54 protein-coding genes and 1 tRNA gene (1 of these 55 cut by a window edge) are annotated in these 57,109 nt (G+C 58.3%); 41 read left to right on the forward strand and 14 right to left on the reverse strand.

What is annotated here, in order from left to right:
- The 6 genes from ACR0ER_RS13965 to radC form a co-directional block, all read left to right on the forward strand.
- Positions 1–676 carry the 3' portion of an FAD-dependent oxidoreductase gene (locus ACR0ER_RS13965; protein ID WP_480769465.1) on the forward strand. The gene continues 302 nt to the left of window position 1, outside the view, so 676 of the gene's 978 nt are visible here — the last part of the coding sequence; its start codon lies off the left edge, out of view; its stop codon occupies positions 674–676.
- The gene (gene thiS, locus ACR0ER_RS13970) at positions 660–854 is read left to right on the forward strand and encodes a sulfur carrier protein ThiS (RefSeq protein WP_480769466.1); all 195 of its coding nucleotides are present in this window, start codon (positions 660–662) and stop codon (positions 852–854) included. The genes ACR0ER_RS13965 and thiS overlap by 17 nt, the downstream gene beginning before the upstream one ends.
- A 2-nt stretch (positions 855–856) precedes the next feature.
- Entirely contained in the window at positions 857–1,621 is a 765-nt protein-coding gene (locus ACR0ER_RS13975; RefSeq protein WP_480769467.1) for a thiazole synthase, read from the forward strand.
- Positions 1,618–2,214 carry a thiamine phosphate synthase gene (locus ACR0ER_RS13980; protein WP_480769468.1) on the forward strand — a complete coding sequence of 199 codons (597 nt, stop codon included), beginning with the start codon at positions 1,618–1,620 and terminating at the stop codon, positions 2,212–2,214. The genes ACR0ER_RS13975 and ACR0ER_RS13980 overlap by 4 nt, the downstream gene beginning before the upstream one ends.
- The gene (locus ACR0ER_RS13985) at positions 2,211–3,173 is read left to right on the forward strand and encodes a HesA/MoeB/ThiF family protein (RefSeq protein WP_480769513.1); all 963 of its coding nucleotides are present in this window, start codon (positions 2,211–2,213) and stop codon (positions 3,171–3,173) included. The genes ACR0ER_RS13980 and ACR0ER_RS13985 overlap by 4 nt, the downstream gene beginning before the upstream one ends.
- 214 nt (positions 3,174–3,387) lie before the next feature.
- Entirely contained in the window at positions 3,388–4,143 is a 756-nt protein-coding gene (gene radC / locus ACR0ER_RS13990) for a RadC family protein (RefSeq protein WP_480769514.1), read from the forward strand.
- 3 nt (positions 4,144–4,146) lie between these two features.
- Here radC and ACR0ER_RS13995 read toward each other — a convergent pair whose 3' ends face one another.
- The 3 genes from ACR0ER_RS13995 to secA all read right to left on the reverse strand — a co-directional run bounded on the left by ACR0ER_RS13995 (position 4,147) and on the right by secA (position 9,470).
- Positions 4,147–5,703, reverse strand: a complete 1,557-nt coding sequence (locus tag ACR0ER_RS13995; RefSeq protein WP_480769469.1) for a phosphate ABC transporter substrate-binding/OmpA family protein — start codon at positions 5,701–5,703, stop codon at positions 4,147–4,149.
- A 25-nt stretch (positions 5,704–5,728) separates the two neighbouring features.
- Entirely contained in the window at positions 5,729–6,652 is a 924-nt protein-coding gene (locus ACR0ER_RS14000) for a hypothetical protein (RefSeq protein ID WP_480769470.1), read from the reverse strand.
- A gap of 100 nt (positions 6,653–6,752) precedes the next feature.
- On the reverse strand, positions 6,753–9,470 hold the full coding sequence (secA, locus tag ACR0ER_RS14005; RefSeq protein ID WP_480769471.1) for a preprotein translocase subunit SecA: 2,718 nt from the start codon (positions 9,468–9,470) through the stop codon (positions 6,753–6,755).
- A gap of 176 nt (positions 9,471–9,646) precedes the next feature.
- On the opposite strand from secA, the gene ACR0ER_RS14010 reads away from it, so the two are divergent.
- Genes ACR0ER_RS14010 through mutT form a run of 3 tightly spaced genes read left to right on the forward strand, consistent with a single transcriptional unit; the run spans position 9,647 to position 12,123 of the window.
- Positions 9,647–10,495, forward strand: coding sequence for a peptidylprolyl isomerase (locus ACR0ER_RS14010; RefSeq protein WP_480769472.1), 849 nt, complete (start codon positions 9,647–9,649; stop codon positions 10,493–10,495).
- Positions 10,496–10,501: 6 nt separating this feature from the next.
- Positions 10,502–11,728, forward strand: a complete 1,227-nt coding sequence (argJ, locus tag ACR0ER_RS14015; RefSeq protein WP_480769473.1) for a bifunctional glutamate N-acetyltransferase/amino-acid acetyltransferase ArgJ — start codon at positions 10,502–10,504, stop codon at positions 11,726–11,728.
- Entirely contained in the window at positions 11,725–12,123 is a 399-nt protein-coding gene (gene mutT, locus ACR0ER_RS14020; protein WP_170334201.1) for an 8-oxo-dGTP diphosphatase MutT, read from the forward strand. Before argJ ends, mutT begins: the two co-directional genes overlap by 4 nt.
- A gap of 76 nt (positions 12,124–12,199) precedes the next feature.
- On the opposite strand, the gene ACR0ER_RS14025 is transcribed toward mutT, so the two are convergent.
- Positions 12,200–12,619: a putative quinol monooxygenase gene (locus ACR0ER_RS14025; RefSeq protein WP_480769474.1), complete on the reverse strand. Its 420-nt coding sequence runs from the start codon at positions 12,617–12,619 to the stop codon at positions 12,200–12,202.
- Positions 12,620–12,920: 301 nt separating this feature from the next.
- On the opposite strand from ACR0ER_RS14025, the gene ACR0ER_RS14030 reads away from it, so the two are divergent.
- The 10 genes from ACR0ER_RS14030 to ACR0ER_RS14075 all read left to right on the forward strand — a co-directional run bounded on the left by ACR0ER_RS14030 (position 12,921) and on the right by ACR0ER_RS14075 (position 23,834).
- Positions 12,921–14,864 (forward strand): AMP-binding protein, encoded by a 1,944-nt coding sequence (locus tag ACR0ER_RS14030; protein WP_480769515.1) that lies wholly within the window; start codon positions 12,921–12,923, stop codon positions 14,862–14,864.
- Positions 14,865–14,942: 78 nt separating this feature from the next.
- Positions 14,943–15,761, forward strand: coding sequence for an ABC transporter ATP-binding protein (locus ACR0ER_RS14035; RefSeq protein WP_170326177.1), 819 nt, complete (start codon positions 14,943–14,945; stop codon positions 15,759–15,761).
- Positions 15,762–15,790: 29 nt separating this feature from the next.
- Positions 15,791–16,777 (forward strand): branched-chain amino acid ABC transporter permease, encoded by a 987-nt coding sequence (locus tag ACR0ER_RS14040; protein ID WP_480769475.1) that lies wholly within the window; start codon positions 15,791–15,793, stop codon positions 16,775–16,777.
- 3 nt (positions 16,778–16,780) lie between these two features.
- Positions 16,781–17,038, forward strand: a complete 258-nt coding sequence (locus ACR0ER_RS14045) for a hypothetical protein (RefSeq protein WP_170334193.1) — start codon at positions 16,781–16,783, stop codon at positions 17,036–17,038.
- A 3-nt stretch (positions 17,039–17,041) separates the two neighbouring features.
- Positions 17,042–18,118: a branched-chain amino acid ABC transporter permease gene (locus tag ACR0ER_RS14050; RefSeq protein WP_170334191.1), complete on the forward strand. Its 1,077-nt coding sequence runs from the start codon at positions 17,042–17,044 to the stop codon at positions 18,116–18,118.
- A gap of 71 nt (positions 18,119–18,189) precedes the next feature.
- Complete coding sequence (locus ACR0ER_RS14055; protein WP_480769476.1) at positions 18,190–19,473, forward strand: ABC transporter substrate-binding protein; 1,284 nt, start codon at positions 18,190–18,192, stop codon at positions 19,471–19,473.
- 73 nt (positions 19,474–19,546) lie between these two features.
- A complete protein-coding gene (locus ACR0ER_RS14060; RefSeq protein ID WP_170334188.1) occupies positions 19,547–20,380 on the forward strand; it encodes an ABC transporter ATP-binding protein in 834 nt (277 codons plus the stop codon).
- A 13-nt stretch (positions 20,381–20,393) separates the two neighbouring features.
- A complete protein-coding gene (locus tag ACR0ER_RS14065; protein WP_480769477.1) occupies positions 20,394–21,620 on the forward strand; it encodes a phenylacetate--CoA ligase family protein in 1,227 nt (408 codons plus the stop codon).
- A gap of 121 nt (positions 21,621–21,741) precedes the next feature.
- The gene (locus tag ACR0ER_RS14070) at positions 21,742–23,406 is read left to right on the forward strand and encodes an ABC transporter permease (protein ID WP_480769478.1); all 1,665 of its coding nucleotides are present in this window, start codon (positions 21,742–21,744) and stop codon (positions 23,404–23,406) included.
- Positions 23,407–23,483: 77 nt separating this feature from the next.
- Positions 23,484–23,834: a DUF2794 domain-containing protein gene (locus ACR0ER_RS14075; protein ID WP_170334182.1), complete on the forward strand. Its 351-nt coding sequence runs from the start codon at positions 23,484–23,486 to the stop codon at positions 23,832–23,834.
- Here the strand turns inward: ACR0ER_RS14075 and ACR0ER_RS14080 are convergent.
- From ACR0ER_RS14080 to ACR0ER_RS14090, 3 genes are all read right to left on the reverse strand, one after another.
- Complete coding sequence (locus ACR0ER_RS14080) at positions 23,831–24,568, reverse strand: C40 family peptidase (protein ID WP_480769479.1); 738 nt, start codon at positions 24,566–24,568, stop codon at positions 23,831–23,833. The genes ACR0ER_RS14075 and ACR0ER_RS14080 overlap by 4 nt on opposite strands.
- Positions 24,565–25,947, reverse strand: coding sequence for a leucyl aminopeptidase family protein (locus tag ACR0ER_RS14085; RefSeq protein ID WP_480769480.1), 1,383 nt, complete (start codon positions 25,945–25,947; stop codon positions 24,565–24,567). Before ACR0ER_RS14085 ends, ACR0ER_RS14080 begins: the two co-directional genes overlap by 4 nt.
- Positions 25,948–26,010: 63 nt before the next feature.
- On the reverse strand, positions 26,011–26,400 hold the full coding sequence (locus ACR0ER_RS14090; protein ID WP_480769481.1) for a hypothetical protein: 390 nt from the start codon (positions 26,398–26,400) through the stop codon (positions 26,011–26,013).
- Positions 26,401–26,574: 174 nt separating this feature from the next.
- On the opposite strand from ACR0ER_RS14090, the gene ACR0ER_RS14095 reads away from it, so the two are divergent.
- The 8 genes from ACR0ER_RS14095 to ACR0ER_RS14130 all read left to right on the forward strand — a co-directional run bounded on the left by ACR0ER_RS14095 (position 26,575) and on the right by ACR0ER_RS14130 (position 35,154).
- Positions 26,575–27,048, forward strand: coding sequence for a phosphoribosyl-AMP cyclohydrolase (locus ACR0ER_RS14095; RefSeq protein WP_480769482.1), 474 nt, complete (start codon positions 26,575–26,577; stop codon positions 27,046–27,048).
- Between the two features lie 131 nt (positions 27,049–27,179).
- Positions 27,180–27,716, forward strand: a complete 537-nt coding sequence (locus tag ACR0ER_RS14100; protein ID WP_480769483.1) for an SRPBCC family protein — start codon at positions 27,180–27,182, stop codon at positions 27,714–27,716.
- Positions 27,717–27,838: 122 nt separating this feature from the next.
- Positions 27,839–29,005 carry a LacI family DNA-binding transcriptional regulator gene (locus ACR0ER_RS14105; RefSeq protein WP_480769484.1) on the forward strand — a complete coding sequence of 389 codons (1,167 nt, stop codon included), beginning with the start codon at positions 27,839–27,841 and terminating at the stop codon, positions 29,003–29,005.
- Positions 29,002–30,357, forward strand: coding sequence for an ABC transporter substrate-binding protein (locus ACR0ER_RS14110; protein ID WP_480769485.1), 1,356 nt, complete (start codon positions 29,002–29,004; stop codon positions 30,355–30,357). Before ACR0ER_RS14105 ends, ACR0ER_RS14110 begins: the two co-directional genes overlap by 4 nt.
- Positions 30,358–30,414: 57 nt before the next feature.
- Complete coding sequence (locus ACR0ER_RS14115) at positions 30,415–31,647, forward strand: carbohydrate ABC transporter permease (RefSeq protein ID WP_480769486.1); 1,233 nt, start codon at positions 30,415–30,417, stop codon at positions 31,645–31,647.
- Positions 31,647–32,855, forward strand: a complete 1,209-nt coding sequence (locus tag ACR0ER_RS14120) for a carbohydrate ABC transporter permease (protein ID WP_480769487.1) — start codon at positions 31,647–31,649, stop codon at positions 32,853–32,855. Before ACR0ER_RS14115 ends, ACR0ER_RS14120 begins: the two co-directional genes overlap by 1 nt.
- A gap of 5 nt (positions 32,856–32,860) precedes the next feature.
- A complete protein-coding gene (locus ACR0ER_RS14125) occupies positions 32,861–34,108 on the forward strand; it encodes an MGH1-like glycoside hydrolase domain-containing protein (RefSeq protein ID WP_480769488.1) in 1,248 nt (415 codons plus the stop codon).
- Entirely contained in the window at positions 34,108–35,154 is a 1,047-nt protein-coding gene (locus tag ACR0ER_RS14130) for an ABC transporter ATP-binding protein (RefSeq protein ID WP_480769489.1), read from the forward strand. Before ACR0ER_RS14125 ends, ACR0ER_RS14130 begins: the two co-directional genes overlap by 1 nt.
- Positions 35,155–35,699: 545 nt before the next feature.
- On the opposite strand, the gene ACR0ER_RS14135 is transcribed toward ACR0ER_RS14130, so the two are convergent.
- From ACR0ER_RS14135 to ACR0ER_RS14145, 3 genes are all read right to left on the reverse strand, one after another.
- Complete coding sequence (locus ACR0ER_RS14135; protein WP_480769490.1) at positions 35,700–36,722, reverse strand: aspartate-semialdehyde dehydrogenase; 1,023 nt, start codon at positions 36,720–36,722, stop codon at positions 35,700–35,702.
- Between the two features lie 113 nt (positions 36,723–36,835).
- Entirely contained in the window at positions 36,836–37,873 is a 1,038-nt protein-coding gene (locus ACR0ER_RS14140; protein WP_480769491.1) for a glycosyltransferase family 4 protein, read from the reverse strand.
- Positions 37,874–37,893: 20 nt separating this feature from the next.
- Complete coding sequence (locus tag ACR0ER_RS14145) at positions 37,894–39,066, reverse strand: MFS transporter (RefSeq protein WP_480769492.1); 1,173 nt, start codon at positions 39,064–39,066, stop codon at positions 37,894–37,896.
- 142 nt (positions 39,067–39,208) lie between these two features.
- Here ACR0ER_RS14145 and ACR0ER_RS14150 point away from each other — a divergent pair, with 142 nt between their 5' ends.
- On the forward strand, positions 39,209–40,351 hold the full coding sequence (locus tag ACR0ER_RS14150; RefSeq protein ID WP_480769493.1) for a DUF3095 domain-containing protein: 1,143 nt from the start codon (positions 39,209–39,211) through the stop codon (positions 40,349–40,351).
- Between the two features lie 4 nt (positions 40,352–40,355).
- On the opposite strand, the gene ACR0ER_RS14155 is transcribed toward ACR0ER_RS14150, so the two are convergent.
- On the reverse strand, positions 40,356–41,126 hold the full coding sequence (locus ACR0ER_RS14155) for an HpcH/HpaI aldolase family protein (protein WP_480769494.1): 771 nt from the start codon (positions 41,124–41,126) through the stop codon (positions 40,356–40,358).
- A gap of 10 nt (positions 41,127–41,136) precedes the next feature.
- Positions 41,137–42,549 (reverse strand): pyridoxal phosphate-dependent decarboxylase family protein, encoded by a 1,413-nt coding sequence (locus tag ACR0ER_RS14160; RefSeq protein ID WP_480769495.1) that lies wholly within the window; start codon positions 42,547–42,549, stop codon positions 41,137–41,139.
- Positions 42,550–42,784: 235 nt separating this feature from the next.
- Between ACR0ER_RS14160 and hpaR the strand changes: the two genes are divergently transcribed.
- Entirely contained in the window at positions 42,785–43,219 is a 435-nt protein-coding gene (gene hpaR, locus ACR0ER_RS14165) for a homoprotocatechuate degradation operon regulator HpaR (RefSeq protein WP_480769496.1), read from the forward strand.
- Between the two features lie 532 nt (positions 43,220–43,751).
- Positions 43,752–44,450 (forward strand): fumarylacetoacetate hydrolase family protein, encoded by a 699-nt coding sequence (locus tag ACR0ER_RS14170; protein WP_480769497.1) that lies wholly within the window; start codon positions 43,752–43,754, stop codon positions 44,448–44,450.
- Between the two features lie 3 nt (positions 44,451–44,453).
- Here the strand turns inward: ACR0ER_RS14170 and ACR0ER_RS14175 are convergent, their stop codons facing one another.
- Together ACR0ER_RS14175 and ACR0ER_RS14180 are read right to left on the reverse strand one after the other, a co-directional pair.
- The gene (locus ACR0ER_RS14175) at positions 44,454–45,662 is read right to left on the reverse strand and encodes a winged helix-turn-helix domain-containing protein (protein ID WP_480769498.1); all 1,209 of its coding nucleotides are present in this window, start codon (positions 45,660–45,662) and stop codon (positions 44,454–44,456) included.
- Between the two features lie 4 nt (positions 45,663–45,666).
- Entirely contained in the window at positions 45,667–46,692 is a 1,026-nt protein-coding gene (locus ACR0ER_RS14180; protein WP_170334151.1) for a LacI family DNA-binding transcriptional regulator, read from the reverse strand.
- A gap of 115 nt (positions 46,693–46,807) precedes the next feature.
- Between ACR0ER_RS14180 and ACR0ER_RS14185 the strand changes: the two genes are divergently transcribed.
- The 11 genes from ACR0ER_RS14185 to ACR0ER_RS14235 all read left to right on the forward strand — a co-directional run bounded on the left by ACR0ER_RS14185 (position 46,808) and on the right by ACR0ER_RS14235 (position 56,891).
- A tRNA-Arg gene (locus tag ACR0ER_RS14185) sits at positions 46,808–46,884 on the forward strand.
- A gap of 324 nt (positions 46,885–47,208) precedes the next feature.
- Positions 47,209–47,820 carry an HNH endonuclease gene (locus ACR0ER_RS14190; protein WP_480769499.1) on the forward strand — a complete coding sequence of 204 codons (612 nt, stop codon included), beginning with the start codon at positions 47,209–47,211 and terminating at the stop codon, positions 47,818–47,820.
- A 74-nt stretch (positions 47,821–47,894) separates the two neighbouring features.
- On the forward strand, positions 47,895–48,431 hold the full coding sequence (locus ACR0ER_RS14195) for a hypothetical protein (RefSeq protein WP_480769500.1): 537 nt from the start codon (positions 47,895–47,897) through the stop codon (positions 48,429–48,431).
- A gap of 208 nt (positions 48,432–48,639) precedes the next feature.
- The gene (locus tag ACR0ER_RS14200) at positions 48,640–49,632 is read left to right on the forward strand and encodes a hypothetical protein (RefSeq protein ID WP_480769501.1); all 993 of its coding nucleotides are present in this window, start codon (positions 48,640–48,642) and stop codon (positions 49,630–49,632) included.
- The gene (locus ACR0ER_RS14205) at positions 49,629–49,943 is read left to right on the forward strand and encodes a hypothetical protein (RefSeq protein ID WP_480769502.1); all 315 of its coding nucleotides are present in this window, start codon (positions 49,629–49,631) and stop codon (positions 49,941–49,943) included. Before ACR0ER_RS14200 ends, ACR0ER_RS14205 begins: the two co-directional genes overlap by 4 nt.
- A 163-nt stretch (positions 49,944–50,106) precedes the next feature.
- Complete coding sequence (locus ACR0ER_RS14210; RefSeq protein WP_480769503.1) at positions 50,107–51,591, forward strand: DUF3987 domain-containing protein; 1,485 nt, start codon at positions 50,107–50,109, stop codon at positions 51,589–51,591.
- A gap of 156 nt (positions 51,592–51,747) precedes the next feature.
- On the forward strand, positions 51,748–52,071 hold the full coding sequence (locus tag ACR0ER_RS14215; RefSeq protein ID WP_480769504.1) for a helix-turn-helix domain-containing protein: 324 nt from the start codon (positions 51,748–51,750) through the stop codon (positions 52,069–52,071).
- Between the two features lie 53 nt (positions 52,072–52,124).
- Positions 52,125–53,126 carry a hypothetical protein gene (locus tag ACR0ER_RS14220; RefSeq protein WP_480769505.1) on the forward strand — a complete coding sequence of 334 codons (1,002 nt, stop codon included), beginning with the start codon at positions 52,125–52,127 and terminating at the stop codon, positions 53,124–53,126.
- A gap of 937 nt (positions 53,127–54,063) precedes the next feature.
- Positions 54,064–54,480, forward strand: coding sequence for a hypothetical protein (locus tag ACR0ER_RS14225; RefSeq protein ID WP_480769506.1), 417 nt, complete (start codon positions 54,064–54,066; stop codon positions 54,478–54,480).
- 112 nt (positions 54,481–54,592) lie between these two features.
- The gene (locus ACR0ER_RS14230) at positions 54,593–55,324 is read left to right on the forward strand and encodes a metallophosphoesterase family protein (protein ID WP_480769507.1); all 732 of its coding nucleotides are present in this window, start codon (positions 54,593–54,595) and stop codon (positions 55,322–55,324) included.
- Positions 55,325–55,442: 118 nt separating this feature from the next.
- Positions 55,443–56,891, forward strand: coding sequence for a mannose-1-phosphate guanylyltransferase/mannose-6-phosphate isomerase (locus tag ACR0ER_RS14235; protein ID WP_480769508.1), 1,449 nt, complete (start codon positions 55,443–55,445; stop codon positions 56,889–56,891).
- The last annotated feature ends 218 nt before the right edge of the window (positions 56,892–57,109 follow it).

Consider the following 57,109-nt stretch of genomic DNA (forward strand, 5'->3'; position numbering starts at 1 on the left):
TCGGACCGAGGGGTACAGTGAAGTCGAGCAATCCAATATCGCTGAATTAGAGCCTGATCTTCACGGATTCACCAAAGGTCTCCATTTCACGAAAGAAGCCCATCTGGACCCACGCCAAGCCTTGCGGGACCTTCATAGGCAACTGTTGGATCATGGTGCTGAATTCCACCCTAAGCTCGCTCCATCGCGTCTTGAAAATGCTATCGATTGCCGGGGTTTGCACGCCCGTGAGGTGCTGCACGATCTGCGAGGTGTAAAGGGTGAGATGTTGGTGATCCGTTGCCCGGACGTGACATTGACGCGGCCCGTGCGTCTGCTGCACCCAAGGATGCCGCTTTACATCGTGCCACGCGGCGACAGTGTTTACATGCTGGGCGCGACGATGATCGAAAGCGAGGATAGCAGCCGCATCACCGCGCGCTCGATGCTGGAACTGCTCAGCGCGGCTTACACGCTGAACCCCGCGTTTGGAGAGGCCGAGGTGCTCGAGATCGGAGTCGATCTGCGCCCGGCCTTTCCTGACAATCTGCCGCGTATTCGGCGGCTGGGGCACACAATCTATGCCAATGGCCTCTATCGCCACGGTTATCTGCTGGCCCCGGCGCTGGCGCAGGGCGTGGCGGATCTGGCGCTGGAAAACAAACATTCGGAGATAGTCGATGAAGATCGTGCTTAATGGCGAACCGCGTGAGGTGCGTGCCGAAACCCTCTCGGACCTGCTGGCCGAATGCGAGTTTTCGGGACGGGTGGCGACGGCCGTGAACGAGGATTTCGTGCCATCGGGCCTGCGCGTTGCTCACAAACTGGCCGAAGGCGACCGGATTGAAATCGTCGCGCCGATGCAGGGGGGCTGAGGATGAAGGTTTTTTATGGCACCGGCTTGCCCAACCCGCTGATGCTGGGAACGGCGCAATATCCCAGCCCCGCGATCCTGGAGCAGGCGTTTCGCGACAGCGGCGCTGGGGTGGCCACGGTGTCGCTGCGGCGTGAATCCGGTGCTGGGCAGACCTTTTGGCAGATGATCCGAGACCTCGGCGTGCTGCTTTTGCCGAACACGGCTGGGTGTCACACGGTCAAAGAGGCTGTAACCACTGCCCACATGGCGCGGGAGGTGTTTGATACAAAGTGGATCAAGCTGGAGCTGATCGGCCATACCGACAGCCTGCAGCCGGACGTGTTTCAACTGGTCGAGGCGGCGCGCATTCTGACCGAGGATGGGTTTCAGGTTTTCCCCTACACCACGGATGATCTGATCGTGGGCGAACGCCTGTTGGCCGCTGGGTGCGAGGTGCTGATGCCTTGGGGCGCACCGATTGGCTCGGGGCGGGGGTTGAACAACGAATATGCCTTGCGCGCGATGCGAGCTGAATTCCGGGACGTGCCTTTGGTGATCGATGCCGGAATTGGGTTGCCCAGCCATGCCGCGCAGGCGATGGAGTTGGGATATGACGCGGTTCTGTTGAACACCGCTGTAGCGCGGGCCGGTGACCCCGCCACCATGGCCCGAGCCATGCAGCTCGCCATCGAGGCCGGACAATTGGCCCATCAGGCCGATCCGATCGAGGCGCGCGATATGGCGGAACCGTCCACCCCCGTGATCGGAAAGGCGTTCTTGTCATGACCCTCGACCGGTTTTACCCGATCTTCGACCATTCGGACTGGCTGCGCCGAATGCTGCCCTTGGGCGTGAAACTTGTGCAGTTGCGGATCAAAGATCAGCCCGACGCGGTGGTGCGCGAACAGATTGCTTTGTCACGCGACTTGTGCCGGGAACATAACACCGTTCTCGTGGTCAACGACTATTGGCAACAGGCGATTGAGTTGGGGTGCGACTGGATTCACCTCGGGCAAGAGGATCTGGATGACGCCGATTTGAAAGCCATCCGTAAGGCGGGACTGAAACTGGGTGTCTCGACCCATGACGATGATGAGTTGGAGCGGGTTCTTGCAATGGGCCCGGACTATGTGGCGCTGGGGCCGGTCTATCCAACGATCCTGAAAAAGATGAAATGGGAACAGCAGGGCTTGCCCCGTGTCACCGAATGGAAGGCGAGGGTGGGTGGTATCCCCCTGGTTGGGATCGGCGGGATGAGTGTAGAACGCGCGCCGGGTGTGTTGCAGGCGGGGGCGGATACCGTCTCGGTCGTCACCGATATCACACTGAATGAGGATCCTGAGGCCCGGGTGCGCCAATGGATCGAGGTCATGCGATGAGCCGCTATGCCCGCCAGATGATCCTGCCTGAGGTTGGGGCAGAGGGGCAGGCCCGCCTGTCCGCCGCGCGCATTCTGGTGGTGGGCGCAGGAGGATTGGCGGCCCCGGTACTGCCGCTGCTAACCGGGGCCGGGGTGGGGCAGCTAACCATCCTGGACTGCGATGAGGTCGCCCTGTCGAATCTGCACCGGCAGATTTTGTTTTCTGAGGCGGACTGTGGACGCCCGAAGGTAGAGGTCGCGGCGGATCGTTGCCGGGACTTGAACCGTGAGGTCACTGTAATCGCAGAGAAACAGGCTTTAACAAACGAAAATGCGATTCAATTTGTCGAACAGGCAGACTTGGTCATCGATTGCGCCGACAGCTATTCGGCTAGTTATATCCTGTCAGACACCTGTCTTGCGCTTGGTAAGCCGCTGATTTCTGCATCCGTGCTGGGGCTTTCGGGTTATGTCGGTGGCTTTTGCGGTGGCGCACCGTCCTTGCGGGCCGTGTTTCCGGATGCACCTGATAGCGGCGCGAGCTGTGCAACGGCTGGGGTGCTTGGCCCCGTCGTTGGGATCATCGGAGCGCTGCAGGCGCAGATGGCGCTGAACCTGATCCTTGGCTTGCAACCTTCACCGCTGGGGCAAATGGTGCAGGTCGATGCGTGCTCGTTCCGTAGCACTACGTTCCGATTTGACGAAGCCCCGGAACCGATGCGGTATTTCCCGTTCGTTTCGGCCAACCAACTGACCGCAGACGATCTGATCATCGAATTGCGTAACACGGATGAGGTTCCCGATCCCGTCCACCCCGATGCCCGACGTGCAACAGTGGAGTCTCTGAAATCAGAGTCGATCAAAGCGAAAAGACTGGTATTTTGTTGCGCAACGGGTTTGCGCGCGTGGCGGGCCGCTGAAGAATTACATCCGGATTGGTCCGGCGAGATCGTCCTCGTCGCGGCATCAACCTCGTGACCGAAAAGAAACCGCGAGACCATAAGAAGTTGATCACAGTTTTCGCTCTGCGTGTACTGATGCCGATTAACATGCCGAATATGAGACGTTTCCCAAAGGCAGCAACATAGTTGACAGCCTAAAACGGTCGCATGCTTGTTTATCTTTCCCCCGCGCTGAGTAAAGCTCGGGCGCGTTAACCTTTCAGAAACCGATTTTGCGCCAATCTGCTGGCATGACCAAGGACGCCTTTGCTGAAGCCCCGATGCTTTTTGAAAGCGATGAAGCCCCGGTGCAGCCGCTGCCGTCCGGGCGGTTGCCGTCTTACATTAAGGATCACCGCAAACGACTGCGCGAGAGGTTCATGTCCGGTGGCTCGGCGGCGATGCCGGATTACGAGCTGCTGGAGTTGGTCCTGTTCCGGTCCATACCCCGGCAGGACGTGAAACCACTGGCGCGGGCGCTGATGGATACGTTCGGCGATTTTAACCGGGTTCTGACTGCGTCCGAGGAACGGCTGCGCCAGATCAAGGGCGTCGGAGATACGGTGATCACCGATCTGAAAATACTCGAGGCCTGCGCCCACCGCATGGCCCGCGCGCGGGTGATGCAGCGGCATGTAATCTCAGGTTGGGACGCGCTGCTGGACTATTGCCACACCACCATGGCCCATCGCGAGACCGAGCAGTTCCGGGTATTTTATCTGGATCGCAAGAACGTGCTGATCGCGGATGAGGAACAGGCCAAAGGCACTGTGGACCACGTGCCGGTCTATCCACGTGAAGTGGCAAAACGGGCGCTGGAACTGAACGCTTCGGCTCTGATCCTGGTGCACAACCACCCGTCAGGCGACCCGACCCCTTCTCAGTCGGATATCGATATGACCAACCGGATTCAGGACGCCTGTCTGGCGCTCGGCCTGACACTGCACGATCATCTGATCATCGGCAAATCGAATGAGCTGAGCTTTCGATCTCAAGGCTATCTTTGAGAGTTACTTCACCCAGACTTCGACCCTGCGATTGACCTTGCGGCCCCACTCGGTGTCGTCGCAGGCCATCGGCATGGCCTCGCCAAATCCATCAACCTCCAGTTCGATGCTGTCTGGAATCGCGGTTTCAACTGCGGCCAGCACTGCATTGCGTACCGTTTTCGCGCGCAGCAGAGCAATTCGCGCATTGGCGGTTGCGGCACCGTCGCCATCGCTGAACCCCACAAAGATCAGTTTGCGCACATCAAGCGTTCCGGCCTCAAGCTGCTGCGCTAGGTGTTGGATATTTGACCGGGATTGTGCGTCGGGGCGAGATGACCCTGCCTCGAACCGGAATGAAAGAGCCAGCCGGGCCAAAGGCCGCAATGTGGTGACCATGCGCTGCAACTCTTCCAAGCCGACTTCCGACGCACCTGAGGCAACGGCATTGGCAAACCGGTTTCCCTGAAGATCGATGGGCAGAGTCTCGGGCGCCTGATCGACAAAGCCCGCGTCGCGGATCACCATCTGCGCCTCGGCACTTTGGGTATAGGCCAGAAACTGACGGGCAATGCGGGGCAATCGACGTTCCGGCAGGTACAGGAACATGGGCGACGTCAGCGGATAATCCTCGGTTTTGATCGTTTGACGGTTGGCCATTAGCGCGTGACCGCATCCACCGGCTAGAGGTAACGCGCGGGCCAGATCGGCTTCTGCCTGACTGGAGATACCGATGGCAAAGGGGTCATCAGCTACAGCGCGGACCAGATCGCTGCTGCGCGTGTGTCGGAGTACGGATTCAGATAGCTTGGCCTTGGCGGGGGCCAGCAATCGATCTTCGACCTCTTGCGCCAGCCCGGACCCGGTATCGGGCAGATGCACAGAAATCGGCGCATCCGGGCCACCCAGGGCGGACCAGTTATCGATCTCACCTGAAAAAACCAACGCCAGATCGGACAGAGAAATGTACGGCACCGGGTTTTCGGACGCAACGATGGGGACCAACGCATCCAGCGCAACAACCCGTGACCGGCGCGCATGGGTCAGGTCGCCCAACCCGGCGACTTCGGCAGTCTCTTGCTCTTGTGGGCGGATTTCGCGCAAGGCCATCGCGATGTCGGCTTGGTTCGCGATCAGATCAGAAAAACCACTACTTGTGTTGCCGATCTCAAAGTAGAACCTCCCCAAAGGAGCCGTGCGCCCGTTTTGGTGCAGTTCATAAACCAGACCTGTGCTGTCAAGCGCACGGTGGTTAGCTGACAATCCCTGTTGCTCTGCAAAGCCCATCAACAAGGCGGGCAGAACTTTCTCGGCCATGACGGACGAGCCAGAGAACCTCAGTTCTGCTACGAAATCGGTCAGGTTAGGGCAGGCGGGCCCGTCGCACGTGACCCCGGAGCCGTCGACCGTCAGTTCTCCGAATTTGGTATCAACGCGGTAGAACTCACCATCGAATCCCAGAAGGGTTCCGGTTACTTCGACCTTGCCGTCATGCGAGGTGAGCGTGAGATCCTGTGCCAGAACGGCAGAGGTTGTAGCTGCCGAAAACAGTGCAGCTGCCACCACACGAAGAAATGTCATTGGAAGTTCGAGCCTGCCTGCGGTTTTAGTTTGCCGCGATTGTCAGGTTTTGAAGCAGATTATTCAACACCAGAAACTCACCGGTTTTGGAACAATCCGGAAAGCTGAGTGTCAGATCGCGCGACCGAAGGGCCCGGTCGGCGTGCAATTCCATAGATTGTACGCTCAGGTCCTGGCCGCAATTGGCCTCGGTTACCTCGGCCTCGACGGTTAATGCGATCGAACCCGATTGGTGCGATTGCGCCGCGGGAAAGGAATAGATTTCGACGTTGCGGGAATCGCTGAATGAAGACTCGGCCAGATGCATGACTTGGCCTGTGCCTTCTGTGCCCGAACCGGCTGAAACATGGCCCGCATCGCCATAGCTCGCGCCAAACTCCAACGCGTGGATCTGCAGATCAGTTTCACCCTTCCATTGTAGAGCAACGCGAGAATATTGGCCGATGTCGGGGATGTGAGTGGTGGCTACGGTCCCCTTCTGATCGTCAAGAGAGATCAGAAAGATCGCGTATTCCGACAAGGCCGGTATGGTCAGATCCAATGTGCCATTTGCGTCTGTTTCCTGCGTGACGGTCAGGCCGCTGTGATGCACCTCAATCCGTTCATTGCTATGGCAGGGGGCTTTGACGATCAGGCGGGCTGCCGCACCAGGTACGGCACGGGCCCGGGCGCTAAGGCCACAGTTGGCTCGATCAGAGGGGGCTGACCAGCTGGGGTTGAGTGTCCGTTGCGCCGAAGTGGTAGTTTGGTCTGTTTCCGGGGCAGGAGACGAGGAGGTCAGGACGATATCCTCCAGCCCGGAAAACACGGCGCTTTGCTCTGTTGACGCAACTTCAAGATCCTGCGAACTGTTTGGTTCCGCAGGGTTTCCATTTTGCATCAGGTAACCGATAGCCAGGGCACATGCGACTATACCGCCGGTGGTTACGTAGTTTTTAATTACAAACATGACACCCTCCCCAGTTGAAGGAGCGAGTCGCACATTGGTCACGAATCACGGCCAATATGTGGCCGTGACGGGGACTCAATGTGTCTTGATTGCCATTACGTTAGGTCAAGCGACCGTGGCAATGTTTGAACTTTTTGCCTGACCCACAGGGGCACCGGTCATTGCGCGACGGGTTGCCCCAGGTGCTGGGGTCGTTCTCGTCAAAGCCGGGAAGAGGATCGCCCGAGGCTTCGGCTTCCGCTACCGCTTCGGCGCGGTCAGTGGCCTGATCGACGGATTTCTGAGCCTGAGCCTGCTGGGCAGCCATCTGCTCCAGCATTTCCTTTTGCTCTTCTTCCGTCAGCGGTCGCACACGGGACAATTGCTGCGTCACGGTTTCACGCAAGGAATCGAGCATGCTTTCGAAAAGCTGGAAGCTCTCGTTCTTGTACTCGTTCAGCGGATCACGCTGGGCGTAACCGCGGAAACCTACGACCGAGCGCAGATGTTCCAGCGTCAGCAGGTGCTCGCGCCATTTGCTGTCGATGGTCTGCAGCAGTACCTGCTTTTCGATGTTGCGCATGTTTTCAGGACCGAAGGCAGCGGCCTTCTGCGCCATCATCTCGTCAGCGGATTTGATCAGGCGCTCGCGCACCTGCTCATCGTCCACGCCTTCTTCGGCGGCCCAGTCCTGAACCGGCGCGTCGATGGTCAGCTTGTCCTTGATCGCCTCGTGCAGACCATCCGTGTCCCACTGATCGGCATAGGATTTCGGCGGCATGTATTCGTCGATCAGGTCGTCGATCACCTGTTCACGCATGTCCGAGACGACCTCGGACAGGTCATCCGAGGACATGATCTCGCGACGTTGGCTGAAGACCACTTTTCGCTGGTCGTTCATCACGTCGTCGAATTTCAGAACATTCTTGCGCATGTCAAAGTTGCGGCCTTCGACCTTGGACTGCGCCCGTTCCAGCGACTTGTTCACCCAGGGGTGGATGATGGCCTCGCCCTCTTTCATGCCCAGCGTGGTCAGCACCTTGTCCAGACGTTCCGAGCCGAAGATACGCATCAGGTCGTCTTCGAGGCTCAGGTAGAACACCGTGCGGCCCGGGTCGCCCTGACGGCCGGAACGACCGCGCAGCTGGTTGTCGATCCGGCGGCTTTCGTGGCGTTCGGACGCCATGACATACAGACCACCGGCAGCCAGAACCTTTTCTTTTTCTTCCGCATGGCGGGCCTCTTCGGCGGCGCGCAGCTGGGCCGGATCGGCCTCGGGTTTATCGGCCAGAGCCTTCAGCACCTTCATTTCCACATTGCCGCCCAGCTGAATGTCGGTGCCGCGACCAGCCATGTTGGTGGCAATGGTCACCGCGCCCAGACGACCGGCATCAGCGACGATCTGTGCCTCTTGCTCGTGTTGGCGGGCGTTCAGAACGTTGTGCTGGATGCCTTCTTTTTGCAGCAACTGGCTCAGCAGTTCGGATTTCTCGATCGATGTGGTGCCCAACAGGACCGGTTGGCCCTTCTCCTGCGCCTCTTTGGTCTGTTCGATCATCGCGCCGTATTTCTCGGCAGCGGTACGATAGACCTGATCGTCCTCGTCCACACGGGCGATCGGCTTGTTGGTCGGAACCTCGACCACGCCAAGGCCGTAAATTTCGGCAAATTCCTCGGCTTCGGTCAGTGCGGTGCCAGTCATGCCTCCCAACTTGTCATAGAGGCGGAAATAGTTCTGGAAGGTCACGCTAGCCAGCGTCACGTTTTCTGGCTGGATCGGAACACCTTCCTTGGCTTCGATGGCTTGATGCAGACCTTCGGACAAACGACGGCCCGGCATCATACGACCGGTGAATTCGTCGATCAGAACGACGTTGTTGTCACGCACGATATAGTCCTTGTCGCGCTGGAACAGCTTATGCGCGCGCAGGCCCTGGTTCACGTGGTGAACAACCGTGGTGCTTTCAGGATCATAAAGCGAATGGCCTTCGGGGATCAGGCCGACGGCGATCAACTGCTGCTCGAGAAACTCGTTGCCCTCGTCGGTGAAGGTCACGTTGCGGGATTTCTCATCCAGCGTGAAGTGATCATCGCTCAGCGACGGGATCAGCGCGTCGATGGCGGTATACAGGTCCGAGCGGTCCTGCGACGGCCCCGAGATGATCAGCGGCGTCCGCGCTTCATCAATCAGGATCGAGTCGACCTCGTCCACAATCGCGAAATTGTGGTATTTCTGGTAAATCTCGGCCAGATCAGCCTTCATGTTGTCGCGCAGATAGTCAAAACCCAGCTCATTGTTGGTGGCGTAGGTGATGTCACAGGCATAGGCGGCTTTTTTCTCGGCATCGGGCTGACCCGCCCAGATCACGCCGGTGGTCATGCCCACGGCCGCAAACACCTTGCCCATCCATTCCGAGTCCCGCTTGGCCAGGTATTCGTTCACCGTGACCACATGCACGCCTTTGCCGGTTAGCGCGTTCAGATAGGCGGGGAAGGTTGCGACCAGCGTCTTGCCCTCACCCGTTTTCATCTCTGAGATGTTGCCCTGATGCAGGAAGGCACCACCCATCAACTGTACGTCAAAGGCACGCAGGCCCAGCGCACGCTTGGCGCCTTCGCGGACGTTGGCAAAGGCATCGGGCAGCAGAGTATCCAGGCTTTCGCCATCCAGCGCGCGTTTGCGCAGTTCCTCGGTTTTTTCGACCAGGCCTTCGTCGGACAGTTTCTCGAACTCGGGTTCCAGCGCGTTGATCTTTTCGATCAGCGGGCGGGTCGCCTTGATCTTGCGGTCGTTCGGTGTTCCGAACACCTTTTTGGCGAGCGTTCCGAGTCCCAGCATGTTCACTCCAGCGGATCTGTTCTTGTCTTGGTTGCGACAGGCTTGCCCACCTTGCGCGCAACCCATAGATACGGGGGGTGAAAGGCGGCCCTGTCCAAGGCTTCAAAGCGATGTAAGCGGCAGGTTCTGAAGTGTCAACGCTGCGCCCTGTCGCGGCAAAGAAATAGGATAAATCCATGCCCAAAGGCCTCACTTTTCTGCCATCTCTGGCACTTGCTGCCGTGATGGCCCTGCCATTGGCCGCCGAAACAAAGCCCGATGCCGCAACCGTTGTGGCGCGCGTCAACGGGGATGAAATCACATTGGGTCACATCATCGCCACCGCCGCTGCGCTGCCCGAGCAATTCCAGCAAGTCGAAGATGACGTGCTGTATGACCTTATTATTGACCAGCTTATTCAGCAAGCGCTTTTGGGCCAGCAGCAGGACGCGCTGTCCAAGCTGAATTCGCTGGCTCTGGAGAATGAGACGCGTTCGTTGCTGGCGGTTCAGACGGCAAATGCGCTGCTTGAGGCAGAGTTGACGGACGAGGCGATCCAGGCTGCTTATGATGCGCAATATGCCGATTTCCAGGGCGCGGATGAGTACAACGCCAGCCACATCCTTGTGAAAACCGAAGAAGAGGCCAAAGTGATCAAGGCGCAGCTGGATGACGGCGCCGATTTCGCCGAACTGGCCAAGGAAAAATCGACCGGACCGTCTGGACCCAATGGCGGTGAACTGGGCTGGTTCGGGTCGGGTCAGATGGTGCCTGCCTTTGAAGCTGCTGTGATCAGCCTGGAAAAGGGGCAAGTGTCCGAGCCTGTGAAAACCCAGTTCGGCTGGCATGTGGTCACTCTAAACGACAAGCGCAAATCCGAAGCGCCCGAGCTGGATCAGGTGCGCGCTGAACTGACTCAGACCCTTCAGCAAGAGGTCATTCAGGCCCGCATCGACGAACTGACCCAGCAGGCTGAGATCGAACGCCCGGCGCTGGAAGGCGTTGGCCCCGAGGTTCTGCGTCAGACAGACCTGATTCAGGAGTAAAAGCCCGTGGCAACGATCACCAAGGTCTCGCCGCTGGCTCCGGCGGCTTTCCCCGAATTGCCTGCAATTGACGGTGTGCGTTTCGCCACCGTCGAGGCCGGCGTGCGCTATCAGGGCCGCACAGATGTCATGTTGGCGGTCTTGGACCCGGGCACTTCGGTGGCCGGGGTATTCACCCGATCTGCCACGCGCGCAGCCCCGGTGCTGGATTGTCAGGACAAGATCGGCGGGGCCAGTAACGGCCCGGCGGCGATCCTGGTGAACTCGGGCAATGCAAACGCTTTCACTGGGCATTATGGTCAGACCTCGGTGGCAGAAGTGACTCAGGCCGTGTCCAAAGCCACCGGCGTTCCGGTTGAACGGGTCTTTACCTCATCCACCGGCGTGATTGGCGAACCGCTGCCCCATGACCGTATCGTATCGCAGCTTGAAGCGCTGAAATCGGGCCTCAGCCGCCACGCCATCGAAGACGCCGCGCGGGCGATCATGACCACGGACACCTTCCCGAAAGGTGCAAGCGCGCAGGTCGAGATTGATGGCAAAACAGTCTCTATTGCAGGGATTGCCAAAGGTTCGGGCATGATCGCGCCCGATATGGCAACGATGCTGGTTTATATCTTCACCGATGCGCAGTTTGAACAATCAGCGTTGCAGGCGATGCTTGGGGCGCAGACCGACCGGACCTTCAACTGTATCACCGTGGACAGCGATACCTCGACCTCGGATAGCTTGCTGTTGTGCGCGACCGGTGCGTCGGGTGTGGATGCCACCGACAATTCGGCTTTTGCCGAAGCGTTGGAAACCGTGATGCTGAACCTTGCGCAGCAAGTGGTGCGCGACGGTGAGGGCGCCACAAAATTCGTCGAAATCCGAGTGACCGGAGCGGCCTCGGATGCCGATGCCAAGGTGCACGGTCTGGCGATTGCGAACTCGCCGCTGGTGAAAACCGCAATTGCCGGTGAAGACCCGAACTGGGGTCGTGTGGTCATGGCCATCGGCAAATCCGGCGCGGCGGCGGACCGCGACCTGCTGAGCATTTCCTTCGGTGAAATTCTGGTGGCCGAAAAAGGCTGGGTCAGTCCCGATTACCGCGAGGAAGACGCTGCCGCCTACATGAAAGGTCAGGATCTGGTGATTGCCGTCGATCTGGGTCTGGGTGAGGGGAAATCCACCGTTTGGACCTGCGATCTTACCCATGGCTATATCGAGATCAACGCGGATTATCGCTCGTGAAAACGGTATTAGTTTCTGCCGTCGCCCTGATCGACATCGAGGGCCGGGTGCTGCTGGCGCAGCGCCCGGAGGGCAAGTCCATGGCCGGTTTGTGGGAATTCCCCGGCGGCAAGATCGAACCCGGCGAAACCCCCGAGGCCGCCCTGATCCGCGAATTGCACGAGGAACTGGGCATCGACACCTGGGCCTCGTGCCTCGCGCCGCTGACCTTTGCCAGTCACAGCTATGATGACTTTCACCTGCTGATGCCACTGTTTGCCTGCCGCAAGTGGGAGGGGATTCCGCAGTCCAAGGAAGGACAGGCTCTGAAATGGGTGCGGGCGAACGATCTGAGGAATTATCCGATGCCCGCAGCGGACGTGCCGCTGATACCTATCCTGCGGGATTGGTTGTAGCGCGAAATGCCGAGGTTACTTGTTGGCTATCTTATCAGTTCGGACCCGCACGTTTGGCTGAATACACTAACCAAGGTCAGCGGGCAAAGCCCGCGATCTTCTCCAGGTAGACAGCAGGAGCGTCTGCAAAGACCTCTTTGAGATCATCCTCGGCCGGGCCATAGACGGCTATGCTCTCGACAGTGAAAGTAGCAAAAAAATCGTCCGCGAAATTGGAACCAAAGTTTCCCATATGAACCATTGCCGCCGCATTATTGGCGTAACGTTCGTAAATATGTACCGCTTCCCCGGACCGCATATATTCATAGATCAAAGCATCGGGTTCATTGGTCATCGTTGCATCTGACATCCGCGTCAATAGCGGCACAACATTGTCCTCCATACCCTCGTTGATGGACATGACAATGCTCCAATGGACGTCGTCGGAACTCTGATCTTCCGCCAATGCGCCGGTTGATGCAAAAGCCAGTAGTGCCGTTGTGAAAATAAGTTTCATAACACTCTCCCAAAGAAAATAAGGTTTAGGATCGCATTGGGGTGCCCTTACGTCAACTTTTCTGCTTCCCGATCCATTCTCGTTAAAAGCACATCAGGCAACATAGGCGCCTCTTCTGCCCCTGTTACAATTCGTAAGAATTGAGAAAACATCAGGCAAAAGTTGACGCTGATCGTGCCACTGTCCCTTAAACGGGGCATTGGTGTCCGGGTTTATGCTCGGACCTGCCATTTCCGGCCCGGGGAGGGGTCGGATGGGGAGGAGAGAGAGATTGGCTCAGACGCAGTCGGGCGCGGACGGGATGGCCTCCCTTCCGGCGCTGCTACATCGTAATGCGACACAGTTCGGGGACGCCCCGGCCTATCGGGAAAAGGAATTTGGCATCTGGCAATGCTGGACCTGGGCGGAAACGGCCAGGGAGATTCGGGCAATTGCGCTTGGTTTTCTGGAGATTGGCGTTGAAAAGGGTGACCATATTGCCGTGATCGGTCGCAACCGTCCGGCGCATTACTGGTCGATGGTGGCCGCGCAGATGGTGGGCGCGGTGCCGGTGCCTTTGTATCAGGATTCCGTGGCCGAAGAGATGGCCTATGTTCTGGAACACTGTGGCGCGAAATACGTGGTCTGCGGCGATCAGGAGCAGGTCGACAAGGTCATCGAGATTCAGGAAAACCTGCATCAGGTCAAACACATCCTCTATACCGACAAGCGTGGGATGCGGAAATACGACCATTCCCAGATGAACGCGTTGGACGACATCATGGCCGAAGGAAGCGCGGGTCACGCGCGCTTCGACGCGGAACTGGACAAGCGGACCGCAGCGATCACCTATGACGATACCTGCGTGATGCTCTATACCTCAGGTACAACGGGCAAGCCCAAAGGTGTGGTGCTGTCGAACCGCAACGTGATCGAAAGCGCCAAGAACTCGGCCGAGTTTGATCACCTGACCCGGAACGAAGACATCCTGTCCTATCTGCCGATGGCCTGGGTCGGCGACTTCATCTTTTCCATCGGTCAGGCTTATTGGTGCGGTTTCTGCGTGAACTGCCCCGAAAGTGCCGACACGATGATGACCGATCTGCGCGAGATCGGGCCGACCTATTTCTTCGCCCCGCCGCGCGTGTTCGAGACCCAGCTGACCAACGTGATGATCCGGATGGAGGATGCGGGCAAGCTGAAGCAGCGCATGTTCCACTACTTCATGGCGCACGCCAAGAAGGTCGGAGGTCTGTTGCTGGATGGAAAGCCTGTGGGTTTTGGTGACCGCCTGAAATACGCGCTGGGCAATCTGCTGGTCTACGGTCCGCTGAAGGATACGCTGGGGTATGGCCGGTTCCGTGTGGGATATACGGCCGGAGAGGCGATCGGGCCGGAGATTTTCGATTTCTACCGCTCGCTTGGCATCAACCTGAAACAGCTCTACGGCCAGACCGAGGCGACTGTGTTCATCACCGTCCAGCCGGATGGTGAGGTGCGCGCGGATACGGTGGGTGTACCAGCCCCGGCGGTTGAGTTGAAGATCGACGACAATGGAGAGATCCACTACCGCTCGCCCGGTGTGTTCGTCGAATACTACAACAACCCGGACTCGACTGCATCGACCAAGGACGCCGAGGGTTGGGTGGCCACCGGTGATGCCGGGTTCATCGAAGAGAATTCGGGTCATCTGCGGATCATCGACCGCGCCAAGGATGTGGGCAAAATGGCCGATGGGTCAATGTTCGCGCCAAAATATGTTGAGAACAAGCTGAAGTTTTATCCCGACATTTTGGAAGTTGTGCTGTTTGGCAATGGCCGGGATCACTGTGTGGCCTTCATCAATATCGACTTGACCGCAGTCGGTAACTGGGCGGAACGCAACAACGTGGCTTATGCGTCATACCAAGAGTTGGCGGGCCATCCGCGTGTGTTAGAGACGATTCGCAGCCATGTGGAAGAGGTGAACAAGTCCGTCGCTGCCGATGAAATGCTGTCCGGTTGTCAGGTCCATCGCTTTGTGGTGCTGCACAAGGAACTGGATGCGGATGATGGTGAGATGACACGGACGCGGAAGGTGCGGCGCGGGTTCGTCGAGGAGAAGTTCAGCGACATTATTGCGGCGCTGTATGACGGGTCCGAAACGGTCTCGACCACAACCGAAGTTACCTATGAGGACGGTCGCAAGGGGTCGATCTCAGCGACATTGCAGATTGTGGATGCGCCGGTTGTGCCGGTCGCGCAACACAAGGTGGCTGCGGAATGAGGGCCGGTCATGCGCCGCTCTACCTGCGGTCGTCGCCCCGCCCGCCGTCCCATGTTTGCGTAAGTCTGGGAGGGGCTGATGCTGGATAGTACCGAAGGATATGTCACCGAGGACGGCCGCAAAATCGGCGGCGTGGTGATGGAGATGAAGAACATCACCCTGCGTTTTGGCGGTGTTGTGGCGATCAAGGATATCTCGTTTGATATTCGCGAGGGTGAGATCCGCGCCATCATTGGGCCGAACGGGGCGGGCAAGTCCTCGATGCTAAACGTAATCTCGGGGTTTTATGTCCCGCAGGAGGGTGAGGTCTGGTTTCATGGGGCAAAGCGCCCGCCGATGCGCCCCTATGAGGTAGCGCGGCAAGGTATTGCGCGTACGTTCCAGAACATCGCCCTGTTCGAAGGTATGAGCGTTTTGGATAACGTCATGACCGGTCGGCTGAACTACATGAAGACCAACATGTTCCAGCAAGCCTGGTGGAAAGGCAAAGCCGAGGCGGAAGAGGTTGAAAACCGCGAAGCCGTCGAGAAGATCATCGACTTTCTGGAAATCCAACACATCCGCAAGACGCCGGTATCGCGCCTGCCTTACGGGTTGAAAAAGCGGGTCGAACTGGCCCGCGCGCTGGCGGCAGAGCCCAAACTGCTGCTGCTGGATGAACCGATGGCGGGCATGAACGTGGAAGAGAAAGAGGACATGAGCCGCTTTATCCTAGACGTGAATGACGAGTTCGGCACCACCATCGCGCTGATCGAACACGATATGGGCGTGGTGATGGACCTGAGCGACCGGGTGGTCGTGATGGATTACGGCAAAAAGATCGGCGACGGCACACCGGATGAGGTGCGCAGCAACCAGGACGTCATCGACGCCTATCTGGGGGTCAGTCATGACTGAGCATCGGACAGACATGTGGGGAGGCACAGATGCCTGAACAACTCGTATTCGCGATGGAGGTCATCCTCAACGGTCTGATGGCCGGGGTGCTCTATGCGCTGGTCGCGCTGGGCTTTGTGCTGATCTACAAGGCCTCGGGGATATTCAATTATGCTCAAGGGGTTATGGCCCTATTCGCGGCGATGACGCTGGTTGGGATCATGAACGGACAAGTTCCTTTTGCGCATCTGATCAACGCAACTTTTGGGACGCATATCCACTATTTCGGCTGGAACGTTCCGGCGCTGCTAGCGATCATCCTGACTATGGGTGTCATGGTGCTGCTGGCCTGGGCGGTGCAGCGGTTCGTCATGCGCCATCTGGTGGGGCAGGAGCCGATCATCCTGTTCATGGCTACCATCGGCCTGGCCTATTTCTTGGAAGGCGTGGCTGACCTGATGTGGGGGTCTGAGATCAAGACACTGGATGTGGGTCTGCCTCAGGGTATCAACCTGTGGATCGATGAGACGACATTCAACATCTTCGGGTATGGCTTCTTCATCGACAATCTGGACATTGTGGCGACGGTGATTGCGGCTCTGCTGGTGGCGGCTCTGGTCGCGTTCAGCCAGTACACCAAACAGGGTCGGGCGATGCGCGCTGTGGCGGATGACCATCAGGCGGCGCTGTCTGTTGGGATTTCGCTGAACTTCATCTGGATCATGGTCTGGTCGGTTGCGGGTTTCGTGGCGCTGGTCGCAGGCATCATGTGGGGCACCAAGTCGGGCGTGCAGTTCTCTCTGTCGCTGATCGCGCTCAAGGCGCTGCCGGTGCTGATGCTGGGCGGGTTCACCTCGATCCCTGGAGCCATCGTGGGCGGGCTGATCATCGGTGTGGGTGAGAAGCTGTTCGAATTTGCCATCGGCCCGCTGGTCGGCGGCGCGACCGAGAACTGGTTCGCCTATGTGCTCGCGCTGATTTTCCTGGTGTTCCGTCCACAGGGTCTGTTCGGCGAGAAAATCATCGAGAGGGTGTAGGGCATGACCAAATTCATCGCCATCATCAACGTCATCTCGTGGGCTGGGTTCTGGGCCTTTGGATACATCGCCATCACCTCGGATGATCTGACGGATGGTCAGCTGACTATCGCCGCGATCCTGGCCTTTGCCGGGCTGATCATGGGCGTGCTGGCCTATCTGAAACTGGTGCGCGCCTCTGAGGCGAGCGGATATGCCAAAGGGTCCAACCAACTGGACGCTGAGGCCCGCAACAAAGCGCAGGAACAATGGGGAAAGTAAGACATGTTCTATCGTGAGGCCGGGGATTTCAAAACCTCGTACATTGATGACAGCCAGACCTTCCCGATCAAGTTCGACCGGTATCGGTACTATGTCGTGCTGGCTGTGGCGTTTGGGATCATTCCGTTCCTGATCAACGACTATCTAGCCAACGCGCTGTTGCTGCCGTTCCTGATCTACGCGATTGCCGCGATCGGGCTGAACATTCTGGTGGGCTATTGCGGGCAGGTCTCATTAGGTACCGGGGGGTTCATGGCCGTGGGGGCCTATGCCTGCTACAAGCTGATGACCGCCTTCCCGGATGTCAGCATGTTCATCCATGTGCTGCTGGCCGGAGGGATCACGGCCATTGTCGGTGTGCTATTCGGCCTGCCGAGCCTTCGGATCAAGGGGTTCTATCTGGCTGTGGCAACGCTGGCGGCGCAGTTCTTTCTGGTGTGGTTGTTCAACCGGGTGCCGTGGTTCTACAACTATTCGGCCTCGGGCCAGATCAACGCACCGGAACGTGACGTGTTCGGTATCATCATCACCGGTCCGAACGCGCCTGCTTGGGCGACCTATTTATTCTGCCTGATCTTCCTGAGCCTCTGCGCCCTGATCGCGCGCAACCTGACGCGCGGAACCACCGGCCGCACATGGATGGCGATCCGCGACATGGATATCGCGGCCGAGATCATCGGGGTGAACCCGCTCAAGGCGAAACTGACCGCCTTTGCCGTCAGCTCGTTCTTTGTGGGCATCGCGGGCGCGCTGTTCTTCGCGGTTTATCTGGGCGCGGTCGAGGTCGGCGAAGTCTTCGGCATCCAGAAATCGTTCCTGGTGCTGTTCATGATCATTATCGGTGGATTAGGGTCTATTTTTGGCTCGTTTGCCGGGGCAGCGTTCCTAGTGCTGCTGCCGGTGGTGCTGAAGGTGGTCGGTGCCGACTGGCTGGGCTGGCCGACCGATATCGTCGCGCATCTGCAGCTGGTGATCGTCGGCGGGCTGATCATCCTGTTCCTGATCCTTGAACCACACGGTCTGGCGCAGCTGTGGCGCGTGGCGAAAGAGAAACTCAGACTCTGGCCGTTCCCGCACTAGGGCAGGCCCAATCAGATAACGGGTGCAAAGCCCGAACCCAACATCGGATCAACCAAGGGAGGAGACACCCGATGAAATTGAAACTGGCAACCGTGGCGCTTGGCGCCGCAATGGCAGCGGGGCCGGTCATGGCCGATCTTGTGTTCCCGTCGCTCAGCTATCGTACTGGCCCATATGCGGCGGGCGGGATTCCGTTTGCAGACGGCTATGCGGACTATTTCACTTTGCTGAATGAACGGGATGGCGGGATCGGCGGCGTTCCGATCAAGGTCATCGAGTGTGAAACCGGCTATAACACCGAAAAGGGTGTGGAATGCTATGAATCCACCAAGGGCGAAGGCTCGTTGGTGTATCAGCCCTTGTCCACCGGGATTACCTATCAGCTGATCCCGAAAACCACCGCTGATGGCATTCCGATGCACACGATGGGGTACGGGCGCACCTCGGCCAAGAACGGCGACGTGTTCAGCCATACCTTCAACTACCCGGCGAACTACTGGGACGGAGCTTCGGGTGCGGTCAACTATCTGCTCGAGGAAAACGGCGGCGATCTGAGCGGCAAGAAGATCGCGCTGGTCTACCACAACTCGGCCTATGGCAAGGAACCGATCCGTACGCTGGAAGAACTGTCAGCCAAGCACGGCTTCGAACTGGCCGCCCTGCCGGTGGATCACCCCGGTCAGGAGCAGAAATCGCAGTGGTTGCAAATCCGTCGCGACCGACCCGACTATGTCCTGATGTGGGGCTGGGGTGTGATGAATCAGGTCGCCGTACAGGAGGCCGCCAATATCCGTTTCCCGATGGAGAACTTCATCGGTATCTGGTGGTCGGGTTCGGAAAACGATGTGCTGCCTGCGGGTGAGGCCGCGAATGGCTATAAGGCATTGACCTTCCACAACGTCGGCACCGACTTCCCGGTTTTTGACGATCTTCAGAAACATGTGATCGACGCTGGCAAAGCCGCCGGTGCAGGTGATCAGGTTGGTACTGCCCTGTATAACCGTGGACTCTATGCCGCGATGCTTGCCGCCGAAGCTGCGAAAACGGCGCAGGAAATACATGGCACCGCTGAAATCACCCCCGCGATGATGCGCGATGGCATGGAAGCCCTTGAGATGACCGAGGCGAAGATGACCGAGCTGGGTCTGCCGAACTTTGGTCCGACATTCTCGGTCTCGTGCGACAACCATGGCGGTGACGCTCTGGTGGGTGTGACGCAGTGGGATGCGGCGAACAAAGCCTGGACGCTGATCTCGGAATTCAAACCGACCGATGGTGACGTGATTGGCGGGCTGATTGACGAAGATTCCGCAGCCTACGCGTCGGAAAACAACATCGATTCGCGCTGCAACTAAGGCGCTTTGACAAACCCGGGGCGGCGGTGAGCTGCCGCTCCGAACCCCACACTCGCACGAAGGACACGCGCAGATGCTGGATGCGGCTCAAACCACCGAAGTTCAGGCGGAAACCCTGCTTGAGGTGAACAATATCGAGGTGATCTACAACCACGTCATCCTGGTTCTGAAGGGTGTCAGCCTGACCGTGCCCAAAGGAGGCATTACCGCGCTGCTCGGCGGAAACGGGGCGGGCAAGACGACGACGCTTAAGGCGGTGTCGAACCTGCTGCATTCGGAACGCGGCGAGGTCACCAAAGGGACGATCAAGTATCGCGGGACCAGCGTACATGAAAGCGATCCGGCCGATTTGGTGGAAAAGGGCGTCATCCAGGTGATGGAAGGCCGCCATTGTTTCGAACACCTGACGGTCGAGGAAAACCTACTGACCGGCGCCTATACCCGTAAGGACGGAAAGGCCGCGATCCAGCAGGATCTTGAGCTGGTTTATACCTATTTCCCCCGCCTAAAGGAACGCCGCCGGTCACAGGCAGGCTATACCTCGGGTGGTGAACAACAGATGGTGGCGATGGGCCGGGCGCTGATGTCGCGCCCCGAGACGATCCTGCTGGACGAACCCTCGATGGGTCTGGCGCCGCAGCTGGTCGAAGAGATTTTTGGCATCGTGAAGGATTTGAACGAGAAAGAGGGCGTGTCCTTCCTACTCGCCGAACAGAATACAAACGTGGCTCTACGCTTTGCCCACTACGGCTACATTTTGGAATCGGGCCGCGTGGTGATGGATGGCCCGGCGGCGGAACTGCGCGAGAATCCGGACGTGAAGGAATTCTATCTGGGCATGTCGGATGAGGGGCGCAAAAGCTTCCGCGACGTGCGCTCGTATCGCCGCCGCAAGAGGTGGCTGTAAGCGGATGGAGGATATGGTCATGACAAAGCATTACGACGCTCTCGAAACCCGCTCAGCCGACCAACGTGCCTCCGATCAGGCGCAGGCATTGCGTGTGCAGCTTCAGCGGGTGCAGTCCGCGCCAGGGTTTGAGGCACATCTGGCTGGGATTGATAGCAACGCTGTCGCATCGGTTGAGGATCTGGTGAAACTGCCGATTCTACGTAAATCCGATCTGGCACAGGCACAGGCCTCGCGGCCCCCGTTCGGCGGCTTTACCGTCAAACCGGCGCGGCATTTCCACCATGTGTTCCAATCCCCCGGTCCGATTTACGAACCCGGCAGCACCGATCCCGATTGGTGGCGCATGGGGAGATTCCTGCATGCGGCGGGCGTGGGTCCGGGCGATATTGTGCAGAACTGCTTTGGCTATCATCTGACCCCTGCTGGCATGATCTTTGAAAGCGGCGCGCGGGCCGTGGGTGCTGCGGTTCTGCCCGCCGGTACCGGTCAGACCGAGCTGCAGGTGACCGCCGCACGCGACGTGTGCTGCACCGCCTATGCGGGTACACCAGACTATCTGAAGGTTATTCTGGACAAGGCAGATGAGATGGGCGTGGCGCTCGGATTTACGTCTGCCGTAGTGGGCGGCGGCGCGCTGTTCCCGTCCTTGCGTCAGGAATATGCCGACCGCGGCATTTCCTGCCTGCAATGCTATGCCACCGCCGATCTGGGCAATATCGCTTACGAAAGCCCTGCGATGGAGGGGATGATCATCGACGAACATGTCATCGTCGAGATCGTTACCCCAGGCACCGGAACCCCTGTGGCCGAGGGTGAAGTGGGTGAGGTCGTGGTGACCTCGCTGAACCCCGACTATCCGCTGATCCGGTTTGCGACTGGCGATTTGTCGGCGATTATGCCGGGGGAGTCCCCCTGTGGCCGCACCAATCTGCGGATCAAGGGCTGGATGGGCCGGGCCGACCAGACCACCAAGATCAAGGGCATGTTCGTGCGACCCGAGCAGGTGGCCGCGCTGGTCGAAAAACATGAAGAGATCGTCAAGGCCCGCGTCATCGCGGCCCGTCAGGGCGAGATGGACACCATGACCGTTCAGATTGAAAGCCCCCGCAGCGACGACGTGGCCTATGCCAAATCTGTCATCGAAGTCCTGAAACTGAAAGGCGCGATCGAGGTCGTGGCCCCCGGATCGCTGCCCAAGGACGGATTGGTGATCGAGGATCAGCGCGTCTACGAATAACCCTGTAAAACAGCTCTGCGGCAGTATGTGCCGCAGAATTGTGTCGCCGCCCACTGGTGTTTCTTAGCGTTTTGGTCAATTAAAGGCGGAACCTGCGCCTTAGCCTGTCACAACCGGAAACATGGCCGAAATCGAGTATTCAGAACACGGAACGCGCCATAAGGGCGTGTTTGGCACCCGGCTGGTGGGCACGGTGGCCTGTCTGGTGGCCGCCGCATGTCTATTGCCGATGGTAGCGGTTGTTCTGGCGGCTGTAACGGGCGGGACGGACACGATCTCGCACCTGCTTGATACGGTTTTGCCGCGATATGCACTGACGACTGTGGTTTTGGTGGTTCTGGTAGCCATTGGCACCTTTTCCATCGGCGTGGGCGCGGCGTGGTTGGTGACGATGTGCCGTTTTCCCGGTGTACGCTTCCTTGAGATTGCACTGGTCCTGCCGCTTGCATTTCCGGCCTATGTGTTGGCCTATGCTTATACTTTCATTCTGGATCATCCCGGCATCGTTCAAACCACCCTGCGCGAGGTAACCGGCTGGGGTCCTCGCGATTATTGGTTCCCCGAGATCCGCTCGACCGAGGGCGCGGCGGTGATGCTGATCCTCGTACTCTACCCTTACGTCTATCTGTTGGCCCGTGCGGCGTTCCTGCAGCAAAGCGCTACCGCATTTCTTGCTGCCCGCGCGCTGGGTAAAAGCCCGTGGCTGGCTTTCTGGCACGTGTCGCTGCCGATGGCGCGTCCAGCCATTGCGGGGGGTGTACTGCTGGCCATCATGGAGACCATCGCCGATTTCGGCACGGTGGCCTATTTCGGCGTGCAGACCTTTGCCACCGGCATTTTTACCAGCTGGTTTTCGATCGGAGACCGCGCCGCTGCCGCGCAATTGGCCCTGTGCCTGCTGGGCTTCGCGCTGGTCATGGCGATGGCCGAGCGAATGCAACGCGGTAAGGCGAAGTATTACCAGGCGGGGAAAAGCCATGCGTCCTTGCCCTCAGCGCGGCTGAAAGGCTGGCAATCTTTGGCAGCCTTTACGCTCTGCGCTATTCCGGTTTTTCTGGGATTTTTGCTGCCGGTCTTCATTCTGATCCAGATGGGCCTGCAATCGGAACAGAACCTGCTGTCGCGGCGTTATATCGGGTTCATCCAGAACTCCCTGACTTTGGCGGGTACAGCGGCGGTGGTCACCGTGTTTGCTGCGATCTGCGTAGGGTTCTTTCAACGCTTGCGCCCGGGGCGGGGATCGGCCACCGCGGGGTATCTGGCACGTTTGGGCTATGCAGTGCCGGGCGGGGTGATCGCGGTGGGCCTGATGGTGCCGTTTGCCAGCTTTGACAACGCGCTGGATGCGTGGATGCGGCAGACCTTCGATATCTCGACCGGGCTTCTGGTGACGGGGTCGATTTGGTTGCTGATCGCGGCCTATATGGTGCGCTTTCTGGCCGCCGCGCTCAGCGCTTATGAAGGTGGGCAGAGCACGGTTCACGCCAATATGGACGCCGCCGCGCGATCGCTGGGCCAGACGCCCTTGGGCACGCTGCGCCGGGTGCACCTGCCGATCTTGACGCCGTCACTTTTGACGGCGCTGCTGATCGTCTTTGTCGATGTGATGAAAGAGCTTCCCGCGACCCTGATTATGCGCCCGTTCAACTTTGATACGCTGGCGGTGCAGGCCTATCGGCTGGCCTCGGACGAACGTCTCGAAGGGGCGGCCGTGCCTTCGTTGGTGATCCTTGCAGTGGGGCTGTTGCCGGTGATTCTGATCTGTCGTCAGGTCGGGCGGCGCTAGGTCACGATCGACCAAAAAAACCACACCTTGTTGTGCTTGGGCTTGATTCAAACGCATTTTCCGGCAAGGCTGAGGGTATGAACATGCAGCCTCCCAGCCGGTTTTCTGCTAACTCGGCACAGATGCCCGTCGCGTTCGACCGGCGCGAGATGTCCCATATCCTGTCCGTCTATGGCCGGATGGTCGCCGCCGGAGAAATGCGGGATTACGGTATTTCCAACCTACGGGACATGGCGGTTTTTTCCATTTTTCGACGCACGGCCGAGCATCCAATCTACCGGGTCGAGAAACATCCGCGCCTGCGGCAGAAGCAGGGGATGTATTCGGTGATTGGCATGGACGGTCGCATCCTGAAACGCGGCCATGACCTGCGCACCGTGTTGCGGGTGCTGGAGCGTAAGCTGATCCGCTCAGTCGACCTTGATTAGAGCCTTTTGTGGGCTGTAACGGGCCCGTCGCCCTGATCCAGTATGCGCGCGATTGCCTGATCCATCGGCTCAAACGTCACGTCCATGTGATAGGCATTGGCGTGCAGTAGCATGTTGTCGTCATAGACCCAGGCGACATGGCCTTTCCAGAACAGTAGATCGCCATGTTTCGGGTTCTTCCCTGCGGGCAGGGCCTGACCCAGTTCCCGCTCCTGATCGCCGCTGTCGCCGGGGCAGGGGATACCGCAGGCCAACAGCCCGGCCTGCACCAGACCCGAGCAATCCAGCCCGAACCGGCTGTTGCCGCCCCACAGGTATGGCGTGCCCAGAAACAGCTCGGCCACGGCGACCGGGTCGGTCAGGTGTGTGGCGTTAAGCTTGGCGTGGACAGCGGGGATAAAGCCCAGTTCCGTTTCCAGAAACCGGCCCTGTTCCGACAGGACTTGAATTTTGCTGCCGAAACTTAGCGAGACCCGGTCGGGGCTTTTCATATCCGGTTCCGCATAGGCGTGGGTCGCGGGGGCGGTGATCCAATGCGTATCTGGAACCGCTGCTCCCAATTGGTCCGAGGCGACCCAGCCAGTGTAACTGTCCTTGTCTGCGGTCACACGGCTCCAGCCCCCCTGGGCTTCAGTCACGGTGACAATATCCCCGAACAACAACTGCCGGTCCCGCGGGCCATCGGGGTGGCGCAGCAGGTCAACCACGGGGTTTATGATGCGCTGTTGGTTCATAGATTCAGAATCTCGGGCAGGGCGGTAAGCAGTGCGCGCGGGCCTTGGCCAAGGCCGCCTTTGCTGCGACCCGGCGCTTTGCTGGGTTGCCAGGAATAGATGTCGAAATGTATGTAGCGGCTGTCGCCGACAAACCGGCGCAGGAACAGCGCGGCCGTGATCGATCCCGCAAACCCGCCCGAGGGCGCATTGTCCAGATCGGCAATGCCCGGTTCGATCATCGCTTCATAGGGTTCGTGGAACGGCATCCGCCAGACTGGATCAGCGGCCTGTTGTGCGACCCGCGCCAAGGCATCGGCGGCCCTGTCGTCATCGGTGTAGAACGGCGCCAGATCACCGCCAACGGCCACCCGCGCCGCGCCGGTTAGTGTGGCCATCGAGATCACCAGATCGGGGGCACCCTCATCCGCCAGGGTCAGCGCATCTGCCAACACCAGCCGCCCCTCGGCATCGGTGTTGTTGATCTCGACCGTCAGACCCTTGCGCGAGGTCAGGATATCGCCGGGGCGGAAGGCGTTTCCGGAGACCGAGTTCTCAACCGCCGGGATCAGTACTCGTAGTTGCAACGGCAGCTTCAACGCCATTATCATTCGCGCCAGACCCAGCACATTGGCCGACCCGCCCATGTCTTTCTTCATCAGCGCCATTGAGTTTCCGGGCTTAAGGTTCAGCCCCCCGGTATCGAAACACACGCCCTTGCCGACCAAAGTCAGATTCGGACCCGAGTCGCCCCAGTTCATCTCGATCAGGCGCGGTTCCTGCGCGGCGGCGCGGCCAACGGCGTGGATCATCGGAAAGTTCTGATCCAGCAGGGCTTGCCCCTTGATCACGTCGCAGGAGGCACCGAACTCCTGCGCCAGTGCCTCGGCCGCGACTTGCAACTGATCGGGACCCATATCTGCGGTGGGCGTGTTAACCAGATCACGGGTCAGGGCCTCGGCCTGAGCCAGAAACTCGACTCGCACTGCATCAATTCCTTCGGGGGCAACCAGACGCGCTTTGGCCCCGGATTGCGTGGCATAGCGATCAAACGCATAACCGGTCAGCAGCCAGCCCAGACATTCGGTGTCCAGCGCATCCGCGGGCACGCCCGATGCAATGAAATAGGAGCCTTTGGGCAGTGCTTCGGCGGCGGCGGCCAGCGGAAACCGCTTGCGCGCGCGGCCTGCTACTTTGCCATAGCCCGCCACAGCAAACTCTGGATCGCCGTCTGAACCCGGAATTAGGGCGACTTGCCCAAGTGCGCCGGTAAAGCCGCTGGCCTGTACCCAGTTCGACACATGATCCGGCTGGCCTGCCAGCCAGTCATCCAGATCGGGTTGCGCGATGACGTGCAGTGGCAGCGAGGGTTCAGAGGGCGAAGCAAAGGACAGGGTCATGGAAATCTCGGCTGGTTCGGTTTGCGTCCAGCCTAGCCGCCCACGGCCCGTCCGCAAGCCCCGTCAGACGGAAAGATCCTGCTGATCCCAGATCACGGTCAGAGACTTTTCTCCGACCCGGATCAGCCGCGACAGGGTAGCCCCGGTGGCCACTGCATCGCCGGTGTCCACGGTCTGCGCCACATCCCCGGCAACCCGCGCCAATGCGACCATGCCGACTTGATCCGCGATCGCCACCAGCGAGCGCGCGCATTTGCGCAGCCCCGCCCAATCGCGCTGTCGCCAGAACCCTTCGCAGTTCGACAGGCGCACGGCCAGTTCCTCGACCGCGCGGCACAGCACATCCAGCGCGTTCTTGTCGCCAAGTTGGCGATACAATCCGCTCAGCTGGTCCGGATCCAGCCGAACGGTTTCCTTGTGTTCAAGTGTGAGTATCTTATCCACCACAATCACCCCAGTTCATTACGCCCCCGCGGCATGGGCCGACATTGACGGCCAATTCCTTTGCAAAACCTTGCTTTCGCGCTGGATAATGGCTCGAATTTTCGGCGAATTCCGGGTAGTGCGTTGCTTGAAACGCTACTCGGTTGTTACCATTTGCCAAAAAACCGCGGAAAGGACAGACCCATGCCGATCACCACCGATGAACTGACCGCTGCGCGCGAAGCCTGGGGTCAGGGGCTGATTGCAATTTCAAAAGCCTATGAAGAAGGCGGTATCGACGCGGCGCGCCCCGTTGCCGAAGGTGTTCTGGACGCTGCCTATGGCTATAATCTGGGACCGGTTCTTTTCAAGCCGACCTTGGCGTCGGGGGACCAGACCTTTCGCCCGACGCACCATGGCGCGCTTGCCTATTTTGTCGGCCATGACGCCGAATACCCGTTGGATGGTGGGTTCGGTATCAAGGGTTGGCGTGCAATGGAAAGTGTAACATCCGCCAGCTTTGTCGAAGGCGATGTTGCCATGTGGATGGGTGCGGTCATACTGACGGACAAAGATGGAAACGTCACGCAGGTCGACAAAAGCTTTGGCTACAAGAAGGATGCCGAAGGCGTGCTGCGCATTGTGTTGCACCACTCGTCCTTGCCCTATCAGCCGTGACCGCGAGCTGAGGCAAACAGAAATCCGGTGACGGGTTGTTCCGAATTTTCGATGGGCGCGGGATCAGGTCTCTGATTCCGCGCGATTTTTTGCTATAGTCGCCCCATCCGGGTTTGGATCGGGGACGCCTCATGCGATTCATCAAACGCATTCTTCTGGCTCTGCTTGTGCTTGTTTTGCTGCTGATCGGGGTTTCCTATCTGCTACCCGGGCGGGCCGAAGTGTCGCGCAGCATTGTCATCGACGCCCCGCCCGCGACCATCTTTCCTTATATAAACTCGATGCAGGAGACCGAGAAATGGTCGCCCTGGCTGGAGCGTGATCCTGAAACGCAGCTAACCTATAGCGGTCCCGAGGCCGGGGTAGGCAATACCCTGAACTGGAGCTCGGAAAATCCGCAGGTCGGGACCGGATCGCAGGAGATCATCGAAAGCGTTCCCGATCAGGCGGTCAAAACGGCGCTGGATTTCGGATCGATGGGCACCGCTTCGGCGTCGTTTGACCTGGTGCCCGAGGGTGATCAGACGCAGGTGACCTGGGGATTCGTCACAGATCTGGGCCTGAATCCGATGGCCCGTTGGATGGGATTGATGATGGATGACTGGGTGGGCGGCGATTATGAACGCGGCCTGTCCAATCTGAAAGCGGTGGTCGAAGCGCAGAGTTAGCGGAGTACGCCCCCCGCTAAGTTGTGACCTCAGAATAAAAAAATCAGCAAAGGCGCTAAAAAATGACCAGTTTGCATCTTTTTTAACTTTTTCGTTGCCGAAACCGGTTTCGGAGCAAACAAATGGAAAAAATGGCTACGAATCTCTCATATCGATCCTTCGCGTCAGCGAATCGCACCTCGGTCTCTGGCCGGGTGAAGCTGGACGAGTTGGCGGCGCATCTGGGCTTGTCGAAAAGCACGGTGTCGCGGGCGCTGAACGGCTATTCCGATATCTCTGAGGTCACGCGGACACGGGTCCAGACCGCCGCCCGTAAGCTGGGTTACCGACCGTTAAGTCATGCGCAGGCAATCCGGACCGGGCAGGTGCGGGCCATTGCGATGGTGCTGAACAGCGAAGAGCCGGACCAACACAACCCGTTCCTGCAGGACTTTCTGGCCGGAGCTTGTGAGGCCGCCAGCAGCCTGGACTGGACGATGACGATCTCCACCGCAACCTCGGAACGTGACACGCTGACGGTGCTCAGCCGCCTGTTCGAGGAACGCAAGGCGGACGGCTTCATCCTGCCGCGAACGATGGTCAAGGATGCGCGCGTCGGGCTTTTGCGCAATCTCGAGGTGCCGCATATCTTGTATGGCCGCACCGGGTACGGGCAGCCGAACACGTGGGAGGAGACCTCATGGTTCGACATCGCGGGCGAAACCGCGATGCGCAAGGCTGTACTGCGGTTGGCCGGGTTCGGACATACGCGCATCGGCTTCGTCGGAAGTGATCCCAAGTTCAACTACAGCCACCTGCGTCGCGATGGGTTCACCGAAGGTCTGCATCAGGCGGGTCTGCCTCTTGATCCCGACCTGATCCGCGAAGGCGCCCGCACGCGCGAAGATGGCGCCGCACAGGCAATGGCGCTGATGCAGTTGGATCAGCCGCCGACCGCGATTGTCTTTGCCACCGATCTGGCCGCGTTGGGCTTCTGTGCCGCCGCGCAGGATCTGGGGTTTGAGATTGGCCGCGACGTGTCGGTCATCGGCTATGACGGCATTCCGGAATGCCGTTACGCGCGCCCCGCGCTGACCACATTCGCCGTCGATTCCCGCATGGCCGGGCAGCGGCTGGCAACCTTGCTGATCCGCCAGATCCGGGGCGAAGACCCCGCCGACCTGCGCGAGTTGACCGAGGCGACTTTGATCGAAGGGGAATCGGACGGGCCGCCGCATCTGACACCGGCGGAACTGGCGATGAAACGCACTGAATTCAATAAGGAAAAAACGGGAGGAGACCACATATGAAACTGACACCCAAAGCCGCCAGACTGATGCTTGGATCGTCGCTGGCCCTAGCGCTGACCGCTCTGTCCGTGCAGGCCGATACGATCCGGTTCTGGACCACTGAGGAACAGCCCGAGCGTCTGGCCAAACAGCAAGAGATGGCGGACCAGTTCAAGGCTGAAACCGGCACCACGGTCGAGGTGATCCCTGTCACCGAAAGCGATCTGGGCACCCGCGCGACTGCGGCCTTTGCCGCCGGAGACCTGCCGGACGTGGTCTATCACACGCTGCAATACGCTCTGCCATGGGCCGAGGCTGGCATTCTGGACACCGAAGCCGCCACCGAAGTGATCGAGGAACTGGGTGCCGACACCTTTGCCCCCGGCGCGCTGGCCATGGCTGCGTTCAATGACGAAACCGCATCCGTGCCGGTGGATGGCTGGACCCAGATGGTCGTCTACCGCAAGGACCTGTTCGATGAAGCCGGTCTGGAAGCGCCCAACAGCTTTGCCGACATTCAGGCCGCGCTTGAGGCCCTGCATAACCCGCCCGAAATGTACGGTTTTGTCTCGGCCACCAAGGTCGACGAGAACTTCATGAGCCAGGTTCTGGAGCATGTTTTCCTCGCCAATGGCGTCTCGCCGGTCGGCCCTGACGGGTTCCAGCCGCTGGATGAGGCCAAGACCACCGAGGTTCTGGATTTCTACAAGGCGATCTCCAAAGCGTCCCCTCCGGGTGAGCTGTACTGGAAGCAATCGCGCGAGCTGTATTTTGACGGCAAGGCCGCGATGATCATTTGGTCGCCCTTCATTCTGGACGAATTGGCCGGTCTGCGCGACAGCGCCCCGCCGACCATCACCGATGACCCGACCTCGCGCGATCTGGCGGGTAAGACCGGTATCGTCACCAAACTGTCCGGTCCGTCGAACCCCGATGGTGCGGCTTGGGGTGACGTTCGCTACTTTGGCATCACCAACGATGCAGATACCGATGCGGCGATGGAATTCGTGAAATACGCCATGGATCAGGGCTATACCCAGACCCTGGCCATCGCGCCCGAGGGTAAGTTCCCGGTTCGTCGCGGCAACGCCGACAACCCAACCGCCTTTGCCGAGGCTTGGGCCGAGCTGCCTGTGGGCGTGGACCGCAAAGCCCCGCTGGGCGAACTCTACGAACAGGCGATGATCGACGAAATCGTTGGCGGTCTGGATGTGGCTCAGCGTTGGGGCGTGGCCGAAGGGCAGCTGTCGCTGGCCTCGAAGATGATCAACTCTCAGGCCATCAACCGGATCGTGCGTCAGTATATCGACGACGAGATCGATGCCGCCGCCGCTGTTGCGGTCATGAACGAAGAGCTGGCCAAGGTTCAGTAATCCACCAGCACCGGCAGCGGCGTCCGCGCCGCTGCGCACAACCCTTCGAGGTATCTCATGTCTTCGGCCACCCCACCGACCGGAACCGGGGCGCTTGCCAAACGCGAGGCGCGTCTGGCCTGGGCGCTGCTGGCTCCGACCGTGATCAGCGTGTCGCTTGTGGTGATCCTGCCCTTGCTGGCAATCATCTGGATCAGCTTCAAGCCGTTTACCCTGTCGGACCTGCGCCCTCCTGCGCCGGTTGTCCGCGAAAGCCTGCGCGGATCGGGCGACGATCTGCGGATCGAATACCGTCTGCGCAACTCCAGCCAGGAGATCGCCATCGAAGGCGTGACCCTGAGCGATGTACTGCCCGACGGAGTAACCGCCGGAGAAGTTGCCGCGCCCTGTGTTCTGAACGGGTCGGAATTGTTCTGCGATTTCGGCACTTTGGAAGGCGGTCAGCGGGAACGCATCCGCATCCCGGTCGCGTTTGATGGTGACCCCGATGCCTTCGAGGACGTGGTCGAAGGATCGGAACCGCGCGTCACCGGTAGTGGACCGAGCGTTTTGACCAATCTGGAATTCAGCCTCGAAAACTTTGCCCGGGTGTTTGACGGGTCCGAGTTCTGGGGCGTCCTGTGGGTGACCCTGTTCTACACCGTGTTCGGCACCATCGGCGCGCTTGTCATGGGTCTGTTTGCCGCGCTGCTGCTGAACAAAAGCTTCAAGGGGCAAGGCTTTATTCGTGGCCTCTACCTGTTCCCCTATGTCGCGCCAGTGATCGCCGTGGCGTTTACCTGGGTCACGCTGTTCGATCCGTTCTCGGGCTCGGCCAATGCGCTGTTGGTGCAAATGGGCCTCAGCAGAGAACCGATCAACTTCTTCGGCGAACGCCCCTTGGCCCTGATCATGGTCACTGTGTTCGAGATCTGGCGCTATTTCCCGCTGTCCTTCTTGTTCATCCTTGCGCGGATGCAGTCCATCGATAGCAGCATGTATGAGGCAGCGGATATGGATGGCGCCTCGCCGTTCCAGAAATTCTGGCTGCTGAGCATCCCGCAACTGCTGGGTATCCTGTCGGTGCTGTTTCTGCTGCGCTTCATTTGGACGTTCAACAAGTTCGACGACATCTTCCTGCTGACCGGCGGCAATGCGGGCACTCGCACGCTGACCGTGAATGTTTATGAACAGGCCTTTGCAGTCTCGAACATCGGGGCGGGCGCGGCGGTGGCCGTGGTGATCCTGATGTGCCTGATCGCCTTCAGCTTTGTCTTCTTCCGTTTCATCAGCCGAGAGGAGGGCCTGTGATGCGCAAAGGGTATATCACCGGCCCCGTTTTGGGCGCGCTGTGGATGTTGGTGATCGCCACCACCATCGCGGTCACCATGTCATTTGCAACGGGCGCAGCGTTTCGCCCGCAGGTGCTGCTGAGCTTGATCTGGGGTGCGGTGGCCGGGCTGGTTTATGTCCGCTTTCCCGAGCGGCGTGCTCCTGCCCGTCTGGGTGTAGCGGCTTTACTGGGCCTATCCTGCCTGACCGGCTTTGGCCCGGTCCTGATTGGGTCGGACACCACGCTGCAAGCGGTTTTGATCACCGTGGTCGCGGTGGCCGTGGTGATGCATGTCTCAATGGCCGCGATCCTCAAGGAGTTGCCATTTGCAGAACTCACCCGTCACGAATTCGAAGATGCGGTGATCCGTTTCTGCACCGGCTTCGGCTATATCTTCTTTACCGCCATCGTGGTCATACCCTTCTATGTGATGGTGATGACCAGCCTAAAATCGCAACAGGCTTTGCTGCAGAACCCGCTGGATTTCTCGGTCGACCTGAGCCAGGGCACGGCTCTGTTCCGCAGCTACACGGAACTGTTCCGCGACTTCAATTTCGGCACCTACCTGTGGACGTCCTTTTACGTGTCGTGCCTGACCGTGTTCATCACCCTGCTGTTCAGTGTGCCCGGAGCCTATGCAGTGGCGCGGTTCCGGTTTCAGGGGCAAAAGGCGTTCTCACGCTCAATCCTGCTGATCTACATGGTGCCGATGATCGTGCTGGCGCTGCCGATTTATATCGCGTTCTCGCTGACCGGCCTCCGCAACTCGATCCTTGGCATCGTGATGATCTACCCAGTCACCACGATCCCGGTCGCGCTCTATATGCTGCAGGGCTATTTCCGCGGCCTGCCGACCGAAGTGGAAGAGGCCGGTCTGATGGACGGCCTGTCGCGACTGGCGGTGATCTGGAAGATCACCCTGCCGCTCAGCCTGCCGGCGCTGGCGTCGGTGTCGCTCTATGTCTTCATGATTGCGTGGAATGAGTTCCTGCTGGCCTTCATGCTGCTGGACGACCCGTCGAAATTCACCCTGACTCGAGGCGTCACGATGCTGAACTCCTCGGAAATTCCCCGCCAACACCTGATGGCCGGGGCGGTGATAGCCACCGTTCCGATCATGGCCCTGTTCCTGGGGCTTGAACGTTTCATGACCAAAGGCCTGACAGCAGGCTCGGTCAAAGGATGACTGAGATGAACTACTATACGACGCCGAGTGAATCGGCCCGCAACATCCTGATCGCCAATGATCGGGGCGGCTATACGATCCCGACCAGCGGCCTTTACCCCTATCAGTGGAACTGGGACAGCGCGGTCGCGGCGCTGGGCTTTGCCGAGTTCGATATCGACCGTGCCTGGGTCGAGCTTGAGACACTGTTCTCGGGCCAGTGGGACGACGGCATGGTTCCCCATATCCTGTTTCACAAACCCGATCCCGGGTACTTTCCCGGACCGGATGTCTGGGGCGGCACCGGGCCGATTGCGTCTTCGGGTGTGACCCAGCCGCCGCTGGCCGCCACCATGGCGCGACGGGTTTGGGAGAAGGACCGCGCCGCGGGCGAGGCACGCCTTCGCGCCCTGTTCCCGGCCATGCTGGCCTGGCATCGCTGGTTCATGGCATGGCGTCTGGATGAGCATGGCGCGGTCTGCACTACCCATCCGTGGGAGGCCGGTCGTGACAACGCGCCGGACTGGGATGGCGCGATGGCGGGGATCGATGCCTCGGACGTGGGTGAATATCAGCGCCGCGACACAAGCCATGTGAACAGCGCCGACCGGCCCACGAAGTACGACTATGACCGTTACATCAAACTGGTGCAGATCGGGCGTGAGGTCGGTTGGGATCAGCAGAAACTTCTGGACCTCAACCCGTTCCGCGTCGCCGACCCGACTATGAGCTTCACCACCCTGCGCGCGGCCCGCGATTTGCTGGCGATCAGCGCGGAACTGGGCATTGAGGCCGAGGGGCTTAGCGCCGATGTAGCCCGGCTTGAGGACGGTGCGCTGTCGCTGTGGAACGAGGCGCTGGGCGCTTTTGATGCCCGCGATGCACATACAGGCGAATGGGCCGAAAGTGTCTCTAACGCGAGTTATTTGTGTTGGTATGCGGGCATTCAATCCCCGCAGATGCTGGACCGTGTGAAGATCGTTTTGACCACCGTGCCGCATCCGATCCCCAGCTATGATCCGAACATGCCAAAGTTCGATGAGCGACGGTATTGGCGTGGGCCGACCTGGGCCTTCATGAACATGCTAGCGGGCTTTGGCCTTGCGGAAATGGGCCACGGCGTCGAGGCTGAAGCCCTGCGCCTGAAAACCGCGCGTCTAATCGCGGGCCACGGCTTTGCTGAATACTACGACCCGATCACCGGTAGCCCGGCCGGGGGCAACTCATTCACTTGGACAGCCGCCGTCTGGCTGCATTGGGCAGGGAGGAACTGATGGGCAGCATCGAGCTCAAATCCGTCGAGAAATGGTTCGGCGAGGTGCAGGTGATCAAAGGCATCGACCTGCAGATCGAAGAGGGTGAGTTCGTCGTCTTCGTCGGCCCCTCAGGCTGTGGCAAGTCCACGCTGTTGCGGATGATCGGGGGGCTCGAGGATATCTCGCGCGGGTCGCTTCTAATCAATGGGGCGGATGTCACCGATCACCCACCATCGAAACGCGGGTTGACCATGGTGTTCCAGTCTTATGCGCTCTATCCGCACTTGACGGTGGCCGAGAATATGGGGTTCTCGTTGAAGGTTGCCGGTGTATCCAAGGTCGAGATCGCCGAACGCGTTGGCACTGCTGCCGAGGTGCTGAAGCTGGAGCCTTATCTGGAGCGCCGCCCCAAGGATCTGTCCGGCGGCCAGCGTCAGCGTGTTGCTATCGGCCGCTCGATCGTGCGTGACCCGACTGCGTTTTTGTTCGATGAACCGCTGTCCAACCTCGACGCCGCCCTGCGGGTCGAGATGCGGTATGAGATCGCCAAGTTACACCAAAGCCTTAACCGAACCATGATCTACGTGACCCACGATCAGGTCGAAGCGATGACGCTTGCCGACCGCATCGTGGTGCTGGAATTCGGCAAGATCGCGCAAGTTGGCACGCCCCGAGAGCTGTACGAACGCCCCGCCAACCTGTTCGTGGCGCAGTTCATCGGCAGCCCAAAAATGAACGTCCTGCCCTGCACCGTGGCCGGAGATCGCTTCCGCCTTGAAAACGGCGGCAGCGGCCCGTTTGATCGTACCGGCGCGGCCACGATGTTGGGCATCCGCCCGGAACATATCAACGTGGTCGAACCCGGCGCAGGTCACAGCGACGGGTTGGTCGAGGTGGTCGAATACCTCGGCGCCGATATGTTCGTCATCGTTGATTGCGGAACCGAGGAGAAAGTCACTGTCCGCCTTGGTGGCGATACCGAGATCAAGGCTGGTTCAAAGATCGGTCTGCACTTTGCGCCGGAGAAGCTGCAGTTTTTTGATGGTGAAGGGCAAGCGTTGTAAAGTTGAGCGCGGCAGAAAAATTCTGTCGGCTCGTCAGTTTCTCTCGCCACAAATGACAGTCACAGTTCCATCTTGGGATGTTTGCGTCATCCCAAGGACTCAGTGTTTCGCGTTCAACTCGAACAAGAGGTAGGACAAAACCATAGTCATCGCGAAGGGCCTGAAGAAAAGCACTGCGTTTCTGAAAAGCTCCTGACTTGCGTTTGCATTCCCTTTGTAGCGCAATACCCGCCATACAGATCCGCAACCGCCGGTAAAAATGCTCTCAACAGGCCTGTTATGACCGGCGTAGTTCGAGGCAAAATCAGACTCGAAAAAGAGGCTAGGAACAGGAAAAACCGAATGAGGGCGGTGACAAAGCCAATCAGGATCAGAATGACAAGGAACAGGATTAAGAACCTCACTTGAACTGTGCCTTTCTGATTTGAGCTTGTTTGGGTAGCTTGTTCGCGCGACCAAAGCTGACATAATCTAAGTCTGTTCGGAGAAACAAAAAACCCCGCCGGTGATACGACGGGGTTTCTTTGATTTCCTGAGCTTCAACCTCAGCCCTTTTTCAGAACCTCACGGCCCAGTAGTTCGGCGATCTGCACTGCGTTCAGGGCAGCACCTTTGCGCAGGTTGTCCGAGACGCACCACAGGTTGATGCCGTTTTCAACGGTCGAGTCCTGACGGATGCGGCTGATGAACGTGGCGAAGTCGCCTGCGCATTCGACCGGCGAGACGTAGCCGCCAGCTTCGCGCTTGTCGATCACCATGATGCCCGGAGCTTCGCGCAGGATGTCGCGGGCCTCGTCTTCGTCCAGGAATTCCTCGAACTCAATGTTCACGGCCTCGGAATGGCCTACGAAAACCGGTACGCGGACACAGGTGGCCGTGACCTTGATCGACGGGTCGACGATCTTCTTGGTTTCCACAACCATCTTCCATTCTTCCTTGGTCGAGCCGTCTTCCATGAAGACATCGATCTGCGGAATGACGTTGAAGGCGATCTGCTTCTGGAACTTCTTCGGTTCAACTTCGGTGGTGGGGTTGTAGACCGCTTTGGTCTGATCCCACAGCTCATCCATGCCCTCTTTACCGGCACCCGAAACCGACTGATAGGTCGACACGACAACGCGCTTGATCTTGGCGCGGTCATGCAGCGGCTTCAGCGCGACAACCATCTGCGCGGTCGAGCAGTTGGGGTTGGCGATGATGTTCTTGTTTTTGTAGTCGTGGATCGCCTCGGGGTTACATTCCGGTACGATCAGCGGAATCTCCGGGTCATAGCGATAGAGCGATGAGTTATCGATCACCACGCAGCCAGCGGCCGCCGCCTTGGGGGCGTAGACCTTGGTTGCGTCCGAGCCGATGGCGAACAGCGCCATGTCCCAGCCGGTGAAATCGAAGGTGTCGATGTCCTGGGTTGTCAGTGTCTTGTCGCCAAAGCTAACCTCTGTGCCCAGCGAACGACGGCTTGCCAGGGCGGCAAGTTCATCGACTGGGAACTGGCGTTCCGCCAGGATGTTCAGCATTTCGCGGCCCACGTTACCCGTGGCGCCGGCGACAACGACGCGATAGCCCATTTCATGTCTCCAAAGTTAAGGACGCGCGTTCATAGCCGCGTTGCAGCAAAGAAAAAAGGGTTTTCAGTTCCAATTTTCAGGATTAACGGCGAATTGATACGGTTCGATGCGACTTAGGCGGTGTTCAGCAGCGATCTGTAGACTTTCACGATGGCTTCGGCTTCGCCCTCGATTCGAAAATTCTGTTCGACATGCGTTCGGGCCGCCCGCCCCTCAGTCGCCAATTGATCCGGGTCTTCCAGCATATGGGTAAGCGCATTGGCCAGAGCTGCGGCGTTGTCTTTTTCGATCAGACGGCCGGTCTCACCATCTTTGATCTGCGCGCTGAACGCACCAACATCGTGGCAGGCGATAGCAGGCACGCCCGAGGCCATCGCTTCGAGAGGGGTCAGGCCAAAGCCTTCGTGGCGGGCCGGGGCGACGAACAGGTCCAGTGCGCGATAGGTCTCAACAATTTCCTCCCATGGGCGTTCGCCCAAAAACTTCACCCTGTCGGCCAACCCGGCCTGTCTAAGCTTGGCTTCCTGCTCACGCTGGAAGGATTCGAACTCTTTCGTCGCATTGCCGGTAAAAACGATCTTGGCATCCGGAAATGAGGGCAGCACCTTGATCGCTGCGTCCACCAGCAAATCAACACCCTTCTGTGGACGAATACGACCGAAACACCCAATCAGCGTGCCGCCGGGCAACCCCAGCTTGTCGCGCAGAGCCTGTTTGTCGTCAGCAGGGTGAAACAGTGCGGTGTTCACACCGTGCATGATCACGGTCGACGGGTGTTTCAGGAATGAGGCCGCTTGCGGAGTTGTGGCGATCAGTGCATCCATTTTCGAGATCAGCCACTTGGTGAACCCGGAATGATCCCGTTGTGCGGCTGAAGTGAACAGCAGCTTCAGGTTCCTGCGCAGGACGTGACGCAGGAACAGGCCCATCAGCATTTCAGTGTTGCGGCGCGCGTGCCAGATACGCAGTCTGCGATTGGATAGAAACGGAACTTTGATCAGTCTGATATGGGGCAAATCGTCCGGCAGGCCGGGCCCTGTAGCGACTATACCGATCATCTCTTTCTGGATTGGCAGCAGGCGGATGACAGTTGTGGTGACACCAGACAGGCTGTGTTTCAGGTTTGGCGCGATCACCTCGATTTCCTGCACAGCGCTCTCCACTTTTGAAGTCAGTCCACATTGTCTCGGCTGAACAAGTAGATCACACAGCCAATGGCAAGCGTGACCGCGAAAAAGCCGAATATCGCTGTGTAGGGCGCGGTTGGGCTGATGTCCACCGTGGCCGCATGGATGCGGCCCGTGACGAATTGCGCGATACCAACGCCGCCGATGCCGAAGAGATTCAGAAGGGTCATGCCACGTCCGACCAGATGCGGCGCCACAAAGGCGCGGCCATGGGCCATGATGACCGGAAAGCTGGCCCCCATGAACCCGATCACAGCCATCAGCACCACAGCCAGCCAGACTGCGTTATCGATCCACAGGCACAGCAGAACCAGCGCCGCTGTGCCCAGAGCATTGCCACCGAAGATCACCCATTTCCGCGTACCCAACATCCGGTCAAGCGGGCCATAGACAAAGGTCCCGGCAATCATCGCGGCCCCCATGATCAGCGTCGCCGTACCGATCTGCGTGGTGCTGAGCGCAAAGATATCGCTCAGGTAAGGCCCGGCCCATAGGCCGCGCGTCGCGGCCGAGGGTGCATAAGCCACCAGCATCAGCGGCAGGATCGCCCACAAAGCGGGCTCTTTCAGCAGGTCCAGGACGGACCCCCGTTGCTCGGTCTCAACCCGTTTGGGGTCGTGCACGGTGATCCAGATGCCCAGCGCAATGGCGCCCGAGAACAGCGCCAGAACCCACATCGTGGCGCGCCAGCCCATCAGCTCGACGGCCAGCGCGGTGGGGTAAGAGGCCACCAGATTGCCAACCGACCCGACGCCCAGCATCACCGCAGCCAGCGTCGCAAACCGCGCAGGCGGGTATTCTCGCGCAAAGATGTAGTACGACGCCATCAGCACCGGAGAGCACCCGACCCCGATCAGCCCCATGGCGATTGCAATGTGAAACGGCGTGCTGGCCACAGCAAACAGCGCGGCACCACCCGCACCCCCGACCAGCAACAACGCGGCTGCTGTCAGGCGTGGCCCGATCTGATCCAGCGCCCAGCCCACCGGCAGCTGCATCGCCGCAAAGACCAGAAACCAAAGCCCCGAGGCAAAGGCCAGATCCTCGGGCGTGGCGCCGATATCGCGGCCCAGATCAACGCTCAGTACCGCCAGAAAGGCGCGAAAAAACTGGCTGAGCACATAGCCCAGGCACAAGACCACCAGACCTGCCTTCATGAACCTCCCCTTCCTCCCCAGGTTGCGCGGAAATGCTTGGCACGTCCCGGTGCGCCACACAAGCTTGTGTGCTATACTGTTTTCACCGGACAGCGTTCACATTCGGGCTATCTGTTCCAAGACCCATCACCCCGAGGTGCCGATGAAAGACGCACAGGCCGCCTTTTATGACAGCCTTCCCCGACAGCGGGACTTCACCAGCCTGGCGCAGCCAGCGCGGTTTACGCCTGTGCCCGGTGACTGGGCGCTGGGCGTGGCCGATATCGTCGATTCCACGGGTGAGATCGCGCGGGGCCGCTATAAAACCGTCAACATGGTGGGCGCGGCAGTGATCTCGGCCATGATCAACGCGCTGAAAGGGCAGGAGTTTCCCTATGTCTTTGGTGGCGACGGGGCAGGGTTTGCCGTGCCCGCAAGCGCCGTTGACACCGCTCGAACCGTTTTGGCCGAGTTGCGGCGCTGGGCCGAGGAAGAGTTCTCGATCACGCTACGCGGGGCATTGGTGCCGGTGTCCGAAATCCGACTTGCGGGTAAGGACCTGCGGGTCGCGCGCTATGCGCCATCGGACGGGGTGGATTATGCCATGTTCTCGGGTGGCGGGCTGGTCTGGGCCGAAGCGCAGATGAAATCTGGCGCGTTTGAGGTGCCACCCGCCGAGCCGGGCGCGCTGCCTGATCTGACCGGCCTGTCCTGCCGTTGGTCCAACAGTAAAGCGCGCTATGGCCAGATCGTCTCGTTGGTGATCCAGCCGACGCAGAAAGCGACCGAGAGCGATTTTGCCGATCTGGCCCGCTCGGTATTGACGGCCTCGGAACGGTTGGAGCGTGCCGGCCACCCGGTGCCGGAAAACGGCCCTCCGATCAGCTGGCCACCGCCGGATGTCGAACTGGACGCTCGAGTTTCGCGCGCGGGGCGCAACCTGCTTGGACAAAGGATAAAGCTGCTGGGGCAAAACCTGCTGATCGCGCTGTTGTTCAAAACCGGCAAACAGCTGGGTGAGTTCGATCCCGGGCATTACAAACACATGGTCAGCCGCAACGCCGATTTTCGCAAGTTCGATGACGGGCTGAAGATGACGCTGGATTGCGATCCGGCTACGCTCAAACAAATCAAGATCATGCTGGAACAGGCGCGCGAACAGGGCAAGGTCCGCTATGGGTTGCACGCACAGGATGAGGCGATGATGACCTGTTTTGTGCCCTCGGCCATGCGGGATGACCATGTTCATTTCGTCGATGGGGCCTCGGGCGGGTATGCACAGGCCGCCGCCGCAATGCAGGGTTAAGGCGTTATTTTGCCTTCCATTTAGCCGCCAACGCCCGTGCGGCTTGCGCCAGCAGCATCACGTCGATCCCCACGGCCAAAAATTGCGCGCCCATCTCAAGATAGGCCTGGTTGGCTTCGTCATTGGTGCCCAAAATGCCGGGCGCTTTGCCTGCCGCATTGATCCGCGTTATGGCATCAGCGATGGTGGCGCGGACCTCGGGGGCGGCGCTGTTGCCCTGAAACCCCATATCAGTGGACAGATCCGCCGGGCCGATGAACACGCCGTCGACGCCCTCAACCTGTAAAATATCGTCTAGCGCCGCCATCCCGGCGCGGTTTTCGACCTGCACCAGCAGACAAATCTGCTCATCGGCGGTCTGAATGTAGTCCGTGACCGAGCCATATCCCGTGGCCCGCGCTGCGCCAGCGCCAACACCGCGCAGCCCTTCAGGCGGATAGCGGCAGGCCCGCACCAGTTCGCGCGCCTGTTCGGCGCTGTTGACCATCGGCACCAGAATGGTTTGTGCGCCGATATCCAGCACCATCTTGATCAGTGCGATATCGCCCACCGGCACCCGTACCACCGGATGCGAGGGGCTGGCGGCCAGCGCCATCAGTTGATCCCGCAATGAGCGGATGTCATTCGGTGCGTGTTCTCCATCCACAACCAGCCAGTCAAACCCGGCGGTGCCCATGATCTCGGCCGCAACGGGTTCGGCAAAGCTGTTCCAGCAGCCAATCACCCGTTCGCCATTGATTAGAGCCTGTTTAAACATGTTTTTGGGCGCAGCCATTTGGGAACCTCTAGGTGAGTGAACGGGCAATTTCGGTGATGACATCATAGGCCATTCGGACATCATTCTCGGTGGTTTCGAACTGACCGGCCTGGAAGCGGATTACCAGATTACCATCGACTCGGGTCTGAGTCAGATAGATGCGGCCATCATCGTTGATCGCATTGACCAGCTGCAGGTTCAGGTCGTCCAGATCCGTGTGCCCATCGGGGGTGTAGCGGAAGGTCCAAAGCGACCACATTGGCGGGGTGACGATCTGGAAATCCGGCTCGGCTGCCAGCCGGTCATGCAGATCGTTAGACCAATTCACATGGTTGCGCAGCCGTTCGCGCAGCCCCTCCAGCCCATAGGCGCGCAGCACGAACCACAGTTTCAGCGCCCGGAACCGGCGGCCCAGAGGAACCGACCATTCCGAATAATTGATGATCCCGTCCTTGCCATGCGTCTTAAGATATTCCGGGCTGATTGCCAGTGTCTGTACCAGATCGTCGGGGTTTTTCAGGAAATGCGCGCAGCAGTCGAACTGCACGCCCAGCCACTTATGCGGGTTGAACACGATGCTGTCAGCGTGCGCGATCCCAGGCCAATAGTGGCGGTATTCCGGACAGATCATCGCCGACCCGGCCCAGGCCGCGTCTACATGCGAATAAAGCCCGTACTTCTGCGCGATCTTCAGACATTCATCCACCGGATCGGTTGCCCCGGTGCCGGTCCCGCCGACACAGAGAATGACGCCCGCAGGTTGCAAACCAGAGTCTAAATCGGCCTGAATCGCCGTTTCCAGCGCCGCGGGGTCCATGCCGCGCCAGTCGCCTTTGATCGGGATACGCACCAGATTGTCCTGTCCGATCCCGGCCACCCAGATGGCGCGATCCACCGAAGTGTGCACCTCGGCCGAGCAATAGACACGCAGCGGTTTCTGCCCGAACAATCCCTGCTGGTTGCCCTGCCAGTTCAACGCCTTTTCCCGCATGGTCAGAACTGCGGCCAGCGTTGCTGAGGATGCTGAGTCCTGTATGACGCCCGCAAATCCCTCGGGAAGGTCCAGCGCCTGACGCAGCCATTCCATCATCCGCGTCTCCATTTCGGTCGCGGCGGGCGAGGTCTGCCACAACATGCATTGCGGCGCGATGGCGCTGGTCAGGAACTCTGCCAAAACCGACGGGGGCGACGTGTTCGCATTGAAATAGGCGAAAAATCGGGGGTGCTGCCAATGAGTGATCCCCGGCATCACGATATCTTCGAAATCGCGGAAAATATCCTCCATCGCCTGTGCCTGCTCCGGCGGATTGGCGGGCAGGGCGTTCAGAATCTCACCCGGTTCGGTCCGGGCGCGCACGGGTTTGTCCCCTACAGTCAGGTGGTAGTCTTGCGCCCATACGGCAATTTTTTTGCCCCAGTCGGTGAACTCATCCCACTTCATGCCAAACCTCGGATATTTGTCAGACCCGGATTTGCCCCAGCCTGAATTGCTTCATTGTGCCAGTCATGGCCATTTAGCGCCAAGGGTCAATATTAATTGCTATGTTTACTAAATTTAGATTGCATTGACTCAAAGCGCGTCAACTCGAAAGACTCTAATAAGGGCAAATGGTAACATTACAACGAGGAAAAGATTGGCCCGTTGCAGTGTCGCGTGATTTCGGTGAAAATTCCTTATGACCAATGAAGTACCATTGACGTCACGTTCATTGCCCATTGCACTCCTGCGGGCCAGAGAACGGGTCATGGGGCCTATTCGCAAGATGCTGGCGGATGTCGGCGTAACCGAACAGCAATGGCGCGTGCTGCGCGTTCTGGATGAAGAAGGCCCGCAAGAGCCGACCCATCTTGCGGACCGCGCGTGCCTGCTGTTGCCCAGCCTTACCCGCATTCTGCAAAAGCTCGAAGCAAAGGGGCTGATCCTCAGAGAAACCCACCCTGGCGACAAACGCCGTCAGATCGTCGACATCTCGGCAAACGGGAAGCAGATCATTCGGGATAATATTCAGGTCACCATTCATATGGCCGAGGATTTGCGCACCAAGTTGGGTCCGGAACGCCATGAGGCCTTGTTGGACCTGCTCAATGAATTGCGTGATCTGGAAACGTGACACCTGACGCACGAACCCCGCCAGAGATAGGTATGTTCTCCGGCGGGGCGGCCAGACGTGTACTGGATTGATTGCCTGGCCCGAGGCCGGTTGCGTCGAAGAGGTCCCGACGGTCCAGCCTGCGATTCAGAGAACGCGCCGGACTGAATAAACCGACTGTGTGGCGCAAAGACTCAGGGGGTGTGGTCTTTCGCCGTAGTTCTCTGAAATAATCGCATCCAATACGTCCACGCGGTTCGCAGACGAATGGGATGTCTTGACGTCAGACGGGTTCTATTCCCCCGCCGTACCTGTGAGCGGCGGCCAAAGCGCGGCACCCCGATGTGCCGGACCTCTCGCTTTGCCATCCCTCAACTTAGCATTGTTTCCGTGATTTCCAAGACACAGCACCCGGATTGTGATCAGACATGGGTCGGATTCTTACGGTCCCAAGACTGACTTGCAGCACGTTAGCAGTTATGTGCAAGGCGTGTGTCTTGCCTGTCAGATCGCTGCATTAAGATGCGCGTTGCTTGAATTTAAAGGGGTCGATATGCCAGACACTGTGTTTTCTCTTCCCGAACCGATTGCCATTCCGGTTCAGGGGCAGCAGGCGGCTTATCCAGTAGGCCGGATTTTCTGTGTCGGCCGAAACTATGCGGCACACGCGGCCGAGATGGGGCACGAGGTTGATCGCGAAGCGCCGTTCTATTTTACCAAATCCGCCCCAAATGCGGTGTTGACCGGGGCAACCGTGCCCTACCCGCCGGGAACTGAAGACTTCCACCACGAGATGGAACTTGCCGTCGCCGTCGGAAAACCGGTCTTCCGCGCCACCAGCGCACAGGCCTGGGATGCGGTTTACGCTTATGGATGTGCGCTCGACATGACCCGCCGAGACTTGCAAATTCGCGAGCGCAACAAGCAGCGCCCGTGGGATCTGGGCAAGGACCTTGAAGCCGGTGCGGTGTTTGCACCATTGACCCCAGCGGCGGATTGGTCGCCGGCGGATGGCACCCGTATTCATCTGAGTGTGAATGGCGAAATCCGTCAGGATGCAACGCTGAGTGAGCTGATCTGGAAGATCGACGAAATCATTAGCCATCTGTCCGGATACTACCATCTGCGGCCCGGAGACCTGATACTGACCGGTACGCCTGCCGGTGTTGGCCCGGTGCAGGCTGGCGATGTGATCGAGGGCGGCATTGATGGGCTGCAGCCGATCCATTTAACGTTGGCGGGGAGGAAATAGACCCTATTTAGGGGCTTTCAGCCAGTCTTTTGCAAATTCCACATCGTCCAGCCCGGCAAAACGGCGGACCCGATCCAGTTCCGATTGCAGCCGCCGGGTGCGGGCATCTGACCAGCGAACGGATCGCTCCGGCCACAACGCGCTAACCTGCAGGACACCTCGGTCCCGTTGGGCCTTCATGTCGATACGACCGACCATCTTGTCGCCTTCCAGTAGCGGAAAAACGTAATAGCCATAGGTCCGCTTGGCAGCGGGAACAAACACCTCTATCCGATAGTGAAACCCGAAGAGCCGCTCGGCCCGGTTGCGGTCGCGCAGCATAGGGTCGAAGGGGCTAAGCACCCGGATACGGCCCGGCGGAACGGGCGTGCCAGCTCTGCTCAACCCTGGGCGGGCCAACTGCTTCCGCACCTGCCCATTGGCACAGGTGACTTCGATTTCCTCCAAAAATCCCTGTGTTAGACCCTTTTCGCACCAGTTTTTCGCCTCGGTCACGCTGACCGTGTCCCAGAAGGCGGCTAATTCTCCCGATGTCGCAAATCCCAACCGGTCTAACGCGGCGTTGCACAGCCAATCCACGGTTGCCTCAGCGTCGCAGGCCATGTTGCCCGGGCACAGATGCGTGTCGATCACCCGTTCGGTCAGGTCATAGTGTTTTTGAAACCCGTTGCGGCCAATTACCGTCAACGCACCGGACCGCCAAAGGAATTCCAGCGCGGTTTTGGACGGATGCCAGTCCCACCAGCCGCCGGATCCTTTCTTTTCGTCCTTGCCCACATCCGAGGACGATACCGGCCCGTGGTCGCGGATATGCTGAAGAACGGTGGCGAATTGCTGTTCGAACCCGTCCCGACGCCAGTTTTTCCAGCGGGATTTCAGCAGCGTTTCGTCCCGTTGAAACCTCAGATGCCAATGGGGATAGAACTCCATCGGAATGACCGCGGCGTCATGGGTCCAGTGCTCGAACAGCGCCTTGTCGCGCTCATAGAGGTGTTTGAGGTTTTTCGCGCGATAGGACGGCCGACGCGAAAACAGGATCATGTCGTGCGCACGTGCAACCGTATTGATGCTGTCCAGCTGCACAAAACCCAGCCGGTGGATCAGATCCAACAGTTCCGCGCCCTTGGCACCGCCCGAAGGCTGTTCGGCCAACGCATGGCGGTCCATGAACAGCGCACGGGCCGCCTTGTTATCCAGCCGTTGCAGCGCCACTGTGTCAGCGCCGTTTCAGCGTATCGCCATAGCTGATCTTGGGGGTCAGGGTCACTCGGGTGTCGAATTCGGCTTCCGGCTCGGCCAGTTGTCCGGAGATGATCTCGGCCGCCTTGCGCCCGATTTCCAACCGGCAGGCATCCATCGTAGCCAGCTTACGCGGCAAGCCCTGCAGCAGTTCGACATTGTTGAAACCGGCCAGACCGATCTGCCCCGGCACCTCGATGCCTTGTTCCAACAGATACAGCAAGCCGCCAGCACCGATCATGTCATTGGAATAATACAGGAAATCCAGCTCAGGCGAACGCTCCAGCATGGCCTGTGTCATCTCGCGCCCCTTGGCCAGGGCCGAACCGCCGGAATAGAACTCCCGATCTTCGATCTCTATCCCGTTCTTACCCAGAACTTCGGTGAAGCCTTCGAACCGCTTCCGCGCACGGTGGTCCAGCGGCATCTTGGTGCCCATAAAGCCGATATGTTCGTAACCCGCCTTCAGGATCGCCTCGGCCATTTCACGACCGGCGCGCCGGTGCGAAATACCAACCATCGCGTCCACCGGCTTGCCGTCGGTATCCATGATCTCAACCACCGGGATACCCGCCGAATCCAACATGGCGCGCGCCGCTTCCGTATGCTCAAGCCCTGCGATGATCACGCCTGAAGGCCGCCATGAAAGCATCTCGTACAGGACTTTTTCTTCCTTCTCGGGCAGGTAATCGGTGACGCCAACCACCGGTTGCAGCTCGGTGTCTTCCAACACCTGATTGATACCGGTCAGGACCTCGGGGAAGACCATGTTCGACAACGAAGGTATGATCACCGCAACCAGATTGACCCGGCTTGACGCCAAAGCGCCAGCGATCTTGTTGGGCACATATCCCAGCTCTTTCGCGGCGGCCAGAACACGGGTGCGCGTGGCGTCGGACACGTCGCCCCGGTTCCTCAGAACCCGGCTGACTGTCATCTCGGAAACTCCCGAAGCCTCAGACACGTCGCGAAGGGTAAGCGGGCGTTTTGTTTCTGTTGTCACGGAGGGCACCTGCGCTGTTGTTTTGCCCGATGGTAGCGTGAACAGGACGTGTTTTACAACTGTTGTGCAAAACTCATGACAACCGAAAAAAACCGCGTTACAGAGGGCCTTGCGCGGCCCCGTGGCTCAACTGGATAGAGCAGCCCCCTCCTAAGGGGCAGGTTGCAGGTTCGAATCCTGCCGGGGTCGCCAAATATATCAATCACTTAAATGGAAACCGCATGGCGAGTATCTTTCATGCGGAACGAAATTTGGAACTAAACTTATTGGCTGGGTTGGGTGCTTACTCCTAAGACAGCCCTCTCAAATGCCAACTCTTATGAAGGGCGATACGAGCCCATCCGCTGATCCAATGAAATAGGATGGTTTTTGTTCCCTGTGTCCTTGCTGGTGTGTCATGAGACAATTGCCTGCAACCGCAGGGGGGGGAACCTTGCCCAAACTAATTTGTCGACAGCAATTCGCGCATCTGCAAAGCTTCTATCTCGAGTCCTTTGTTCGAAAAGCTGTTTCACTATGAAGTCTCCAAAACCGGGAGCTTGGCTCCATGACCTCGTCACGATTTACAATGAGCTTGGAGGTCAAGCTTCATACAGCGACGTTTACGAACTTGCAGAACGGCGTCGAAAAGCTCGAGGCGCAAGTTGGACCGCAAAAGCCAAGGCAACAATCCGCAGAACTGTTGAAGACCACGCTGAAAGCTCTTCCAATTTTAGAGGGGATGCGGTTTTTTACAGCGTAAACGGCCATGGCAACGGCGTATGGGCGTTACTACCTGAATACGTCACAAATGCATCTCATCCGACTGATTCTCCAGCATACCTCGAAGGTATTGAAGGGATTGCACAAGAGCGCCGCTATCTTCTTCGCTCCAGGAACTCAAAGTTGGTAGAGGGAAGGAAAAAGCTCGACGACTACACCTGTCAAGCATGCAATTTTCGACTTGAGATATCTGTCGGAAAATTCGTCATCGAAGTCCATCATCTCAACCCGTTGGGAGAATTGCCTGAAGCGACCATTACCTCGATAAACGAGTTGGTTTGCTTGTGTCCAACCTGCCACCGAATAGCCCACATGAGACCAAAAACACCCTATTCCCTGGAAGAGATCCGAGATTTGAGATTGTAGTATTCCCCTCCATTGGATGGTGACATCACAACTCCAAAGCCACCGCCCAGGTATTTTTATCAAAGAAGGCCCACATGAGAAAGATTTACGAGCACCGTTTTCCGTCCAGTGAGGAGGCGCTTGAGTATATCAAAGCCGCCCATTGGGACTACGTTGGCCGCAAGGGTCTCTTCAGGAAATACGACCGCTACGAGGGTAGTAGTTTTTACACGAGAGCGGAGGAGCTGGCAGGGCGTGAGTATGAAACCCGATACGCCCTCAAGCTATATCCGGATGGGTATGTTTCGCTGCATACCATTAAGGACACAAGCGGAAGTCCGCCACTCTTGACGACTGCCCTCCCTGATGTGCTTTGGACATCAGCGCACGCCAGAGACTTCAGCATGAAGATGGTTGAAAAGGTGAATAGTGTGCTGGAAGAGGACGGGTCCGATTTGTGGGTCGCGTTCCGCCATCACCCGTCAAAATTTCCATTGCATAGAAAGAGCGAAACGGAGCCAATCAGCACTTTGAGAAGCTCACTGGATGCGATTGACTACGATCCTGAGCGGAAGGGGATGAGTACCCGCGCTGAAAAAATCTTGCATCAAGCCGTGAATGGGCACTGGTGAAGTTTTTAAGATATCTATCTTCTTGGCTGCGACTCCGCTACTTCACGTGATCTCATGAAACAGGGTAGAGCCACGCGCGCCTCACGTCATGGGAGCTATGCAAGCCCCCCGGCAAGGCCTCCGCGAAGTGGCCCGCCTTTTTCCCCAGGAAAAGGGTTAGCGGGTTAACCCTTTTTTGAAAGGGGTGAAATTTTCCTACATCTGAGGCATGAAGGAACAAAACGAAAGAGCCGGGTTGGTGGGTGCTGTCCGACAGAAGGCTATCGGCTTTCCTGACCTGGCAAATATGGAGCGCCATGGGAAGCGAGAAGATGCCAGCGGACAGCAACGGCGGATCCGAGATACTGAGCCTCTTGTCTATGGCTCCCTGGATCTTGCAGACGCAAGAAGAGCGCATATGCAGGGGGTCAAGCAGTCTGGACGCTCAGCCTGCATTCACTCTCTCGTACAATTCCCAACCGGATTGCTGGATGGTGCGAACGAAGACCATCAACGGGCTATGCTGGGCCATGCAGTTGAGTTCCTGAACAGTTATCATGGTGGGGATGCGGTCTTTGCTGCTCGTCTCGACCGAGACGAGAAGGGTCGGCACACTGCCGATGTGTTTTTGCTGCCGCGATATGACTTCTATTACAAGGATGGAAGGACGGCCAAGAAGGCCTCCGTGTCCAAATTTAGCAAAGCTCACGCAAAGGAGCGGTTCGGTCGAGATGATCGTCGCTCGCAGGGATCTGCTTTGCAGGATGCGTTTTTCGAACATCTAAGAGATGAAATGCAGTTGGATGGCGTGTTGCCTCCAGAACGCAAGATGTTGACGACCAAGGACCGCCTGGAACCGGAAGTGCTGGGGCTTCGCAAAGACCGAAAGAAGCTGGCCGAGAATGCGCGAAAGCTGGCGCAGGCGGATCGAGTGGCGCGAAAACGTAACCTGGAAAAAGCCGCGGAGAACACAGCAGAGGCTAAACGGCTGGCAGAAGAACGGGCCAAAGCAGCACAGGCTCTGGAAGCGGCTCAAACGCTCGCAGAACGTCAGGGAGATGGTAGTAGAGTTGAGAAGCTGAAAGGGCTGCAAGAGCGCCTGAAACGCTCCCATCACCGATCTGTGCCCGCCTCAAAGCCCAGGATTGCCGCATCGGCAAATAATGTTGCCCGTGGGGTGGATGCTGCACTCAAAACAATGATGGAAGGTGATGAGAGGTGAGACAGAGGCAGATTGAGCCAGATCAATATACGGACAAGTTGCGTGAAGCGTTGAAAGTCATTCTTGATGATTGCGATCCCGCGAAGTCATCATCTCGGAAAGCCGCCAAGCAGCTCTTTGAAGAATTGCGAAAGCTGATGCCACTGGCTCGTTCTGCGACTGTGGCCGCAGAAGCCATCTGGGTTGGCCGTATTGAATACAGCTCTGTGGATCAGGAAGTGGGGCACCTCCGAGATCGTCTAATTCGGAATGCTGTTTCCGTGCCAATGAGCTGGGACCGCAAGGGGAAGCTCAGCGCCCTGGTCGAATAGACCAAGGCGCGGGAGTGGGCCAAGAAGCGAGGGCAAAGAGCGAAAAGAAGCGATGCACAGACGATGTTTCTGCTCCAGGTCAAACTATTTTTCCAAACTATTTTCCTGGAACATAAAGTGAACATACCTCCTGTTTAGTCGAAAAACTAACTACGAGGACATCATGACCGACATGCCATTATTAGATTTCGCAGATTCCTGCTGGGTTGAAAAAACTTTCCCGGAACACCTGGAATCTGCGGCAAACGACACAGTTCCCGCACCCAAGCCCTTCGGTGGAAGTGAGGGGCGAATGGCCAATTTTCCGATCAACGCCCTTGGCGAGCATGGATCGGCAATGGTCAAAGCACTGCACCAGAAATATCAAGCTCCCACCGCCCTTTGCGCCCAAGCGGTCCTGTGTGCAATGAACACTGCCGTAAGTTCGTGGGGGCAAGTCGAGGCCATTCACGGCGGCGGCATGCCGCTCTCGCTCTTTTTGATAACCGTCGCTCAAAGTGGTGAACGAAAGACGGCTGTTGATGACGCAGCACAGCGCGGCATTGTTGTTTTCCAGAGGGAACTCGCTGAGGACTTGGAAGCCGCCAGAAAGGCTGCTGCCGATCTGGATGAAGCGGAATTATTACCCTCCGCAGACATCATCGTAAATGAACCGACGCTGGAAGGTTTGCTCCGGACAATGAGCCGAGGTCCGGGGTTCACATGCCTATCGAATGATGACGCTGCATCGTTTTTTGGTAGCCACGCGATGAGTAAGGAGAAGAAGCAGAAAACAACTGCAACTATATCGCAACTCTGGAGCGGAACCAGGGTCTATAGCCCCAGGGCAGATGGCCGAGATGCTGGTGTGGAGGGGGTTCCGTTATCAATGAGTTTAATGTTCCAGCCCTACTTAAACACCCAGGTCTTCGGAGATCGGGAGCTGGTCGAGCAAGGTTTCCTCGCACGGGTGCTACCTTGCTATCCAAAGTCCACAATGGGAACGAGGTTTTTCCAGGAATGCTCTTTAGAGGCCGAGCAGCAAATCCTTGAATTCGCAAATCGCGTTTTCAACACCTTGGAAGAAGTCCAGGCGCTGCGCCAAACGCGTGAAACTCCAACTGACCGATTTGCGCCGCGCCAACCCCTGCTGCGTTTGTCCAAGGCGGCGAGGAAGGTCTTGATTGCATTCCATGATGAAATCGAGGCTCAGCTGGCTCCTGGCGGGAAGTTCGAAAAGGTGCGGGGGTTTGCGAGCCGGTCAACAGAGAACGCTACTCGCCTCTCGGGTGTTGTTGCGCTCTTCGACAACATCAGTGCGCAGGAGGTTCCGGAAGATGCGGCAATTTCTGCCTGTGACCTTATGCGCTTCTACATTGCCGAGTTCTCCAACCTTCTTTCCCTGGCGAAGTCGCAGAAGGACGAGAGTGAAGCTGGCGAACTTGGAGCGTGGCTGGCCAGGCAGTTCGGTGCAGGTGGGTTGGGGCACGATAAAGAGATCTCACAGTTTGGTCCGCCTGCCTTTCGGAAGAAGGGCGACCGGCAAGAAGCGCTTAGGGTGCTACGTGAGCATGCTTGGATTGAAATGCTCCCCAAGGGAACCGTCGTTGATGGCGCGAAACGAGCCGAGGCATTCCGGATCAGCGAGAGAATCGCGGAGGTGCTCTAAGTCCAGGGTCCGCGGCAATGCTGCGGACCAACCACCTCGGGTAGCGGGGTAGCAACTGAGCGACTTCATAGAGATAAAAAGTGTTTGTGGTCAGATCGTTAGGGGGAGTCATCTAAGCCGATTTCCGGAATTTTTGAACGGTACCCTTTCCTTGGGATGGAAACCAATTTTCACATCCCCCGCATCGCCTTTAGCGCTCATGAAGCAGCCGAAATGATCAATGTAAAATACGAAACAATCCTCGCCGAAATCCGCGCTGGTCGTTTAGTTGCGCGCAAGGTCGGCAAAGAATACCGTATCCATCGAGACATGATTGACGAGTATCTGAAATGCCCAGACCAAGGAAGCCAACCCGCGTCCACATGGACCCAAAGACAGGGGACTGGCGTATCTTCAGATCCGATGGTAGCCGCCGTCGGCTCGGACTACGAGGGCCAGCTGCTTTCGAAGCTGCGGAGCAAGCGCTTGCAGACGAATTGATCCTGGAGCGGCTCGGATCTTCCGCGCCGCGCACCACAGACAAGACGCCAGTCATGGATTTGGTTTATCGCTACGCTGAGGCCAGGGCAGACGACGTAGCGAAACCTCAGCTGCTTGCCGATGCAATCGAGGCTTTGTCGCCGTTTTGGACCGGTAAAGCAGCCGCTGATATCAATCGCACTTCATGCGCCGAATACACGAAGTGGCGAATGAACGGTGGATTGCGAAAACACCATCTAAAAACGCGCGAGACATCTATGTCGAAGGCGAAAATCTCGCAGTCGACGGCGCGGCGCGACCTCACGACGCTGAGGGCTGCTGTAAAATTCGCACAGGCTGACGGAATTCTTCTCGGCACAATGCCGACTGTGGTGCTGCCTGATGAAATGCCAGCGCGTGACAGATCGCTGACACGCAGTGAGGCAGCGAAAATCTTGCATGAATTGTGGCGGGGTGCGCCGACAAAGGCACGGGACGGATCCTGGCACCGTTCCCCAGGCAAAACCAAGCATGCTGCTCGGCTGTTCCTTCTACTTCTTTACACCGGTTCACGCTTCGCAACAGTTGCAAAGACGAAGAGGGAAAAGCGCGAGGATGGACCCTGGGTCGATATGCAGAATGAGATTTGGTATCGGCGCGGATCACATGAGAAAGTGACAAAGAAGAGACGTGAGCCACACAGAATCCCGGGCAAAATCATGCTGGCGTTGGAAAGATGGGAGCGCCTCTTTCCAAATCAGGAGTATTTGGTCGAGCATCCCAGAAGTCCTGGCAAGCCAGTTGGTGATATCGGTCAAGCGCTGGATGGTGCATGTCGGCGCTTGGAGATTGAACGAATTACACCTCACGGGCTGAAACACACAGCGATCACACTTTACATATCAGGTGGTGGCGATCCGATGCTCGCCGCTGAGTATTTCAGCACAGCATATGAGACCATCAAAGAAAACTATCTGCACCTGCGCCCGGACTTCCAGGAAGATGCCCTGGCGAACGTTGTTCAACTTGGCAAGCGCCCGGAACGAAATGGAACGAAACGGAACAAAATGACCTGAAATGGGACGAAATATCACAAAGATACGACATGTAAGTCGTTGAATCTGAAGTGATTTTTTCATAATCCCTCTCGCTCCTAAGGGGCAGGTTGCAGGTTCGAATCCTGCCGGGGTCGCCAGACTAATCTAAAAAGTATGTTCTTTAGATACCTTAGATGCTTCCAATACCCCGATAGGTGACACATGTCGAAGAACTGGCTCAGATGATCCTGTGTGGGTTACAGGCAAACTTTTCATTCGCCAAAGTCAGAGCGAACTCGCTCCTTCAATTTATAGAATTAAAGCTTCGGAAATAATAACCGCAACCATTCCTGACGTCTCAGCCGCCGAGCAAGGTCTTCCGCTACGAGGCCAGTTACCGCTATGGACTTGTTGCGGATACTTGATCCGGGTTCATGATCGCTAGTAATGCCGGACACAGCGGTCATGTGTCGAAAACAGTGTTGTCAAAATGCAGCAAAAGACGGAGCCGACAGGCTTCCCTAGAAAAGGAGTTTCGTTGACGTTAAGTAACGGCCAAGCCCTACTCCCGAAACCAATCTTCTAGGTTTAAAAACAAACAGTTAAAGCCAAAAGGGGAGCATTCTGCGTTTGGGCTTCAATACTACAGCGGTGTTGTACCGGAAGCTGCCTTGGAAGGGCCAAGTGCAACACTTACGACCAAGTGCAACACTTACGACATAGTAACTTAGAAACAGGAAGCTGAAAAATTGTATAAAAATCTAATTAAAACAAGTATTTAATGCCAAATTTTACCACACGGTGCACACGGCTGAGGCGTCGCAGCTTTCTAGTTTTGATCCAGACCAACTCTGGAACTGGAGAACTGACTGTGCCAAGCCTGATCGATACTTTAGTCAAAGCGTCACTGCATGCCAAAAACCCTTTTAATGGCAGAGCCTCCCGGTTCGTTTCAGCTTTGCTGGCTGCGGCGGTGATGATTTCTACCCTGAGTGCACCTTCGGGCGTTGAGGCGCAGCAGTTGTTGGTCGTGGGCAGCGACCGTGGCGGATATTTGCATGACCGATTGGCAGAACTTGAAAACCTTAAGGTCCACGGTATCAAGGTCGAGATACGTGGGCGCGTCTGCTATTCAACATGCACGATGTTTCTCGGGCTACCCGAAACCTGCGTGGATCCGAATACGACCTTTGGATTTCACGGCCCGTCGCGCGGCGGTCGCAAACTTGCGCCCGAGGATTTCGAGTATTTCAGCAAAGTCATGGCTGACTACTATCCGGAGCCACTGAAATCGTGGTTCATGAATACGGCGCGCAAACGCATCAACGGAGTCCACAAAGTCAAAGGTAGCGAACTCATACGCATGGGCGTACCAGCTTGTCGAGCAGCCTGACGTCGAACTTGCCCAAAGGTCAGAGCGCAGGTATCTATTTTCAAGCCGAGAACCAACGTCGGATTTTCGTGGTGGGGGCTGACGTGACCACAAGTCAGGAGACCAGCGCTTCGTGCTGACATCGCTTTTCCAACGGTTTATGCGTCGTGGTGACTTCTTGCCACCGAACCCAGACGTTCCACTTTGCGTGATCGGAGATGTGCACGGTTGCCTCGTGCAGCTTGACAAGCTGTTGTCGGAGGTACCACAGGGCCACCGGATCATTTTGGTGGGTGACTATGTCGATCGCGGAGAGCACAGCGCCGAGGTCCTGCGCCTGATCAGTGCACGTTCAGACCTGACTTGTCTGATGGGGAACCACGAAGAGATGCTGCTGCAATTTCTGAAAGATCCCACAGGGCAGGGCCTGCGCTGGTTGCGTTTTGGTGGCCTGCAAACTCTGGCCTCATTTGGTGTACACGGCGCGCGCTCAGAGATGAGCAGTGACGAATTGACGGACTGTCGGGACAGGTTGCAAGAGGCGATGGGCGACGCGCTGTGCCAATGGGTTGCGGGTTTGAAGACCTGGGAAATGTCGGGCAACGTCCTTGTTGTTCACGCTGGCGCAGATCCTTACGCTTCGCCCAGAGAGCAATCGGCAAAGACTCTCATCTGGGGGCATCCATCGTTTCAGTCGAAGACGCGGCGCGACGGTGTCTGGGTTGTACATGGGCATACGATTGTCGGAACGCCCAGAGCACAAAAGGGACGAATTGCCATTGATACCGGAGCCTTTGCGACAGGCGTACTGAGTGCAGTCTGCCTAAATGGGGCTGAGCCCCGGTTCTTGTCGGCCCATCCTTGAAGGTCTGACACTTAAGCGATGGTAGCGGGTCTATTTCCGATCGAAGCCGCCCCTAGCCTTGTCCCGGCAAATCGCATCTATTAGGACCGATGAAAGCAGATCGGATTTTGAGCTTACTATGTTGATCACTCCTGTCCTCCTCTGTGGAGGGTCCGGAACACGCCTTTGGCCGTTGTCCCGGAAAAGCTATCCCAAACAATTCGTCCCCCTGGTGGGTCAGGAAACCCTTTTTCAATCCTCTGCGCGCCGACTGTCCGGCGCGACGGGCAACCTGAGTTTTGCAGCACCCGTTGTTCTGACGAATTCGGATTTCCGCTTTATTGTTGTCGAGCAATTGCAGGCGGTTGGAATCGACCCCGGCGCCATTCTCATTGAGCCCGAAGGGCGCAATACCGCACCGGCGGTTCTGGCCGCTGCCCTGCGCGCGGTGGCGGAAGATCCAGACGCGGTACTGTTGGTGGCCCCGTCTGATCATGTTGTTCCCGACAAGGCCGCGTTTCACGCTGCCATTGCGTGCGGATTGGAGGCTGTGGCGCAGGGACAATTGGTGACATTCGGGATCACACCAACGCATCCTGAAACCGCTTATGGGTATCTTGAACTGACAAGCGCGGCCAATACTGACGGGTCCCCAGTTCCGCTGAAGAAGTTTGTTGAAAAACCGGACCGAGCCCGCGCGACCGAGATGCTTGAGGCCGGCAACTTCAAGTGGAACGCCGGGATTTTCCTGTTCCGTGCGGCAGATATGATTGCCGCGTTCCGGACCTACGCGCCGGAACTGATGGCGCCGGTTGAAGCGGCGGTTGAAACAGCCACGCCGGATCTGGGCTTTCTGCGTCTGAACCCCGAACCTTGGGGTCAGGCTGAAGATATCTCGATTGACTACGCGGTAATGGAAAAAGCGGACAACCTTTCGGTTGTGCCGTTTGACGCCGCCTGGTCCGATCTTGGTGGTTGGGATGCGGTTTGGCGTGAAAGCGGGCCGGATGCTGACGGCGTGGTGATCAGCGGCGATGCGACCGCGATCGAGTGCAAAAACACGCTTCTGCGCTCAGATAGTGACCAGATGGAACTGGTGGGTATCGGTCTGGAAAATATAATCGCAGTGGCGATGAACGATGCGGTTCTGGTGGCGGATTCCTCGCGGGCTCAGGACGTCAAGAAAGCCGTGACAGCGCTGAAGGAAAAAGGTGCGCCGCAGGCCACGGCCTTCCCCAAGGACCACCGGCCCTGGGGCTGGTTCGAAAGCCTTGTGGTGGGCGAGCGCTTTCAGGTGAAACGCATCCATGTCCACCCGGGTGCCTCGCTGAGCCTGCAAAGCCACTTCCACCGATCCGAGCACTGGATCGTAGTTGAAGGCACAGCCCTAGTGAAGATTGACGATCATGAGCAGCTGGTGACCGAGAACCAATCCGTGTACATCCCTCTGGGGGCCGTGCACCGGATGGAAAACCCTGGCCAAGTGCCTATGGTGCTGATCGAGGTTCAAACCGGCACCTATCTGGGCGAGGACGATATCGTTCGCTACGAGGATATCTACGCACGTGGTCAGGGCGCGAAGGGCTGACCGCAAGCGCAACCTGACATCCGGCCAGGTTCAATACCAAGGCTCAAAGGATAAGAGCCCCCCCATTCAGGGGCTCTTTTCGTGATGGGCATTCAACAATCCTGAATGGCCCCGAAGGCGCGTAATCAAAAAAGCTTGTTTTTCGGTACGGTGGTACAGAGAATCCGCGTCTTTGGGGTGACCTAGACGGCACCGGAACCTGCTGCTTTTTCCCAGGC

The sequence above is a fragment of the Ruegeria sp. CH8 genome (assembly GCF_056536985.1).

Bases quoted from the DNA above. Each gene is read 5' to 3' on its own strand.
- secA (WP_480769471.1), bottom strand. From the start codon at position 9,470: ATGCTGGGACTCGGAACGCTCGCCAAAAAGGTGTTCGGAACACCGAAC.
- ACR0ER_RS14000 (WP_480769470.1), bottom strand. From the start codon at position 6,652: ATGTTTGTAATTAAAAACTACGTAACCACCGGCGGTATAGTCGCATGT.
- ACR0ER_RS14105 (WP_480769484.1), top strand. From the start codon at position 27,839: ATGGAAAAAATGGCTACGAATCTCTCATATCGATCCTTCGCGTCAGCG.
- ACR0ER_RS13975 (WP_480769467.1), top strand. From the start codon at position 857: ATGAAGGTTTTTTATGGCACCGGCTTGCCCAACCCGCTGATGCTGGGA.
- ACR0ER_RS14035 (WP_170326177.1), top strand. From the start codon at position 14,943: ATGCTGGATAGTACCGAAGGATATGTCACCGAGGACGGCCGCAAAATC.
- ACR0ER_RS14115 (WP_480769486.1), top strand. From the start codon at position 30,415: ATGTCTTCGGCCACCCCACCGACCGGAACCGGGGCGCTTGCCAAACGC.
- radC (WP_480769514.1), top strand. From the start codon at position 3,388: ATGACCAAGGACGCCTTTGCTGAAGCCCCGATGCTTTTTGAAAGCGAT.
- ACR0ER_RS14060 (WP_170334188.1), top strand. From the start codon at position 19,547: ATGCTGGATGCGGCTCAAACCACCGAAGTTCAGGCGGAAACCCTGCTT.
- ACR0ER_RS14025 (WP_480769474.1), bottom strand. From the start codon at position 12,619: ATGAAACTTATTTTCACAACGGCACTACTGGCTTTTGCATCAACCGGC.
- ACR0ER_RS14145 (WP_480769492.1), bottom strand. From the start codon at position 39,066: ATGAAGGCAGGTCTGGTGGTCTTGTGCCTGGGCTATGTGCTCAGCCAG.
- ACR0ER_RS14120 (WP_480769487.1), top strand. From the start codon at position 31,647: ATGCGCAAAGGGTATATCACCGGCCCCGTTTTGGGCGCGCTGTGGATG.
- ACR0ER_RS13980 (WP_480769468.1), top strand. From the start codon at position 1,618: ATGACCCTCGACCGGTTTTACCCGATCTTCGACCATTCGGACTGGCTG.
- ACR0ER_RS14065 (WP_480769477.1), top strand. From the start codon at position 20,394: ATGGTCATGACAAAGCATTACGACGCTCTCGAAACCCGCTCAGCCGAC.
- ACR0ER_RS14210 (WP_480769503.1), top strand. From the start codon at position 50,107: ATGACCGACATGCCATTATTAGATTTCGCAGATTCCTGCTGGGTTGAA.
- ACR0ER_RS14160 (WP_480769495.1), bottom strand. From the start codon at position 42,549: ATGAAGTGGGATGAGTTCACCGACTGGGGCAAAAAAATTGCCGTATGG.
- ACR0ER_RS14155 (WP_480769494.1), bottom strand. From the start codon at position 41,126: ATGGCTGCGCCCAAAAACATGTTTAAACAGGCTCTAATCAATGGCGAA.
- ACR0ER_RS14010 (WP_480769472.1), top strand. From the start codon at position 9,647: ATGCCCAAAGGCCTCACTTTTCTGCCATCTCTGGCACTTGCTGCCGTG.
- ACR0ER_RS13995 (WP_480769469.1), bottom strand. From the start codon at position 5,703: ATGACATTTCTTCGTGTGGTGGCAGCTGCACTGTTTTCGGCAGCTACA.
- ACR0ER_RS14190 (WP_480769499.1), top strand. From the start codon at position 47,209: ATGAAGTCTCCAAAACCGGGAGCTTGGCTCCATGACCTCGTCACGATT.
- ACR0ER_RS14040 (WP_480769475.1), top strand. From the start codon at position 15,791: ATGCCTGAACAACTCGTATTCGCGATGGAGGTCATCCTCAACGGTCTG.
- ACR0ER_RS14050 (WP_170334191.1), top strand. From the start codon at position 17,042: ATGTTCTATCGTGAGGCCGGGGATTTCAAAACCTCGTACATTGATGAC.
- ACR0ER_RS14225 (WP_480769506.1), top strand. From the start codon at position 54,064: ATGATTTCTACCCTGAGTGCACCTTCGGGCGTTGAGGCGCAGCAGTTG.
- ACR0ER_RS14070 (WP_480769478.1), top strand. From the start codon at position 21,742: ATGGCCGAAATCGAGTATTCAGAACACGGAACGCGCCATAAGGGCGTG.
- ACR0ER_RS14110 (WP_480769485.1), top strand. From the start codon at position 29,002: ATGAAACTGACACCCAAAGCCGCCAGACTGATGCTTGGATCGTCGCTG.
- ACR0ER_RS14095 (WP_480769482.1), top strand. From the start codon at position 26,575: ATGCCGATCACCACCGATGAACTGACCGCTGCGCGCGAAGCCTGGGGT.
- hpaR (WP_480769496.1), top strand. From the start codon at position 42,785: ATGACCAATGAAGTACCATTGACGTCACGTTCATTGCCCATTGCACTC.
- ACR0ER_RS14200 (WP_480769501.1), top strand. From the start codon at position 48,640: ATGAAGGAACAAAACGAAAGAGCCGGGTTGGTGGGTGCTGTCCGACAG.
- ACR0ER_RS14170 (WP_480769497.1), top strand. From the start codon at position 43,752: ATGCCAGACACTGTGTTTTCTCTTCCCGAACCGATTGCCATTCCGGTT.
- thiS (WP_480769466.1), top strand. From the start codon at position 660: ATGAAGATCGTGCTTAATGGCGAACCGCGTGAGGTGCGTGCCGAAACC.
- ACR0ER_RS14100 (WP_480769483.1), top strand. From the start codon at position 27,180: ATGCGATTCATCAAACGCATTCTTCTGGCTCTGCTTGTGCTTGTTTTG.
- ACR0ER_RS14220 (WP_480769505.1), top strand. From the start codon at position 52,125: ATGGATTTGGTTTATCGCTACGCTGAGGCCAGGGCAGACGACGTAGCG.
- ACR0ER_RS14080 (WP_480769479.1), bottom strand. From the start codon at position 24,568: ATGAACCAACAGCGCATCATAAACCCCGTGGTTGACCTGCTGCGCCAC.
- ACR0ER_RS14195 (WP_480769500.1), top strand. From the start codon at position 47,895: ATGAGAAAGATTTACGAGCACCGTTTTCCGTCCAGTGAGGAGGCGCTT.
- ACR0ER_RS14030 (WP_480769515.1), top strand. From the start codon at position 12,921: ATGGCCTCCCTTCCGGCGCTGCTACATCGTAATGCGACACAGTTCGGG.
- ACR0ER_RS14235 (WP_480769508.1), top strand. From the start codon at position 55,443: ATGTTGATCACTCCTGTCCTCCTCTGTGGAGGGTCCGGAACACGCCTT.
- ACR0ER_RS14075 (WP_170334182.1), top strand. From the start codon at position 23,484: ATGAACATGCAGCCTCCCAGCCGGTTTTCTGCTAACTCGGCACAGATG.
- ACR0ER_RS14085 (WP_480769480.1), bottom strand. From the start codon at position 25,947: ATGACCCTGTCCTTTGCTTCGCCCTCTGAACCCTCGCTGCCACTGCAC.
- ACR0ER_RS14125 (WP_480769488.1), top strand. From the start codon at position 32,861: ATGAACTACTATACGACGCCGAGTGAATCGGCCCGCAACATCCTGATC.
- ACR0ER_RS14130 (WP_480769489.1), top strand. From the start codon at position 34,108: ATGGGCAGCATCGAGCTCAAATCCGTCGAGAAATGGTTCGGCGAGGTG.
- ACR0ER_RS14055 (WP_480769476.1), top strand. From the start codon at position 18,190: ATGAAATTGAAACTGGCAACCGTGGCGCTTGGCGCCGCAATGGCAGCG.
- ACR0ER_RS14215 (WP_480769504.1), top strand. From the start codon at position 51,748: ATGGAAACCAATTTTCACATCCCCCGCATCGCCTTTAGCGCTCATGAA.
- ACR0ER_RS14045 (WP_170334193.1), top strand. From the start codon at position 16,781: ATGACCAAATTCATCGCCATCATCAACGTCATCTCGTGGGCTGGGTTC.
- ACR0ER_RS14150 (WP_480769493.1), top strand. From the start codon at position 39,209: ATGAAAGACGCACAGGCCGCCTTTTATGACAGCCTTCCCCGACAGCGG.
- ACR0ER_RS14135 (WP_480769490.1), bottom strand. From the start codon at position 36,722: ATGGGCTATCGCGTCGTTGTCGCCGGCGCCACGGGTAACGTGGGCCGC.
- ACR0ER_RS13985 (WP_480769513.1), top strand. From the start codon at position 2,211: ATGAGCCGCTATGCCCGCCAGATGATCCTGCCTGAGGTTGGGGCAGAG.